The 56,174-nt window shown below is 73.3% G+C and carries 51 protein-coding genes (2 of these 51 only partly in view); 26 read left to right on the plus strand and 25 right to left on the minus strand.

Annotation, left to right across the window (positions count from 1 at the left end):
- The 4 genes from BLT82_RS02140 to BLT82_RS02155 form a co-directional block, all read right to left on the minus strand.
- Positions 1-1,407, minus strand: the 5' portion of a protein-coding gene (locus BLT82_RS02140; RefSeq protein WP_244291784.1) for an FAD-dependent oxidoreductase. Its footprint begins 189 nt before the window's first position; the window shows 1,407 of its 1,596 coding nt (coding positions 1-1,407); its start codon is at positions 1,405-1,407; its stop codon lies off the left edge, out of view.
- A 97-nt stretch (positions 1,408-1,504) separates the two neighbouring features.
- The gene (locus BLT82_RS02145; RefSeq protein ID WP_093652030.1) at positions 1,505-2,233 is read right to left on the minus strand and encodes a class I SAM-dependent methyltransferase; all 729 of its coding nucleotides are present in this window, start codon (positions 2,231-2,233) and stop codon (positions 1,505-1,507) included.
- Positions 2,234-2,319: 86 nt separating this feature from the next.
- Entirely contained in the window at positions 2,320-3,543 is a 1,224-nt protein-coding gene (locus tag BLT82_RS02150; RefSeq protein WP_093652031.1) for a lycopene cyclase family protein, read from the minus strand.
- 142 nt (positions 3,544-3,685) lie between these two features.
- Positions 3,686-4,390 carry an RNA polymerase sigma factor gene (locus BLT82_RS02155; protein WP_244291785.1) on the minus strand — a complete coding sequence of 235 codons (705 nt, stop codon included), beginning with the start codon at positions 4,388-4,390 and terminating at the stop codon, positions 3,686-3,688.
- Between the two features lie 423 nt (positions 4,391-4,813).
- On the opposite strand from BLT82_RS02155, the gene BLT82_RS02160 reads away from it, so the two are divergent.
- The 6 genes from BLT82_RS02160 (at position 4,814) to BLT82_RS02185 (ending at position 10,235) form a co-directional block, all read left to right on the plus strand.
- Positions 4,814-5,215, plus strand: coding sequence for a hypothetical protein (locus BLT82_RS02160; RefSeq protein WP_093652032.1), 402 nt, complete (start codon positions 4,814-4,816; stop codon positions 5,213-5,215).
- Positions 5,216-5,644: 429 nt separating this feature from the next.
- Entirely contained in the window at positions 5,645-6,850 is a 1,206-nt protein-coding gene (locus tag BLT82_RS02165; protein WP_244291786.1) for a PP2C family protein-serine/threonine phosphatase, read from the plus strand.
- The gene (locus BLT82_RS02170) at positions 6,847-8,562 is read left to right on the plus strand and encodes a sensor histidine kinase (protein WP_093652034.1); all 1,716 of its coding nucleotides are present in this window, start codon (positions 6,847-6,849) and stop codon (positions 8,560-8,562) included. The genes BLT82_RS02165 and BLT82_RS02170 overlap by 4 nt, the downstream gene beginning before the upstream one ends.
- Entirely contained in the window at positions 8,559-8,996 is a 438-nt protein-coding gene (locus tag BLT82_RS02175) for a response regulator (RefSeq protein WP_093652035.1), read from the plus strand. Before BLT82_RS02170 ends, BLT82_RS02175 begins: the two co-directional genes overlap by 4 nt.
- A gap of 182 nt (positions 8,997-9,178) precedes the next feature.
- A complete protein-coding gene (locus BLT82_RS02180) occupies positions 9,179-9,685 on the plus strand; it encodes a DUF6328 family protein (protein ID WP_093652036.1) in 507 nt (168 codons plus the stop codon).
- A 112-nt stretch (positions 9,686-9,797) separates the two neighbouring features.
- Positions 9,798-10,235, plus strand: coding sequence for an ATP-binding protein (locus BLT82_RS02185; RefSeq protein WP_403948671.1), 438 nt, complete (start codon positions 9,798-9,800; stop codon positions 10,233-10,235).
- Positions 10,236-10,262: 27 nt separating this feature from the next.
- Here BLT82_RS02185 and BLT82_RS02190 read toward each other — a convergent pair whose 3' ends face one another.
- Entirely contained in the window at positions 10,263-10,625 is a 363-nt protein-coding gene (locus BLT82_RS02190) for an STAS domain-containing protein (protein WP_093652038.1), read from the minus strand.
- A 252-nt stretch (positions 10,626-10,877) separates the two neighbouring features.
- Here BLT82_RS02190 and BLT82_RS02195 point away from each other — a divergent pair, with 252 nt between their 5' ends.
- Both BLT82_RS02195 and BLT82_RS02200 read left to right on the plus strand, forming a co-directional pair.
- Positions 10,878-11,048 (plus strand): hydrophobic protein, encoded by a 171-nt coding sequence (locus BLT82_RS02195; RefSeq protein WP_093652039.1) that lies wholly within the window; start codon positions 10,878-10,880, stop codon positions 11,046-11,048.
- Positions 11,049-11,261: 213 nt separating this feature from the next.
- Entirely contained in the window at positions 11,262-11,441 is a 180-nt protein-coding gene (locus BLT82_RS02200) for a hypothetical protein (RefSeq protein ID WP_093652040.1), read from the plus strand.
- A gap of 332 nt (positions 11,442-11,773) precedes the next feature.
- Here BLT82_RS02200 and BLT82_RS02205 read toward each other — a convergent pair whose 3' ends face one another.
- Both BLT82_RS02205 and BLT82_RS02210 read right to left on the minus strand, forming a co-directional pair.
- A complete protein-coding gene (locus BLT82_RS02205; RefSeq protein ID WP_244291787.1) occupies positions 11,774-12,652 on the minus strand; it encodes a SigB/SigF/SigG family RNA polymerase sigma factor in 879 nt (292 codons plus the stop codon).
- Positions 12,653-12,800: 148 nt separating this feature from the next.
- Positions 12,801-13,193, minus strand: a complete 393-nt coding sequence (locus BLT82_RS02210; RefSeq protein ID WP_093652041.1) for a DUF2267 domain-containing protein — start codon at positions 13,191-13,193, stop codon at positions 12,801-12,803.
- Positions 13,194-13,515: 322 nt separating this feature from the next.
- On the opposite strand from BLT82_RS02210, the gene BLT82_RS02215 reads away from it, so the two are divergent.
- Positions 13,516-14,292 carry a GAF domain-containing protein gene (locus BLT82_RS02215; protein ID WP_093652042.1) on the plus strand — a complete coding sequence of 259 codons (777 nt, stop codon included), beginning with the start codon at positions 13,516-13,518 and terminating at the stop codon, positions 14,290-14,292.
- Between the two features lie 73 nt (positions 14,293-14,365).
- Here BLT82_RS02215 and BLT82_RS02220 read toward each other — a convergent pair whose 3' ends face one another.
- The 4 genes from BLT82_RS02220 to BLT82_RS02235 form a co-directional block, all read right to left on the minus strand.
- Entirely contained in the window at positions 14,366-15,370 is a 1,005-nt protein-coding gene (locus BLT82_RS02220; RefSeq protein ID WP_244291788.1) for a SigB/SigF/SigG family RNA polymerase sigma factor, read from the minus strand.
- 67 nt (positions 15,371-15,437) lie between these two features.
- Complete coding sequence (locus BLT82_RS02225; protein ID WP_093652043.1) at positions 15,438-17,561, minus strand: MMPL family transporter; 2,124 nt, start codon at positions 17,559-17,561, stop codon at positions 15,438-15,440.
- Between the two features lie 290 nt (positions 17,562-17,851).
- Positions 17,852-18,370 carry a MarR family winged helix-turn-helix transcriptional regulator gene (locus BLT82_RS02230; protein ID WP_093652044.1) on the minus strand — a complete coding sequence of 173 codons (519 nt, stop codon included), beginning with the start codon at positions 18,368-18,370 and terminating at the stop codon, positions 17,852-17,854.
- 69 nt (positions 18,371-18,439) lie between these two features.
- The gene (locus tag BLT82_RS02235) at positions 18,440-18,817 is read right to left on the minus strand and encodes an STAS domain-containing protein (RefSeq protein ID WP_093652045.1); all 378 of its coding nucleotides are present in this window, start codon (positions 18,815-18,817) and stop codon (positions 18,440-18,442) included.
- A 280-nt stretch (positions 18,818-19,097) separates the two neighbouring features.
- Between BLT82_RS02235 and BLT82_RS02240 the strand changes: the two genes are divergently transcribed.
- Positions 19,098-20,294, plus strand: a complete 1,197-nt coding sequence (locus tag BLT82_RS02240; protein WP_093652046.1) for a PP2C family protein-serine/threonine phosphatase — start codon at positions 19,098-19,100, stop codon at positions 20,292-20,294.
- A 54-nt stretch (positions 20,295-20,348) separates the two neighbouring features.
- Here BLT82_RS02240 and BLT82_RS02245 read toward each other — a convergent pair whose 3' ends face one another.
- Complete coding sequence (locus BLT82_RS02245) at positions 20,349-20,846, minus strand: MarR family winged helix-turn-helix transcriptional regulator (protein ID WP_093652047.1); 498 nt, start codon at positions 20,844-20,846, stop codon at positions 20,349-20,351.
- 276 nt (positions 20,847-21,122) lie between these two features.
- On the minus strand, positions 21,123-21,623 hold the full coding sequence (locus BLT82_RS02250; protein WP_093652048.1) for a MarR family transcriptional regulator: 501 nt from the start codon (positions 21,621-21,623) through the stop codon (positions 21,123-21,125).
- Positions 21,624-21,911: 288 nt separating this feature from the next.
- On the opposite strand from BLT82_RS02250, the gene BLT82_RS02255 reads away from it, so the two are divergent.
- Positions 21,912-22,808: a YihY/virulence factor BrkB family protein gene (locus tag BLT82_RS02255; protein ID WP_093652049.1), complete on the plus strand. Its 897-nt coding sequence runs from the start codon at positions 21,912-21,914 to the stop codon at positions 22,806-22,808.
- Between the two features lie 30 nt (positions 22,809-22,838).
- Here BLT82_RS02255 and BLT82_RS02260 read toward each other — a convergent pair whose 3' ends face one another.
- Positions 22,839-23,507: a pyridoxamine 5'-phosphate oxidase family protein gene (locus BLT82_RS02260; RefSeq protein WP_093652050.1), complete on the minus strand. Its 669-nt coding sequence runs from the start codon at positions 23,505-23,507 to the stop codon at positions 22,839-22,841.
- 204 nt (positions 23,508-23,711) lie between these two features.
- Here BLT82_RS02260 and BLT82_RS02265 point away from each other — a divergent pair, with 204 nt between their 5' ends.
- Positions 23,712-24,017, plus strand: a complete 306-nt coding sequence (locus BLT82_RS02265) for a DUF5133 domain-containing protein (protein WP_244291790.1) — start codon at positions 23,712-23,714, stop codon at positions 24,015-24,017.
- 163 nt (positions 24,018-24,180) lie between these two features.
- Here the strand turns inward: BLT82_RS02265 and BLT82_RS02270 are convergent, their stop codons facing one another.
- Positions 24,181-24,756, minus strand: a complete 576-nt coding sequence (locus BLT82_RS02270) for a TerD family protein (protein WP_093652052.1) — start codon at positions 24,754-24,756, stop codon at positions 24,181-24,183.
- A gap of 173 nt (positions 24,757-24,929) precedes the next feature.
- Here BLT82_RS02270 and BLT82_RS02275 point away from each other — a divergent pair, with 173 nt between their 5' ends.
- Together BLT82_RS02275 and BLT82_RS02280 are read left to right on the plus strand one after the other, a co-directional pair.
- The gene (locus BLT82_RS02275; RefSeq protein ID WP_093652053.1) at positions 24,930-25,340 is read left to right on the plus strand and encodes a BlaI/MecI/CopY family transcriptional regulator; all 411 of its coding nucleotides are present in this window, start codon (positions 24,930-24,932) and stop codon (positions 25,338-25,340) included.
- 4 nt (positions 25,341-25,344) lie between these two features.
- Complete coding sequence (locus BLT82_RS02280) at positions 25,345-26,283, plus strand: M56 family metallopeptidase (protein ID WP_093652054.1); 939 nt, start codon at positions 25,345-25,347, stop codon at positions 26,281-26,283.
- A 128-nt stretch (positions 26,284-26,411) separates the two neighbouring features.
- Here BLT82_RS02280 and BLT82_RS02285 read toward each other — a convergent pair whose 3' ends face one another.
- Positions 26,412-27,404, minus strand: a complete 993-nt coding sequence (locus tag BLT82_RS02285) for a sporulation protein (RefSeq protein ID WP_093652055.1) — start codon at positions 27,402-27,404, stop codon at positions 26,412-26,414.
- A gap of 421 nt (positions 27,405-27,825) precedes the next feature.
- On the opposite strand from BLT82_RS02285, the gene BLT82_RS02290 reads away from it, so the two are divergent.
- Positions 27,826-29,160 carry a hemolysin family protein gene (locus BLT82_RS02290; protein WP_093652056.1) on the plus strand — a complete coding sequence of 445 codons (1,335 nt, stop codon included), beginning with the start codon at positions 27,826-27,828 and terminating at the stop codon, positions 29,158-29,160.
- Positions 29,157-30,182, plus strand: coding sequence for a hemolysin family protein (locus BLT82_RS02295; protein ID WP_093652057.1), 1,026 nt, complete (start codon positions 29,157-29,159; stop codon positions 30,180-30,182). Before BLT82_RS02290 ends, BLT82_RS02295 begins: the two co-directional genes overlap by 4 nt.
- A gap of 317 nt (positions 30,183-30,499) precedes the next feature.
- On the opposite strand, the gene BLT82_RS02300 is transcribed toward BLT82_RS02295, so the two are convergent.
- The gene (locus BLT82_RS02300; RefSeq protein ID WP_244291791.1) at positions 30,500-31,522 is read right to left on the minus strand and encodes a helix-turn-helix domain-containing protein; all 1,023 of its coding nucleotides are present in this window, start codon (positions 31,520-31,522) and stop codon (positions 30,500-30,502) included.
- 116 nt (positions 31,523-31,638) lie between these two features.
- On the opposite strand from BLT82_RS02300, the gene BLT82_RS37705 reads away from it, so the two are divergent.
- The 6 genes from BLT82_RS37705 to BLT82_RS02335 all read left to right on the plus strand — a co-directional run bounded on the left by BLT82_RS37705 (position 31,639) and on the right by BLT82_RS02335 (position 42,116).
- Entirely contained in the window at positions 31,639-34,791 is a 3,153-nt protein-coding gene (locus tag BLT82_RS37705) for an FkbO/Hyg5 family chorismatase (RefSeq protein ID WP_244291792.1), read from the plus strand.
- A gap of 48 nt (positions 34,792-34,839) precedes the next feature.
- Positions 34,840-35,409, plus strand: a complete 570-nt coding sequence (locus tag BLT82_RS02315) for an RICIN domain-containing protein (protein ID WP_093652059.1) — start codon at positions 34,840-34,842, stop codon at positions 35,407-35,409.
- Between the two features lie 32 nt (positions 35,410-35,441).
- Positions 35,442-36,083 carry an RICIN domain-containing protein gene (locus BLT82_RS02320; RefSeq protein ID WP_093652060.1) on the plus strand — a complete coding sequence of 214 codons (642 nt, stop codon included), beginning with the start codon at positions 35,442-35,444 and terminating at the stop codon, positions 36,081-36,083.
- Positions 36,084-36,201: 118 nt separating this feature from the next.
- Positions 36,202-37,320, plus strand: a complete 1,119-nt coding sequence (locus BLT82_RS02325) for a hypothetical protein (RefSeq protein ID WP_167745937.1) — start codon at positions 36,202-36,204, stop codon at positions 37,318-37,320.
- A gap of 151 nt (positions 37,321-37,471) precedes the next feature.
- Positions 37,472-41,767, plus strand: coding sequence for a polymorphic toxin-type HINT domain-containing protein (locus BLT82_RS02330; protein ID WP_167745938.1), 4,296 nt, complete (start codon positions 37,472-37,474; stop codon positions 41,765-41,767).
- Positions 41,768-41,861: 94 nt separating this feature from the next.
- Complete coding sequence (locus BLT82_RS02335; RefSeq protein WP_093652061.1) at positions 41,862-42,116, plus strand: hypothetical protein; 255 nt, start codon at positions 41,862-41,864, stop codon at positions 42,114-42,116.
- A 97-nt stretch (positions 42,117-42,213) separates the two neighbouring features.
- Here BLT82_RS02335 and BLT82_RS02340 read toward each other — a convergent pair whose 3' ends face one another.
- Together BLT82_RS02340 and BLT82_RS02345 are read right to left on the minus strand one after the other, a co-directional pair.
- Positions 42,214-43,110, minus strand: a complete 897-nt coding sequence (locus BLT82_RS02340) for an RNA polymerase sigma-70 factor (protein ID WP_093652062.1) — start codon at positions 43,108-43,110, stop codon at positions 42,214-42,216.
- 172 nt (positions 43,111-43,282) lie between these two features.
- Positions 43,283-44,440: an NAD(P)/FAD-dependent oxidoreductase gene (locus BLT82_RS02345; RefSeq protein ID WP_093652063.1), complete on the minus strand. Its 1,158-nt coding sequence runs from the start codon at positions 44,438-44,440 to the stop codon at positions 43,283-43,285.
- Between the two features lie 414 nt (positions 44,441-44,854).
- Here BLT82_RS02345 and BLT82_RS02350 point away from each other — a divergent pair, with 414 nt between their 5' ends.
- Positions 44,855-45,412 carry a GNAT family N-acetyltransferase gene (locus tag BLT82_RS02350; RefSeq protein WP_093652064.1) on the plus strand — a complete coding sequence of 186 codons (558 nt, stop codon included), beginning with the start codon at positions 44,855-44,857 and terminating at the stop codon, positions 45,410-45,412.
- 255 nt (positions 45,413-45,667) lie between these two features.
- Here BLT82_RS02350 and BLT82_RS02355 read toward each other — a convergent pair whose 3' ends face one another.
- Complete coding sequence (locus BLT82_RS02355; protein ID WP_093652065.1) at positions 45,668-46,828, minus strand: magnesium and cobalt transport protein CorA; 1,161 nt, start codon at positions 46,826-46,828, stop codon at positions 45,668-45,670.
- A gap of 304 nt (positions 46,829-47,132) precedes the next feature.
- Here BLT82_RS02355 and BLT82_RS02360 point away from each other — a divergent pair, with 304 nt between their 5' ends.
- Positions 47,133-48,296 carry a winged helix DNA-binding domain-containing protein gene (locus BLT82_RS02360; protein ID WP_093652066.1) on the plus strand — a complete coding sequence of 388 codons (1,164 nt, stop codon included), beginning with the start codon at positions 47,133-47,135 and terminating at the stop codon, positions 48,294-48,296.
- A 123-nt stretch (positions 48,297-48,419) separates the two neighbouring features.
- On the opposite strand, the gene lysA is transcribed toward BLT82_RS02360, so the two are convergent.
- The 4 genes from lysA to BLT82_RS02380 form a co-directional block, all read right to left on the minus strand.
- Positions 48,420-49,787, minus strand: coding sequence for a diaminopimelate decarboxylase (lysA, locus tag BLT82_RS02365; protein WP_093652067.1), 1,368 nt, complete (start codon positions 49,785-49,787; stop codon positions 48,420-48,422).
- A 2-nt stretch (positions 49,788-49,789) separates the two neighbouring features.
- Positions 49,790-50,251 carry an SAV_915 family protein gene (locus tag BLT82_RS02370; RefSeq protein ID WP_093652068.1) on the minus strand — a complete coding sequence of 154 codons (462 nt, stop codon included), beginning with the start codon at positions 50,249-50,251 and terminating at the stop codon, positions 49,790-49,792.
- Positions 50,252-50,763: 512 nt separating this feature from the next.
- Entirely contained in the window at positions 50,764-51,483 is a 720-nt protein-coding gene (locus BLT82_RS02375; RefSeq protein ID WP_093652069.1) for a LysE family translocator, read from the minus strand.
- A gap of 124 nt (positions 51,484-51,607) precedes the next feature.
- Positions 51,608-52,474: a helix-turn-helix transcriptional regulator gene (locus tag BLT82_RS02380; protein WP_093652070.1), complete on the minus strand. Its 867-nt coding sequence runs from the start codon at positions 52,472-52,474 to the stop codon at positions 51,608-51,610.
- 125 nt (positions 52,475-52,599) lie between these two features.
- On the opposite strand from BLT82_RS02380, the gene BLT82_RS02385 reads away from it, so the two are divergent.
- Entirely contained in the window at positions 52,600-54,276 is a 1,677-nt protein-coding gene (locus BLT82_RS02385; RefSeq protein WP_093652071.1) for an AMP-binding protein, read from the plus strand.
- A complete protein-coding gene (locus BLT82_RS02390) occupies positions 54,273-55,877 on the plus strand; it encodes an AMP-binding protein (protein ID WP_093652072.1) in 1,605 nt (534 codons plus the stop codon). The genes BLT82_RS02385 and BLT82_RS02390 overlap by 4 nt, the downstream gene beginning before the upstream one ends.
- Before the next feature lie 135 nt (positions 55,878-56,012).
- On the opposite strand, the gene BLT82_RS02395 is transcribed toward BLT82_RS02390, so the two are convergent.
- Positions 56,013-56,174 carry the 3' portion of a GNAT family N-acetyltransferase gene (locus tag BLT82_RS02395; RefSeq protein ID WP_093652073.1) on the minus strand. 345 nt of this gene lie beyond the right edge of the window, so 162 of the gene's 507 nt are visible here — the last part of the coding sequence; the start codon falls outside the window, past its right edge; it ends in the stop codon at positions 56,013-56,015.

Genomic DNA, 56,174 nt, shown 5'->3' on the forward strand with positions numbered 1-56,174 from the left:
CAGCGCCGGGTCGGGGGTGCGGACCGTCGGCCGGGCCTCGTGGCCGCCGACGGGGAACAGCGGGCAGTCGTCGCGCCATTCGTGCCGCTCGTCGACCACCCCGGCGCCGCGGGTCTCCGGGTACACGCGGTGCAGCTGTTCCAGCAGCCGGTCCCGTACGGCCGCCCGGCCGAACTCGGTCCGGGCCGCGTAGGCGTGCAGCTCCACCACGGAACCGCCCGTCCGAAGCGCCCACCGGTGCGCCTCGCCCTCCCAGCGGTCCAGCACGCTGATGTTGTCCAGGTCGCCGTAGCCGCTCGTGCCGAGGAATCCGGGACGGTCGGCGGCCACGGGCCGGTCCAGCCAGAACCGGGACACCAGGAACGGGGGCGCGGTGCGCAGCGCCGCGACGCGCCCCCGCCACTGCGCCGTGCCCAGCGCGGGCGACGCCCCGACCACCTGCCTCAGCCCCGCCGTGTCCAGCGCGAGCACCACCGCGTCGTGCGTGGCCGTGCTGCCCGCCGCGGTCACCCTGAGCCGTCCGTCACCCGCGGGTTCGACCGATTCCACCGGCGTCGCCGTGCGGATCGTGGCCCCGTGGCGGTGCAGATACTCCGCCAGCGGCTCCCACAGCGCCTGCGGGAACGGCTCCCGGGGCACGTCGAAGAGCAGCCCTTCGCTGGAGCCGAGGAAGTAGATGTGGAACATCAGCGCGAGTTCCGCCGCCGACAGCTCCCGGGGATCGGCGAAGAAGCTGCGGGAGAAGACCTCGAACGCGAGGTGCTGCGCGGCCTCGGGGAAGCGGATCCGGGCGAGGAAGTCCGCCGCGCTCACCCCGTCGAGCCGCTCGTAGATCCCGGGCACGCGTACGTCCAGCAGGGGCAGCGCGGCCCCCGGGTCCATCCGCAGGAGGCCGCGCCAGCCGAACGACGGGCTCAGCGCGACGAAGCCCAGCGCACTGAGCGGGGGGGTGCGCGGTACGCGTGCGAAGCTGTCGAGCATGCCGCGGCTGTGCCGCAGGGGGTAGTCCGGCAGCGGGGTGAGCGAGTGCAGGCCCGGGTCCGTGCGCCGCAGCAGCCCGCGCAGGTTGTAGTACTGCCGGAAGAAGGCGTGGAAGCCGCGGCTCATGGTGGCGACGGAACCGTCGGCCAGCTCCACGGGCCAGCCGGCGAGCCGGCCGCCCAGCCCGTAGTCGCGCTCGTAGAGCGTGACGCCGACTCCCCGCTCCGCCAGGGCGGTGGCCGCAGCGAGTCCGGCGATCCCGCCGCCGACGATCCCGGCGTGCGGAGCGGGCCCGTCCACCCGGGCCCGGCCGGGCCGGGCGGGCAGGACGCGCGAGTGGCGGTCGCGGCCTCCGGCGACCGCGCCTCCACCGCCGTCGGCACCGGCGCCGCCCGCGCGGCCCCGGCCGTGTCCGCCGCCGCTCATGCGTCCTCCTCCTCTTCCCATTCGTTCCCCTCCGCCACCGCGTCCTCGGCCTCCGCCCATGCGCGCCTCTCCTCCGTCCATGTGCCTCCTCGGCCGTTCACGCGCCCTCCCCCTTCCCGGCCGGCACCCGGGCCACGAACGTGTGCGTGATGCCCGTGTGCCATCCGGGCAGTGGCAGGACCCGGACGCCCGTGAACCCCGCCCTCTCCATCCGCGCCGCGAACGCGTCCGCCGTGTCGAACTCGACGACACTGCGCCACAGGTGCTCGTACAGCGAGCCGTCCCCCGAGCACCGGGCGACGGGCAGCACCAGCCCCCGGCACACCGCCGTCCAGAGGGCGCGGTGCACCGGCCGGCCGCTCAGCGTGTACTCGTGGACCGCGATACGGCCGCCCGGTGCCAGCAGGCCGCGCACCTCGGAGAGCACCTCGTCCGGGTCGGAGACGTTGCGGAACAGATAGGCCGCGAGGACGGCGTCGAACGGTCCCGTCACCCCTGCCCCGGCGAGTTCCTCGGCGGGTGCGTGGACGAACGAGACGCTCCCGGGCCAGGACTTGCGCCGGGCCCGCGCCAGCATCCCCGCCGACGCGTCCACCGCCGTGATCTCCGCGTACGGGGCGGCCGAGAGGAGCGCGGCGGTGGACGCCCCCGTGCCGCAGCCGAGGTCCAGCAGCCGGCTCCCCGCGCCCCCGCCCGTCAGCCCGAGCCGGCGGGCGGAGCGCCGGAGCTGGCGGTGGTAGCCGGGGTTGGCCGCGACCAGACGGTCGTAGGACCGGGCGGCGTGGTCGAACGCCGCCGACAGGTCGGCGTCGTGCAGCAGGGACATGAGCGGCTCCTCGAACGGCGGCAAGAGACGGCGGAGGGGGCAACGGGCCCTGGTGGCCGGGCGGCGGGCCGGTCCCAGGACACGCTTCAGCGGTCGGGCCGCCGGTGTCCCGGGGGCACCGGGGCGCGGCGGGGGAGCAGGGGGAGTTCGAGCGCGGTCCTGAGCATCGGCCGTACGGGGGTGCGCAGCCCGATCAGGACGTCCTCCCACCAGTGGGTGCCGCCGTCGAGGAAGCGCAGCAGACGGTGAGCCGGCACGTCGCGGAACAGCCCGGTGAAGAACGCGGCCCCGTCCACCCGCCCGGTGTCGACGGCGCGCAGCAGCACCGCGTCCATGAGCCTGGAGCGCGAGGGGTGCGGCGCTGGTACCAGCGGCGTGCGGCCCCGTGCCAGCGCGTCCGCGACCGCACGGGTGTGGCGCTGTGCCGCGGCGAAGGTGTAGCCGGTGGCGGGCCGGGTCGCGCCTCCCGCCGCACCGATGGGGAACACGGATCTGCCCGAGCGGCGCGGGAAGCGCGCGTCGGTCATGGGGATCACGCCCTGCTCGGTGGCGGTGACGCGGAACGGGCCGAGGCCCAGCACGTCCTCGGCGTAGTGGCGCAGGGCCCGTTCGTACGCGGCGGTGGTCAGGACGGACGGGGAGAACTCCGTGTACTCCACCAGGGCCTCCTGCGGGCCGAGCGGCAGGACGTAGCCGAACGACAGCCCCCGGCCGGGCTGCGGCGTGCGGAAGTCCATGAGGTCGGCGACGCCGTCGTCGAACCGGGGGCGGTCGGTGCGGACGAACCAGCCGCGGAAGTGCTGCAGCAGGGTGGTCCTGGCCGGGAGCGGCCGCCGCGGCGGCCGCGAGTCGAACGCCCAGCGGGCCCGCAGCCGGAAATCCGCGCCGGTGCCGTCCCGGCCGCGCACTTCCGCGCCGCCGCCGGGCAGGTCCCGTACCCGGTCCACGGCGGCCTCGTAGCGCAGACAGCCGGACCGGGACAGGAGCGCGCCGGTGCGCTCCTCGAAGTGCGCCGAGCGGATCATCTTGTAGCGCAGTGGCGCGGGCCGGGCGGTCACCGCCGTGCCGTCCGGAGCGGTGACCCTCAGCCGGTCCCAGCTCGCCGCGAGGACGTCGTCGTACTCGCCGCCGGGCTCCTCCCAGAAGCACCAGGTGCGCGGGGGCGGACGCAGCGGCCCCGCCGGGGCGTCGACCAGCGCGACGGACGGGCGCTGACCGGCCCCCGCGTCCGGCCCCGGTGCGGTGAGCCGGCGGGCCAGGGACAGACCCGCCGCACCCGCACCGACGATGACGACGTCCACGTCGTGCACGGTGGTCCCTCCCGCGGCGGTGACGGCACGGCTGCGGCCTTCCCGGAGCCGGGAGGGCCATGACGCCGATGCTTCCGCGAAAGGAGCCCCGGCGGATGCAGTCACCGGGCGCGTGTCGCGGACCGAGCGCCGGGAGCGCGCCTCACGCCGAGGCCGCGAGCGCGCGGCGCAGCGACAGCAGGGCGCGGCGCATATGGCTCTTGACGGTGCCGAGGGGGATTCCGGTCCGCTCGGCGATCTGGGTCTGGGTGAGGTCGGCGTAGAACGCGAGCCGTACGACGTGCTGCTGGGCGGAGGGCAGATCCTCCAGGGCGCGCAGCACGAGCACGCGGTCCACGGCCTGTTCGGGGCCGGTGCCGGCAGTGGGCGCGGGCCCGGGGGCGAGGAAGGCCCCGGCGGCGGCGACCAGTTCGGCGCGCCGGCTGCGGGCCGCGAGGGCGTCCGCGATCTTGTGGCGGGTGATGCCGACCAGCCAGCCCGCGAGGCCGCCCCGTCCCGGTCGGTAGCCGCGGCGTCCCCGCCAGGCCGCGAGGAAGATCTGCTGGGTCACGTCCTCCGCCTCGCGCTCGTCCCCCAGGGTCCGCCGGGCGAGGGTGTACACGAGGGAGCCCCACCGGCGGTAGACGACCTCGAGCGATCCCTCGTCACCCGCGACGAATCCGGCCGCCAGCGCGGCGTCGTCGAGGGGGTCGCCGGGGTGCGTGCCGGGAGCGGGGTGACCGCCGACCCGGCGGGTTCCGGGTTCCGGCCGGGGGGAGTCGGGGCGGGCCTCGGGTGCGGGGCGGGGGCCGGCCGGCCCGGACGCCGCGGACGGGCGGTGGGGCCTCGCGGATTCGACAAGGACCATGATTCGGCTCCTCGTGCCGGGCCGTCGCCCCGGCTCTGGTTCCGGACACGCCGCCCGCTCCCTGGAGCCGGACCGGGCCTGCAGTGCCTGGGCGCTTCCGTGCGCCGCAGCACCGTCAGACTCGTCACCGCGCCGTATGCGGACAACTTGCAGCGTTTCTGCGTCGTAATCCAGAGCGGCGGCGCCTTTCGGCGGGACGGCGCGGCCCGCATCCGGACGCCGTCCTCTGCCGGAACGAGTTGACGGGTCCCCCGGCGACCCCTGCCGCATCGAGCCGCCATGACAGGACGTTCCATGACGAAGCACTGCAGAACTCCCCTCGTTCGCCGCCGCCCGGTGCACCTCGGCCTCCCCGTGCAGTCCGGGGAGCGCGCCGCCGTCCCCGTGATCCCGGCGTCCCGCGCGCACGGCGATCGGTGACCGGTGACGGAGCACCTGGACCCGGCGGACCTGGCCGAACTCGCCCTGGGCGGCGACGGCGGACTCGACGAAGCCGCTCCGTGGGTGCGGGAGCACCTGCGCGCGTGCGCCGCGTGCCGCGGTGAGCTCGGCTCGCTGCGGCGCCTCGTCCGGGCGCTGCGCTCGGCGACGCCGACGGACCTGGTCGGACCACCGCCGCCGGGGGTGTGGGTGCGCCTCGCGCGCGCGGCCGACGTCGGGCGGCACCCGGCCCCGCAGACCGGCCGACCGGCCCGCGGGGAACGCGCCGGCGGCGCCGCCCGCCTGCTCGTCGTCGCCGCTGCCGCTGCCGCCGCAGGGGCCGCCGCCGTGTGGTGCCGCCGCCGTCGAGCGGTGAGACAAGGCCCACTCCGCACTCGGGCATGAACCGCGCGGCACCGAGGCATGACCCGTCCGTGGGGCGTGACCTCCGCCACCTTTCCGGAATCCCTCGGTCCGTTCGTTTCGGGGGAATCCGGCGCGGTTCCGGACGCCGGCAGCAGGCCGCGGCCGGTGCGGGCGCTCTGCGGGGCCGTGGCACCACCCGGGTCGCGAACGCCGGCCGCCGGCCGCCGCCACGGCCGTGCGGGGGGTGAACGGGCAAGATCCACGCGCCGTTTGACCTGATCGGGACGGTACGGTCGAGCAGGAGCCACGCGAGTGCAATTATTCGCGAGCGGCAAGTATTCTGCTTGCGCCCCACGACCCGCGTGCGGCCGAGGGGAGGGGAGGTCGGCTGTGAGGAGCCCTGTCGGCGGGCAAGGCCCGGAGGTGCCGGGGCCGAGGGCACCGGTCCCGCAGGTGCCTCTGGCCCGTGTGTCACCGGCCGACCTCGCGGCCGGCGGCGACGACCCCTACCTGACGGTCCTGCTCGTCGAGGACGACGACGGCGACGCGCTGCTGGTGGAGGAGACCCTCCGGGACAGCGGCCTCGCGGTCCGGCTCACCCGCGCCCGCTCCCTGGCCGAGGCGCGGAGGGAGCTGAGCGGCGAGCACGGCGCTCCCGCCCGGTGCGTCCTGCTCGATCTCCACCTCCCCGACGCCCAGGGCCTGGACGTCGTCGGTCAGGTGCTCGCCGAGTCGCCCCGCGCGGCGGTCGTCGTGCTGACGGGGCTCGCCGAGGAGGGCGTGGGACTCTCCGCCGTCGCTGCGGGCGCCCAGGACTACCTGATCAAGGGCGTCTTCGAACCCACCGTGCTGGCACGGTCGGTCAGATACGCGGTGCAGCGGCGCCAGATCGAGCAGGCGGCCATGGCCCTGGAGGCCAGCCGCATGCGCGCCCAGGAGAACGCCCGGCTCGAACGGGGTCTGCTGCCCTCGCCGCTGCTGCACGGCGCCGGGGTGCAGGTCGTGTCGCGGTACGAACCCAGCCGGTCCCTGGGCCTGCTCAGCGGCGACTTCTACGACGTCGTGGAGGCCCCGGACGGCACGGTCCACGCCGTCATCGGCGATGTCTCCGGCCACGGCCCCGACGAGGCCGCCCTCGGCGTGTGCCTCCGCGTGGCCTGGCGCTCCTTCACCCTCGCCGGGGTCACCGGCACCGGCGTGTGTGAACTCATGCAGAAGGTCCTGGTGGCCGAGCGGACCGGCCCCGAGATCTTCGCCACCGTCACGACGGTGGAACTGCCCCCCGGCATGACGAAGGCCAAGGTGGTCCGCGCCGGGCATCCGCCGCTGCTGCTGCGGGAACCTGCGGGAGTGCGGCTCGTCGAGACCGCCGTCGGCCCGGCGCTCGGCCTGCTCCCCGACGGCCGCTGCCACTGGCGGGAGGACCATCTGGACCTGCCGGCCGCCGGGGGCCTGGCCCTTTTCACGGACGGGCTCTTCGAAGGACGCGTCAGCGCCGACGGGCGGCGGCTCGGCGAGGACGGCCTGCTCGCCCTCGCCGGCCGGTACACCGGCCGTTCCGCCGAGGAGTTCGTCACCGCCGTGATCTCGGAGACGCGGGCCCTCTCGGCCGACCACGGCGGGCACAGCGACGACGTCGCCCTCCTCCACCTCGAATGGAACGAGCAGAAGTGACCAGCCACGAAGACCGTCGGACCCCGACCGGTGCACCGTCCGTGTGGGCCCGGCGGCGCGCCGGGCTGACCGTCCCCATGTGGCTGGGCATCGTCCTGGCCGCCATCCTCGTCGTGGTGACGGGCTTCGCCGTGGTGGGCGCGCAGCTGCTCTCCCGGACGGCCGCCGAGTCGGACGACCTCGTCGACCGCATCCAGCCCGCCCGTGTGGACGCGTACAGGCTGCAGAAGGCGCTTCTCGACCAGGAGACCGGGGTGCGAGGCTTCGTCCTGAGCCAGGACCCCCGCTGGCTGGAGCCCTACACACAGGGCCAGAGGGAGGAGGAGTCCGCCGAACGTGCCCTGCGCGAGGCGCTCGCCGGCGACCCGGCGCTGCTCGCCGTCGTCTCCCGGACCGCGGAGACGGCCGAGAGCTGGCGGACCGGCCACGCCGAACCGCTCGTGGAACGGGCCCGCCGGGGAGCCCTGCCCTCGTCAGCGACGACGGAACTGCAGTCGAGCAAGGTCGCCTTCGACCGGCTGCGTGAGCGGTTCGACGACCTGAACGAGACCCTGACCGCCGAACGGTCCAGCGCCAGGGCGGAGATGCACCGCACCCGCACCGGCCACAACTGGGCCCTCACCGGGATGCTGGCCGCCTTCGTCGTGTTCGCGGCGGTTCTGGTGGTCGTGCTGCACCGGGCCGTCGGACGGCCGCTCGGCGGGCTGCGGACGGCGGCCCAGCGGGTCGCCGACGGCGACTTCGACCACCGCATCGAGCCGGGCGGATCGGCGGAGACCCGGCACCTCGCCGCTGCCGTGGAGGCCATGCGGGTCCGTGTCCTCGACGCCCTGAAGGCCTCGCAGCAGCGCGAGGAGCTCCTCGCCCGGCGCACGGCCGTACTCGACGAACAGACGGTGGAACTGCGCCGCTCCAACGCCGAGTTGGAGCAGTTCGCCTACGTCGCCTCGCACGACCTGCAGGAGCCGCTCCGCAAGGTCGCCTCCTTCTGCCAGCTGCTGGAGAAGCGGTACGGGGACCAGCTCGACGACCGGGCCAAGCAGTACATCGACTTCGCCGTCGACGGCGCCAAGCGCATGCAGGTCCTGATCAACGACCTGCTGACCTACTCCCGGGTCGGACGGGTCAACGACGCAAGCGACACCGTGGGCATGGACCCCGCGCTCGACGGGGCCCTGGCCAATCTCGGTACGTCCGTGGAGGAGGCGGGAGCGGTCGTCGAGCGCCCCGACGGCCTCCACACCATCACCGGCGACCCGATGCTGCTGACGATGCTGTGGCAGAACCTGATCGGCAACGCCGTGAAGTTCCGGGCCCCCGACCGCCCGCCGGTCGTCCGCGTCACCGTCGAGCCGGACAACGACGGCGAGGCCCCGGCCTGGCACTACTGTGTCGACGACAACGGCATCGGCATCCCCGAGGAGTTCGCGGAGAAGGTCTTCGTGATCTTCCAGCGGCTCCACGGCCGGGACGCCTACACCGGCACGGGCATAGGCCTGGCTCTCTGCAAGAAGATCGTGGAGCACCACGGCGGGCGCATCTGGATCGACACCGGGCAGAGCGAGGGGACGCGGATCCACTTCACACTGCCCGCCGTCTCCGTGGAGGAACCCCCGGCCGCGACGGAGCCCCAGGGCGCCGGGCCGGAGTCCCCCGGAGCCGGTCCGTCCCCGGCCGGCCGCGCGCCCCTCACCACAGGAGATCACGTATGAACGCCACCAAGCCCATCGAGGTCCTCCTCGTCGAGGACGACCCGGGCGACGAGCTGATGACCCGCGAGGCGTTCGAGGACAACAAGATCGGCAACACGCTGCACGTCGTGCGCGACGGCGAGGAGGCGCTGGACTTCCTCTACCGGCGCGGCGCCCACCAGGACGCCCCGCGCCCCGACCTCATCCTCCTCGACCTCAATCTGCCCAAGTACGACGGACGCCAGGTGCTCGAACGCATCAAGGCGGACTCGGACCTCACCCACATCCCCGTGGTGGTGCTGACGACGTCCGCGGCGGAGGAGGACATCCTGCGCAGCTACCAGCTCCACGCCAGCGCCTATGTCACCAAGCCGGTGGACCTGGAGCAGTTCATCGCCGCGATCAGGAAGATCGACGACTTCTTCGTCACCGTCGTACGGCTGCCCCGCTCCTGACGGGAGTCCCTTCGCGCACCCGGACGCGGGCTCCGGAGCCCCGGTGCGGCGCGGAGGGGAGGGGCAGGAGCGGAGAAGTCGCGGTCGAGGATTCCCCAGGCGAACCGGGGGCAAACGGGTGGCTGACGAACGTCACCCGAACGATGCGCGGCAGTGCGCACCGTGCCCGCGAAGGAGCGCCCATGAACCCCGGTCAGGCAACCGAGCACGCAGACCGCGCCGAAGGAAGACGGGAGACGGCGGACGAACGCGCCGACCGGCGCTGGCAGGAGCTCATCCAGGAGATACGCGTCACGCAGACCGGGGTCCAGATCCTGTTCGGCTTCCTCCTCACGGTGGTGTTCACGCCCCACTTCCAGCGCCTGGGGGAGACCGACAAGACGATCTACCTCATCACGGTCGTCCTGGGGGCCCTCGCGACCGGGGCGCTCATCGGGCCCGTCGCGCTGCACCGGATCGTCTCCGGTCGCCGCATCAAGCCGCATGCCGTCGTCTGGGCGTCGAGGCTGACGTTCACCGGGATCGTCCTGCTGCTCGCCACGCTCACCTCCGCGCTGTTCCTCATCCTGCGGGCCGCCACGCACGACGCGTTCGTCCCCTGGGTGGTCTCCGGGGTCCTGGCCTGGTACCTGCTGTGCTGGTTCGCCCTGCCGTTCTGGGCGCGCAGGCGTCATACGTCCCGGGACTGACCCGCCGGACGCACCTGTTTTCGATTCCGTCACGCCGGGAGGTGCCGTCGCGCGGATTCGGGGTAGGAGACCGCCGACCCAGGGACGGCAGGGACGAACGGACGACCGGCAGATGAGTGCGAGTGTGATCGGGACGGGCCACGGCGCAGCCGCGGCATGGGCCGGAGACGCGTGGGCGGGCGCCGTCTACGACGGCGGCCCGGGGTGCATCGCCGAGGCCCGGGGCTTCGCCACGCGGTTCCTGGTGGACAGGCACGGCCTGGACCCCGCTTCGGAGGCGGTGGGTGCCGTCCAGCTGATCGTGTCGGAGCTGGTGACCAACGCGTGCAAGTACGCCCACGGGCCGTGCGCCCTCGATCTGGAAAGGATCCCCTCCGGCGTCGAGGTCACCGTGTGGGACAGCAGCACCACCCTCCCCCTGGCGCGTGCCGCCGACCCGGGGCGGGTGGGCCAGCACGGTCTGGAGATCGTCCTGGCCCTGTGCGAGGGCTTCACCGTGGAGCGCGAGCCGGTCGGCAAGCGCGTCACGGTACGCGTCTCCTTCGCGTGACCGCCCGGCACCCGGCGCCTCCGCCGGTCACGGCACCAGGTCGTCGCTGACGTCCAGGACCTGGTCGGCTCCCGTGATCTCCAGCAGCCGCCGCAGCTGAGGCTGCGGCTTCGCGATGCGCAGGTGCGCGTTCTGGTGGACGCGCAGCAGCAGGTTCAGGAAGGCCGAGTCGCCGAAGGTGACGGCGGAGACGTCGAGGATCACCTTGGAGTGCTCCGCCGACGCCGAGGTCAGTGCGTCGTCCAGAGGCGGAAGACTGGTCAGGTCCAGATCGCCGCGGGCGGCGATCACCCAGGCCTCTCCGGCCGCGTACTGGACGCTCACCGGACCCCCTGCGGCCTGCCGGCCCCCGACGTCGATGCGGGACTGGTCTTCGCTGCTCGCGTCCATGGTGGCGAGTATGCCCGTCCCCGGACCGCTCCGGTAGTCAGGGGCCCGCCCGTCCGGGCGGTTCCGGCCGGAGGGTTCGCACCGTGCGACGGCACGCCGTACCGCCCGCAACGTATTCCCCATGGATTCAACCCGCCGAGTTTTCCGGCGCGTCCGGACTTCCCCTGGAGCAAAGCGCCCCGCGGAAAAGGGAAATGAAACTCGCGTGTGGCGTGCGATCCCGGGTAAGCGGATTCCGGGAGGTTGATAGAAGTGGTTCCTTTGCTGCTCGTTCTGCTGCTCGCCCTGCTTCTCTTCGGCGCGGGCTTCGCACTCAAGGCACTGTGGTGGATCGCGGTCATCGTTCTGGTGGTGTGGCTGCTCGGCTTCGTGATCCGTCCGGCGGCGGCCGGCGGCCGACGCGGCCGCTGGTACCGCTGGTAGCGGTGGCGCGCGCGGCGCGCGTGTGAATCATCGGGGCCCCGACGCACGGTCGGGGCCCCGATTGTCTTCCGCTCGCGATTCCGGCCGTGTCGCGTACTCGCGAATCCGGCTGTGTTCCGTATTCGGGTCCGCGCCGGTCCCTTAACGGTCTTGGGGCGGGGAACCCGGAATGGGCGCGGGGATTCCGATGAACGGGAACAGGAGTGAACAGGCATGGTCGGCAAAGTCGTCGAGGCATTTCCTGCCGGTGGCCCGCGCGGCTCGTGGCCGGCGGAGGAGTGCGCCGCCCGCCGTCGCGAACGGGGCGCGTCCGCCACGGTGGTCATGGACTTGGAAGGGGACGTGTTCCTCGTCGTCGAGACCTCGGAGCCCTCGGAGCACGGCGGGGACTGAGGGCCGGCAAGCGGCGGGACCGCGGGGCCCGTTGGACGGTGCGGGGCCCTTCGGACGGTGTCCGTCCGAAGGGCCACCTCGGGCGGGAACGGAGCGCCCGGGACTCCGCGTCTCCGGCAGCCCGCCGCCGGCGACGACGTGCCGTCCGCCCCACTCGACGCCGCGCGGCGCTCGCCTGCGCACGGCCCGAGCCCGGCGACGCCCGCATCCGTGGCGCCCGAACCCGCCTCGGTCCGCGGCAGGCAGACGGCGGCGGCCCCCTCGCCCTTGCCGGGCAGGGGGGCCGCCGCCGATCGTGCCTGTGTCTTTGCGTGGTGCGCGCGTCCGGCGGTTCAGCCCGTGCCGGTCTCCAGCAGGCCGGCGCGGAGCCGCTTGATGATGCGGGTCAGCAGCCGTGAGACATGCATCTGGGAGATGCCCAGCTGCTCGCCGATCTGGGCCTGCGTGAGCTCCTCGACGAAGCGGAGGTGCAGGATCTGGCGGTCGCGGTCCTCGAGCTCGGCGACCAGGGGAGCGAGGGAGTGGAAGTCCTCGATGAGCTCGAGCGCGGCCTCCTCCTCGCCGATGAAGTCGGCGAGGGCAGCCTCGCTGTCCTGGGCGGTGTCGCCGCTGAGGGCGGCGTCCAGGGAAGCGGAGTTGTAGGCGTTGGAGGCCTTGCGGGCCTCGATGACGTCCTCCTCCGGGAGGGACATCAGCTCGGAGAGCTCCTTCACCGTGGGCGTCCGGCCGAGCCGGCTGCGCAGTTCCTCGGTGGCCTTGGCCAGCTCGACGCGGGCCTCCTGGAGCCGGCGGGGGACGTGCACGGCCCAGCTCGTGTCCCGGAAGAAGCGCTTGATCTCGCCCACGATGCAGGGCACGGCGAAGGTGGTGAACTCCACCGCGCGGGACAGGTCGAACCGGTCGATGGCCTTGATCAGACCGATCGTGCCGACCTGGACGATGTCCTCCATCTCGTCCGCGCCCCTGCTGCGGAAGCGGCCCGCCGCGTACCTGACCAGCGAGAGGTTCATCTCGATGAGGGTGTTGCGCACGTACTGGTATTCGGGCGTCCCCTCTTCGAGCTGCGCCAGCCGGGCGAAGAACTGACGGGAGAGGTCGCGTGCATCCTGGGGAGCCACCTTGGACGGGTCCGCGATCGGCTCGATCCCGATCGCGCCGATCGCCGAAGTCGTCTCCTGTGCCGCGGTTGTCGCTGCGGTCACGGCTGCCATGCCATCCACCCCTGTCGTCCGTATCTCCGACCCCCGTGCTCGGTCCGCATACCCGGGATATCGGAGTGCATTCGTGTTGGTGTGCCGATCCGGCGGATGTTTTCGTGAGCCACGTCCGGCGAGGGCCCGCCCGTCACTCCCGCCCCGCTCACACCGGCTCCGTACGGCCGAACAACCCCGCGTGCCCCGGGGGGAGTTGGGTAAGGATCCGGCGCAGAAGGGCGTCGTCCGCCACCTCGGCCACGATGCCGAGCACGGCCGTGACGGCGCGCCGGGCCTCGCCGAAGTCGCCGTGGTCGCGGGCCGCGACCGCTTCGACGAAGCCCCGGGGGGTGAGGGGTTCGCTCGCCGGCGGGCCGCCCGTCAGCAGCGGGCCGCACTGGTGCGGCAGCAGTCGGGCGAGATCGCTGCGGTCGTCGCCCACGAGATGGGCGCCCAGGACGTCCAGGACGCTCTCGACGGCCCGGGCGGCCTCCTGCCGCCTGACGTACCGGCCCCGTTCCCGCACCTGGTCCAGCAACGCTTCCAATCGGCTCTTCATAGCGCGCTCCTTGCCGTGGTCGTTCTGCCGGCCCGCGCCGGAACAGTGCGGCCACTGAACGTGATCATCCGGCTACCCGTGACGGCGGACGGTAATCACCCCGCGCGGGGCGGCATGACCCGAACGGCCCAGCGGAGCCCGGTCGCGGGCCGACCGGAGTCCCCTCGTGACGTGCCCGGCGCGGGACAGAACGGACGGAACGCACATGAGGTCCCCGGGTGCGTGGTAGACGAACGGGCGTCCCCGGGCGTCCGGAACGGCCGTTCCGCAACCGCCTGCGGGGCGCTGCCCCGTGGCAGCCACGGCCGAAGGGAAAGTGAACATGCTGGAGGAATCACCGTCGATCGTTCATGACGTCTCGGTCGCCGCTGCGGTCGGCCGCCGAACCCTGCCGCAGCGGCTGTGCGCCGCCTTCACCCAGTCGCTCGGTGCCCAGCGGGCGGCCCTGTCGTTCCTGCCCCGTATGGAGCACTGGCGGCTGCTCCACGCCACCGACGAACCGGCCCTGCGCGGCGAGGCCACGCAGTTCACCCTCGGTGACGGTCCGTCCGTCAGCGCCGCCCTGCGCATGCGGCCCGTCCATGTGCGCGACATGCGCCGGGCGTCGTGCCGCGCAGGATCGCCGCTCAGTGACGGACTCGCCGACGTCCGCCAGGTGCTGGCGCTCCCGATGTACGTCCAGCACACGCCGGTCGGTGTGATCTGCCTGTACTACACCGGCCGTACCGAGGTGACGGACGCTCATATCGCCGAAGGCCAGCATGCCGCCGGTCTCGCACTCGACGCGCTGCTGCGCTGGCGTGCCGTGCACGGCAGCGACGAGTGCGACTGCCCGGTGTGGACCACCGACACACGGGCGGCGCGCTGGGAGCGCATCCATCAGGCCGCCGGGTACCTCGCGGCGCGTGAGGAGTGCCCGGTGGCCGAGGCGCTGTCCATGCTCCAGGCCGCCGGTGCGCGGGACGGGCTCTCCCTGCTGGACGTGTCCGACGCCCTGCTGCAGCCGCGGGACGCCCTCGCGCACGACGTGCCCGCACCGGGAGCGGGTCGTCCGGTGCCGGCCGCCACCGGCCCCGGGGCGCACGCGGCGCTCCCGTAGCCGGGCAGCTCCCGCGATCCGGTGGGCGGTGGGGCCGGCCGGTGACGCACCGGGCCGGCGCCGCGCCGCCCGCTCAGTCCCGCGTCAGTTGCGCGCGCAGCCGGGTCAGTGCGCGGTTGAGCAGCCGCGACACGTGCATCTGCGAGATCCCGAGCTCGGCGCCGATCCGGGACTGGCTCATGTCGTGGCCGAACCGCAGCGTGATGATCGTGCGTTCACGCTCCGGGAGCGCCGCGACGAGCGGACCGAGCGCGGTCAGGTTCTCCACGCGCTCCAGTTCCTCGTCGTCGAAGCGGACGTGGTCGGCGAGGGCGTCCGCCGGATCCCCGTCGTCGACGGGGGCGTCCAGGGAGGTGGCCCGGTACCCGTTGGCCGCCTGCAGCCCCCGGTCGACGTCCCCCGCCTCGATGCCGAGGTGCTCGGCGAGCTCGGCGCAGGTCGGCGGCCGGCCCAGCTCCTGCTCCAGTGCCGACCCGGCGGTCCGCAGGGTCAGCCGGAGCTCCTGCTGCCGGCGCGGCACCCGTACCGCCCAGACGTGGTCGCGGAAGTACCGTTTGATCTCGCCGGTGATGGTGGGCAGGGCGTACGTGGTGAACTCGACGCCGCGCGTCGGGTCGAAGCGGTTGATGGCCTTGATGAGGCCGACGGTGCCCACCTGCATGACGTCCTCCCAGGACTCGCGGCGGATGTGCAGACGCCCGGCGGCGTGGCGTACCAGGGCCGGATTGAGCTCCACGAGCGTGTTGCGGACGTACGAGTACTCGGGCGTGCCCTCCTCCAGCGCGTCCAGCCGTTCGAACAGCGGCTTGGACAGGGCGCGGGCGTCCGCGGGTGCGAGCGCGGTGAGGTCCGTGACGCCGTCCAGGGCGTCCAGTTCGTCGAAGGCGTCCGGTCCGTCCGGTCCTTCGAGGGCGGACCGCCGCGCGGCGCGGGACGCGGCAGCGGGACCGGGCTCTGCCGGTCCGCTGCCGCGTATCCGCGCCGCCCGGGTGAAGAGTTGCGCGGGCTGTGCGTCGTCGGGCTCGTCATCGCAGGCTCCATTCCTCAGGGGCGCCCGCGGCCGCCACGAGCGCGACACGCAAGCGCGACTACCCGTGGTGACGATGCCTACACGTGGAGTGACACAAATGTGGTCCCGAGCCGGTTCACGTGATGTCCGCCCCCACCCGGGGCGGCGCCTCGCGCACCGGCTCGCGGCTCAGCCGCCCCGGCCACCAGGCCGCGCGGCCGATGTCCCTGACGAGCGCCGGGACCAGCAGGGACCGGACGACGAGGGTGTCGAGCAGGACTCCGAAGGCGACGATGAAGGCGATCTGGACCAGGAACGCCAGGGGGATGACGGCGAGCGCGGCGAAGGTCGCGGCGAGCACGACGCCCGCGGAGGTGATGACCCCGCCGGTCGCGGTGAGCCCGCGCAGGACGCCCGCGCGCGTGCCGTGCAGGAGGGACTCCTCGCGGACCCGGGACATCAGGAAGATGTTGTAGTCCACTCCGAGGGCCACCAGGAACACGAACCCGTACAGCGGCACCGAGGCATCGGTGCCCGAGAACCCGAACACGTCCTGGAACACCAGCGCCGAGACGCCCAGCGTCGCGAGGAAGTTGAGGGCGACCGTCGCCACGAGCAGCACCGGCACCAGCACGGACCGGAGCAGCGCGACGAGGATGAGCAGGATGACCACGAGCACGACCGGCACGATCAGCAGGCGGTCGCGCTCGGCGGTCCGCTGGGTGTCGTACTGCTGCGCCGTGTATCCGCCCACCAGGGCGTCCGCGCCGGGTACGGCGTGCACCGCCTCGCGCAACCGAACCACCGTGTCCTTGGCGGCGTCGCTGTCGGCGGCGTCCTCCAGGGTGACGTCGATCCGGACCTTCCCGCCGGCCACCAGCGGCTCTCCGGCGCCCGGACGCTCGGACGCGGTCGCGGGGGCGGCGGAGTCCACGCCGTCGGTCGCGGCGGCGGCGGCCGTCACCTCGCCGACGCGGCCGGCGTCGGCGACGACGACGGCCGGGTTGCCCGAGCCGCCCGGGAAGTGCTCGCCGAGGACGGCCTGCGCGGTGACGGACGGCGCGTCGTTCACGAAGATCTCGTCCAGGGGCACCCCCTTGGCCACGAGGCCGGGGGCGAAGGCCGCACACGCCAGCAGTCCGGCGAGCGTGGCCGCCCAGACCTTGCGCGGGGCGCGGTCCACCAGCGCGGCGACGCGGGACCAGATGCCCCGCCCCGATGTGCCGTCGCCGGCCGGCTGCCCGGGGCGGGCGGGCCAGTACGCGGCCCGCCCGAGCAGGACCAGCACGGCCGGCAGGAAGGTGAGGGTGCTGAAGACGGCGCAGACGATGCCGATGGCGCCGACCGGGCCGAGGGCGCGGTTGTTGGTCAGATCGCTGAAGAGGAGTGCGAGGAGCCCGAGGGCGACGGTGGCCGCACTCGCCACGACGGGCCCGGTGGACCGGCGCAGCGCGGCTCGCATGGCGGCGAACCGGTCCCGGTTCCCGGCCAGTTCCTCCCGGTAGCGAGCCGTCAGCAGGAGCGCGTAGTCGGTGGCGGCGCCGATGACGAGGATGGAGAGGATGCCCTGCACCTGGCCGTCGACCCGCACCACGTCGCGGTCGGCGAGCGCGTAGACGACGGCGCAGGCCAGGCCGAGGGCGAGGACCGCGCCGGCGATCACCACCAGCGGCAGCAGCAGGCTGCGGTACACGAGCAGCAGGATCAGCAGCACGGTGGCGAGGGCGACCCCGAGCAGCAGGCCGTCGATCCCCGCGAAGGCGTCGGACAGATCGGCCTGCGTGGCGGCCGGCCCGGCGATGTGGGCCGCCGTGCCGGGAACCCGGTCCGCCGCCTCGCGCAACGCCGCCAGGACGCCGGGGAGTTCCTCGCCCAGGTCGGGCCGGAGCTGGACGACGCCCTGGAGGGCCCGGCCGTCCTCGGCGGGGAGGGCGGGGGACACGGGGCCCGCGGTGCCGGGCGCGCCCTCGACCGAGGCCAGGGCCTCGGTCGCCGACCGTTGCGTCGCCGGGTCCACGGTTCCGCCGTCCTCGACGGTCCAGACGACGATCGCCGGGAGGGTCTCGTCCCGCCGGAACGCCTCCTGGGCGTCGACGACCCGAGTGGACTCGGCGCTGCGGGGCAGGAAGGCCGCCTGGTCGTTGGTGGCGACCTCGCCGAGCTTTCCGGCGTACGGGCCGAGGACGGCGCCGCAGCCGAGCCAGGCGACCAGCAGGAGGAGCGGTACCAGCCTGCGGGCCAGTCGTGAGGAGGGGGACATGGCACTCCCGGTTCGTGTGCGTGTTTCACCCACGGGTGTTTCACTCATCGACTATCTCAATGATTGAAATAGTTTGGCATGCGCCGGCCCCGGTCCGGGTGAGGGGGTACTCCGGGCCGGGCCTTCCGGCGGGAGCCGCCCGCCCACGCGCGGCGCGTCGCCGTCCTCCTCTTCGGCGGAATGGCCGCCGGCGGATGCCCCGCGGTCGCGTCGGAATGCCCGCGGTCCGGCGGGCGCCCCGCGGTCCGGCAGAGGTCCGCGGCCGACGGCCCCTGACGGCCCTTTGGGGGTCAGCCGCGGTCGGACAGCCGGTCCAGCTCCTCGTTCATCGCGTTCAGGAAGCGCAGCACGACGGCCAGTTCGTCACCGCTGAAGCCCTCCCGGGCCCGGGCCGTCGCCTCGGCGAGCGGCAGGAAGTGCGCACGGGCGGCGGACCTTCCGTGTGCCGCGTAGTGCAGATGGACGACCCGGCGGTCCTTGCTGTCGCGGGATCTGCGGATGTGGCCCGCCCGCTCCAGCCGGTCGAGGCATGCCGTCACGGCACCGGAGGTCAGTCCGAGGTGCTCCCGCAGCCGCCCGGGGGTCAGCGGGGCGTCGGAGTCCAGGATCGCGGCGAGCGCCTGGACGTCGGTGGCGTGCAGTCCCTGGGTGGCGGCGAACGCGTGGACCAGCCGGTTCATCTCGCCGTTCATACGGCGCAGCTGCACGGCGAACGCCTGCAGACCGGGGCCCGCGGCACCCGCTGTCCCGCCGCTTCGGGTGGAGGCGGTGGCGGTGTCCGCCGGCCCCGTCTCGTTCGTACTCGCCACACGCTCAGCCTATAGACCGGCGCACGGCCTCCTGCGTCGCCGGGTCCGCCGGCCGCCTCGGGGCGCCCGTCAGGACGGGGTCCCCGCCCCCTTGACGGCGGTGAGCGCCGCCGCCACGTCGGGGTGGACCGCCGTCGTCAGACTCAGTCCGGTGAGGTCGAACAGCTTGGCGACGGGCGGTGTCGGAGCGGCGAGGTGCAGATCGCCGCCCGTGGCCCGGGTCTCGCGGGTGGCCCGTATCAGCACGTTCAGCCCCGAGGAGTCCATGAAGCCGACGGCGGACAGGTCCAGTACGAGGTGGCGGCGGCCGTGGAGCGCCTGGTTCGCCAGGTGGTGGTGGAGCAGCGTCGCCGTGTCCACGTCCAGTTCGCCGCGGATGGTCACCACCGCCGTGCTGGGGTCGTGGATCCCGACCTCGACGTCCAGGTTCTGTTCCATGGGGGGCACGCCTCCGCTTTCGGATGTTTCGTTCGGCCGCGTCCGCTACGGGCGCCGCGGTGTGGGTCGCACACACCCGTGCTGACCGGAGCACGTGTGCCCCGTGCCGCCGTTCGCACACCTCCCCCGGCTGAGTTTCCGTCCGGACATCATTGTCACGTGACAAATGTTGCTTCCGGTTCGTAGAATCACATGCTCGTGCCCGGCGTCGTGGCCCCGATGTCTGTGGATGCGTGCACACTGACGGCATGCTGGGCTTGTACTCCCGGCACGACGAGAATCGGATGACGTGGACAAGTTCGCTGCCCTTGAGCAGGCCTTGCGCGGTGCCGCTCCCCACACCCTGCTGGACGTGACGAGCGCCGCTTTCGTCGAGCGGTACGGCACCGCCGTGGTGGAACTGCGGCTGGCCGACTACGGAATGCGCTCACTGCAGACCGTGGATCCCGGCCCCGGCACATCGGAACCCGTGCCGATCGACGGCAGCCCCCAGGGGCGTGCCTTCGGCTCCCAGGAGCCGCACGTCACCGAGGACGGCGAGGGCCGGGTCGCCGTGCATCTGCCCGTCACCGTGCGCGGCGACCGGCTCGGCGTGCTGACGGTGCGGATGGCCGCCGACGCCTTCACCGAGGCCGACCTCCCGGACCTCCGGCTGGCCTGCGAGGCCCTCGGCCACGAGATGCTCGTCGCCGAGCGCGACACGGACCTCTACGTCCTGGCCCGCCGCACGGCACGGCTGACCCTCGCGGCCGAGATGCAGTGGCAGCTGCTCCCGGGCCGCGCCTGCGCACGGGACGAGTTCGCGCTCGGCGCGCAGCTGGAACCGGCCTACGCGATCTTCGGCGACAACTACGACTGGTCCGTGTCGTCCGACCATCTCACCGTCGCCGTCACCAACGGCATGGGCGACGGCATCGAGGCGGCCCTCCTCAGCAACCTCGCCGTCAACGCCCTGCGCAACGCACGCCGCGCGGGCCTCGGACTCGCCGACCAGGCCGCCCTCGCCGACCAGGCCGTCTACGCCCACTACCGTGGCCGGGCCTACGTGTCCGTCCTCCTGCTGCGCTTCGAATTCGCCACGGGCGAGGTCGAGGTCATCGACGCCGGGTCGCCGAGGCTGTGGCGGCTGCGCGACCGCGAGGTGGAGCCCGTCCCGTTCGACGCGCAACTGCCGCTGGGCATGTTCGAGGAGACGGTGTACGTGCCGGAGCGGTTCACCGTACGCCCCGGCGACCGTCTGCTGTTCGGGAGCGACGGCGTCTACGAAACCCTGTCCCTCGCGGGAGAGGCCTACGGCCACCGGGTCCTCGCGCGTACGCTGCTGGCCACGAGCCTCCTGCCGCCCACCCAGGTCCCCGGGGCCGTGCTGCGCGAGCTGGCCGGTCACCGCGGCGACCGGCCCCTCGACGACGACGCGCTCGTGGTCTGCCTCGACTGGTACGGGCGGGGGAGGGGTCCGGGCGGCGCCCCGCAGACCGCCCGCTGACCGGTAACGCCGGCATCCGGTCGGTGCGCGACGCCGTCCGCCGCGCGGCCGTCGCTACGCAGGCCGCACGGAACCGCCCTCCGGACCGTGGTTGCGGGCGCCGTCCGCCTCCACGGCCTCCCGGAACCCGTGGAGGCCCTCCAGCAGCGCGGTACGGGAGGCAGGGTCCATCGCCTCGATGGCCGCCAGCAGGACCTCCTCGCGCTGGGCGCGCAACTCGCCGAGGTACGCCCGCCCGTGTCCGGTCAGCCGGATCGTCAGCTCCCTGCGGCTCACCGGGCTGGGGGTGCGCTCGACGAGGCCCATGGCCTCCAGCCGGTCGCACAGCCTGCTGACCGAGGACGGCGCCGAGCCCAGGACGTCGCCGAGCGTGCGCAGATTGATCCCGTCGGCCCGCTCCAGGCTGTACAGCACCCGGAGCTGGGAGGCGGAGACGGCCGAGGCGGTGTCCCGGCCCCGCTCCCACAGGATCTCGAGCATCTCGATGACGTCGCACGCGGCCCGTGCCGCATCGGTGGCCCGCCGCGAGTGTGGAGCCGGACTCGTGCTCATGCCGTGACACTCCAAATCAGACGTGCTCCGCCGATGCCGCGGACCCGGTGCCGCGCCCCGCCTCTCGCGCGCCGGTGCCGGGCCGGGACCCGGGCCGGGTGTCCGGTGGGCCGGCGTCGTCGCGCGGGCACGCGGCACGTAGGTGGGGCAACCATATCCCTCCACCGCCTACCCGCCCGGCCGCGGATCCTTGTGCCGCTGAGGGAGCGATCCGGTGTCGCCGGCGTGAAGAACGTCCGTACACGGGCGACCGGCGGACGGCGCGCGGCGGGGAAGTCAGGCGGAACGGGCGTCACCGGCCCGCCGCAGTCCCGGTGCGCTGCCCGTCTGGCCGAGGGCGTCCCGGAAGCCCGACAGGCCCAGGAGCAGGGACCTGCTCGCGGCCGGTGTCATCGCGGCGATCACTTCGAGCAGTGACGCGTCCCGCCGGCTGCGCAGCTCCTGCAGATACGTCCGGCCGTGGCTGGTCAGATGCAGTTCCAGCTCGCGCCTGCTGACCTGGCTGGGCAGCCGCCGGACGAAGCCGAGCGCCTCGAGCCGGTCGCAGAGCCGGCTGACGGAGGGCGGGGCGGAGTCCAGCAGTTCGCCCAGGGTCCGGAGGTTGATCCCCTCGTCGCGGTCGAGGGTGTAGAGCACGCGGAGCTGCGACGCGGAGACCGGCGCGTACGGCACCTCACGGCCCCGGGTCCACAGGGCCTCGAGAAGCTCGATGAACTCGTGGCCGCCCGCCGGGTCCTCGCACCGCCGAGGCCGGGAAGCAGAGTGGTTCGCGTCCATACCTTCCGACACCCCGAATCGGTCACCCTCATTTCGCGGGGTCGTGGTCCCGCCGCAGATCCAGAGGCAGAGGACGTCCCCGCCACCGCAACCATATCTTTTTACCGGCAACGGACACCGAGGGCCACGGCATACCCGCGCGGTGACGGCGCGCGGGAGGGATGGCCGGGCGGGATGCGGGCAGATGTCCGACGGCCGCGGACCGTGCGGCGGCCCGGGCCGCTCGCCCCGGGAGGGCGGCCGGCCGGCGGACGCGCGGGCCGCACTTCCCTTCCGACAGGAGACGACATGCACGGTCACCGGACGCGCACGGGCCGGCCGCCCCGGCACGACGCCCCTCCCGGGGCGCTGCCCTCGCGGGACGACCTGCTCGCCGCCCTGCGCCGGACACCGGTGTCCGTCTGGAACGACGACGTCATGGACTGGGCCGCGGCACTGACCTACTACGCCGTGCTGGCGCTGATACCCATGCTCCTCGTCACCGTGTCGCTCACCGGGCTCGCCGACGCCTCGCAGACCGGGGCCCTGATCGAGCGGGCCGCGGCACTCGTGCCCGCCCAGACCCGGCCGCTGCTGGAGGGGACGCTGCGGGAGCTGGCCGGGCGGCAGTCGCAGGCCCGGCTGATCGCGGTGATCGGCTTCCTGGGCTCGCTCTGGTCCGCCTCCAGCTATCTGGCCGTCTTCCGCCGCGCCCTGCACGCCATGCACGGCCTGAAGGACCAGCGCTCGCCCTGGCGGACCGTGCCCCGCGTCGTCCTCACGGCGTGCGTCCTGCTGGCCGCCCTCGTCTCCAGCGCCCTGGTGCTCACCCTCAGCGGCGAGCTGGCCGCGGCCCTCGGCCGGGCACTGGGGGTCGACGGGGCGGCGGTCGTCACCTGGAACGTCGTCAAGTGGCCGCTGCTGCTCGGCCTTGCGGCCACCATGGTGCTCGTGCTCTTCCGCTCCGGACCGGAGCCCACCCGGGGGAAGCGGAGGCGTGCGCTCGGAGGCGCTCTCGCCGTCCTGCTCTGGCTGGCCGCCTCCGTCGCGTTCACGTCGTACGCCGCCCACGTCGGCACCTACGACCGGCTGTACGGGCCGCTCACCGGGTTCATCGTCTTCCTGGTCTGGCTCTGGGTCTCCAACCTCGCCCTGCTGACCGGCGCCCAGTTCGACGCCGAGCTCGTCAAGGCGCGGGCCGGGTGAGCGCGTTCGCCCGGGTCCGGACCGCCGGCCTCACACCCGGGCGCCGCCGGGATACGTGACGGGCGGGGCCTGCGCGGGCGGTACCGGTCCGTACGCCGGCGCCCGGAGGCCGCCGGGCGCGACGAAGTACTCGCCGTCGCGCGGCCGGTCGGCCCGCTGGCGCGGCCGCGGCGCGGGCTCCAGGTGCGGGATGTGCTTGGAGCAGTGCACGTACGCCTCCTCCACCGTGATGTGCACCCAGAACTCGGGCCTGCGCCCCGGTGCGGTGTCCACGGGCAGACCGGGACAGGCGCGCCGCTGGTCCTCGTCGGCCCGCAGCCGAGCCGCCCCGTTGACGTGCAGGCCTATGTGGTCGTCCGTGAAGTCGACGAAGAACAGGCCCACATGGGGGTTCTCGGTGATGTTCCCGGCGCTGGCGAGCACGCCGTTGCCGCGGTACTCGGGGTAGGTGACCGTGCGGTCGTCGAGCACGGTGACGAAGCCGGGCGGGCCGGCCCGGAAGGTGATGTCGCAGGCCCCGCCGGCGTCGGCCGTCGACAGGAACATCATCGTCTGCCGGGCGATGAAGTCCGCCATCTGCCCGGTGAGCTGCGGCTGCACCTGACGGTCGTAGAAGTCGCCTGCCTGGTCGGCGGTGCCGAGGAGTTGCTGGAGACGGCGTTCGCCGACGGAGCCGGAGGACTCGTGGGTGTCGTTCACGAAGGGCTCAGTCTTCCTGTGGGACGTCCGTTCGGGGGGTGGGCCCCGGCACTCTAACGCCGCCGTGAACACGGTGTCGTCGGCCGTACGGACATACGGGCGAGCTTGTGGTGTCGTGCGAGGGACGCCTGAAATGCCGTGCATGAGGTGGTGAATTCGGGGCACATGGTGAGCACATCGGAAGAAGGAGTGGACGCTGTGTTGATGCCGGACCCCAAGGCGCTTCGGAGCCTCCTGGCGCGTTACGCGGACCTGCGCATTGCCGCACCGACGAACGACGGGAACCGTCGTGCTCTGGACGACGTGACCTACACGCTCTGCGTGATGACGGCCACGAGCACCATCGAGGACGCGCTCGAACGGGCCGACGCGATGCTGGCGGGAGCGGCGAAGGCGACCGCGACCGCTGCCACGGTGCCACCGCCGGCCACCGGCACGCCGGCGATCTCCGCACCGTCGCACGAGTCCGCTCCGCCCCGGGACGACAGCGGCGTCACCCTGGTCGCCTGACCTCCGCCGCGAGCGGCTCCGCCCCGGGGCGAACGGCATCGGACCGTATCCCCCGGGGCGGCTCTCTGCCGTGCCGGCTCTTCCCCGCCGTGCGGGCAGTGCCTCCGCCGGCGCCGGGTGCCCCGAGTCCTCCGGCGCCGGCCGTCCGGACGGGAGAGGCGCGTCAGACCGCCACGCCGAAGTCGGAGACGATGCCGGTCAGCCCCGAGGCGTAACCCTGGCCCACGGCGCGGAACTTCCACTCGTCGCCGTTGCGGTACAGCTCCCCGAACACCATGGCGGTCTCGGTGGAGGCGTCCTCGGAGAGGTCGTAGCGCGCCAGTTCGGCCCCGCCGGACTGGTTGACGACGCGGATGAACGCGTTGCGGACCTGGCCGAAGCTCTGGCTGCGGGCCTCGGCGTCGTGGATGGACACCGGGAAGACGATCCTGGTGACGTCGGCGGGCACCGCGGCGAGGTCCACCTTGATCTGCTCGTCGTCGCCCTCGCCCTCGCCGGTGAGGTTGTCGCCGGTGTGCTGGACGGAGCCGTCGGGGCTGGTGAGGTTGTTGTAGAAGACGAAGTGCCCGTTCGAGCCGACCTTGCCGGAGTCGTCCAGGAGCAGCGCACTCGCGTCGAGGTCGAAGTCCGTGCCGGTGGTCGTGCGGACGTCCCAGCCGAGGCCGACGAGGACCGCGCTCAGTCCCGGGGCCTCCTTGCTCAGTGACACATTGCCGCCCTTGGCGAGGCTCACGCCCATACCGGTTCTCCTCAGGTGTGTGCCCGGGCACCGCGGTGCCCGGGCAGCGGAACTGCGGTCGCTGGAAATCTACAGCAGTGTAGAAGTTGCCCGCCCGGGTGACGCGCCACGACTCGCCGTGAATCAGTACGATGGGGCCGCGAAGACGCGGACGACGCCGGAAGGAGACGGAGTTGGGCAACCGGGAAACTGCCGGCTCGCTCCCGGCGGGCGGCGGGCGGCGGCGCGGACAGGGCGAGCTCGAGGCGCAGGTGCTGGCCGTGCTGAGGACGGCGCCGGGACCCGTGACGGCCGCCTGGGTGCAGGAGCGCCTGCCCGGGGAACTCGCGTACACCACCGTCATGACCATCCTGTCCCGGCTCCAGGCCAAGAACGCCGTCGCCAGGCAGCGGGAGGGCCGGTCGTTCGCCTGGGAGGCGACCGCCGACCAGGCGGGGCTCGCCGCCCTGCGCATGCGCCGCGTCCTCGACGGCGAACGGGACCGGGAGGCGGTGCTCACCAGCTTCGTCACCTCCCTGTCCCCCGAGGACGAGCAGGTGCTGCGCGACCTGCTCGGCCACACGGACGACGATCCCGAGGAGTGACCGGGTGGGCGTCTTCGTCTTCCTGCCGCTGGTGCTGCCCTTGACGGCATGGCCGATCGCGCGCCTGGCCGAGCAGCATCTGCACCCGCGTACGGCCACCCGCCTCCTGGCCGGGGTCGGTGCCCTGATGGCCCTGTGCAGCACCCTCTGCCTCGCGCTCATCATGGTCGTGGGAACCGCTCAACTGCCGGGCAATCCGCTGCCGGACACCTGGTCCGACCCCGAGGTGCGCGAGGCGGTCCCGTACGACGAGGTCGTCGGCAAGGCGGCCATCCCCGCGCTGGTCGCCGTGGCGGTGGCCGCGGTCCACACGGCGTGGCGGCAGCGCCGCGTCCGGCGCCGGGCGGAACGCGCCCTGGAGGGACTGCCGCCGTCCCCCGTCGCCGTACTGCCCGACGACGCGCCGTACGCCTACGCCCTGCCCGGCCGCTCGGGGGCGGCCCGGGGCAGGATCGTGGTGTCCACCGGCATGCTCGCCCGCCTCGACTCCCGGGAGCGCCGCGCGCTCTTCGCGCACGAACGCGCGCATCTGACCGCGCGGCACCACCGCCACCTCCTCGCGGCCCGGCTGGCCGCCCGCGCCAATCCGTTCCTGCGGCCCCTGCAGACCGCCGTCGCCTACTGCGCGGAGCGCTGGGCGGACGAGGAAGCCGCCGGGGAGATCGGCAACCGGCGCGTGATGGCCCGCGCGGTCGGCAAGGCGGCCATGGTCTCCCGGGGCGCCCCCTTCCCGGTGCAGGCCGGATTCGCGACGGGGCCGGTGCCGCGCCGCGTCGCCGCCCTGCTGGGGCCGGTGCCGCCCGCCCGGACCTGGCCGCCCGCCTTCACCGCGGCCGGCGTCGCGCTCTGGACGGCCGCGGCGGGGACGGCGGTGTCCGCGCTGTCGTCGGCGAATTCGGCCGTGGCGCTGTTCCTGGTCCTGAGGGCGGCGACGCCGCTGTAGGGAGGACGGTGCGGCCGGCCGGCGGTACGGCGGATCACCGCGCCCGAGGCCGGGCGGTGTGCGGGGGTACGGCCCGTGCCTGCCGTTCCGCCTCTGCCGCCCGTCGGCCGCAGCGGCCGGCGCCCCCGTCAGTCCTCGCCCTCGCTCTCGTCCTCCTCCTCGAAGGCGTCGCCGATCTCGTCCACGATCTCCGCGCCGACGATGCCCGCACCCACTCCGACGGCCAGTCCGGCCGCACCGGCGGCCACGGCGGGACCCGTACCGTGCCCGTGGTGGTGGCCGTCATGGCCGGCCCCGGGGAAGAGGCCGTGGGAGTGGCTGCCGTGCGAACCGTGCGCGGCGGGGGAGGAGCGGTGCTCCAGCAGGTAGTGCAGCCAGGTGCCGACCTTGGCGTTCCAGTCCGTGTCGCCGGCCTCCTCGTGCGCGACGGTGAAGCGGGTGAGTGCGTCGTGGCCGCCCCCGAACGGGCTTCCGCGCCTGTCCGCCTCCAGGACCACGTCCATACCGCCGGGTCCGGCGAGGAAGGTCACCTCGACCTCGTCGACCGCGTGGGCGTACCGCGGGGGCGGGCCGAGCTCGATCTCCTGGTGGAAGGGCAGTCGCCCGCCCGTGCCGCCGATGCGCCCGTACTCGATGTCGGCTGACCGGAAACCGAAGCCGAGCTGCCCGAACGCCTCCAGGATCGCTTCCTGCACCGGGAGCGGCCGCACGGCCAGCAGGTCCAGATCGCCCTTGTCCCGGGCCCCGGCCACGCCGAGCTCCGTGCGCACGCCCAGCACGACGCCGAGCGCCTGCCCGTGCAACTCGGTCACCGGCGTCTCCCAGGGCACGGTCACCGCGAAGGGCACGACATGCCGTACGCCCCGGTCGAGCCGGAAGCCGCCGCCCACCGTGCACCGCTCGAAGACCACGTCTCCCTCGTGCTCCCCGTCGTCGGTCTCCACCTCGACGCGGGCGACGAACTCCAGGGTGATGTGCTCGATGTCGAAAGCGGCGTCCCCGCCCTCGACGCGGACCTCGCCGGTGAGGCTGCCGCCGGGCGGGACGGCTCCGGGGGCGAGGACCGTGTCCACGGCCGGGCCTCCGACGCCGATCGGGCCGAGCAGTCGTCTGAACACCATCGTGGCGTTCACTCCTTCATGTACGCGTGGGTTCTGCGGAAAGCGGCGGCGCCGCGCGGGCGGGCGCCCCGGGCGCCCGGGAGCACCGATCTCCGTCCTCGGGAACATCCCGGACCGCCCTGGCGTTATCTACACGCATGTAGAAGCATAGGAGTGGAGCCTCCGCCGCGAACCGCGCGCACGGGCGGGGATTCCGGAACGGCCGAAAAGGCCCCACGGATGGCCAGTGCAAAGGGAATGGCCAGGCGCTTTACCCATCCTTTACCATGGTTCGGCGGACACTGTCCCGACCATGACCCCCACAGGGCCGACCCCGGTCCGCCGAGCCACGAAGGAGAAGCAGACCCGCAATGGGTGAACCTCCCAGTCCCAGCCGTGCCCCGTCCCGCCCGCCGTTCTCCGAGGGCCGGGAGGTGGCACGGTGACCGAAGTGCTCCTGCTGCTCGTCGCCCTGGCGCTCACCCTCGCCTGCGCCGTCTTCGTCGCGGCCGAGTTCTCCCTCACCACCGTCGAACGCGGTGAGCTGGAGCGCGCGGCCCGGGCCGGCGACCGGGGCGCCGAGAGCGCCCTCAAGGCCGTGAAGCGCCTGACCCTCCAGCTGTCCGGTGCCCAGCTGGGCATCACCGTGACCTCGCTGGTGATCGGCATGCTCGCCGAGCCGTCCGTCTCCGCCCTGCTGCGCGGCCCGCTCGAGGCGGCGGGGCTGCCGCCGGGCGTCGTCCCGACCGTGTCGACGCTCCTCGGCGTCGCGATCTCGACCGTCGTCCTGATGGTGGTCGGCGAGCTCGTGCCCAAGAACTGGGCGATCTCCCGCCCGCTCGCCGTGGCCAGGGTCGTGGCCGGGCCGCAGCGCGGCTTCACCGCCGCCTTCGGACCGCTGATCCACCATCTGAACAACACCGCGAACAAGCTGGTGCGCCGCTTCGGGCTGGAACCCGCCGAGGAGCTGGCGTCGGCCCGTACCCCCGAGGAACTGATCGCGCTCGCGCGGCACTCGGCCCGCGAAGGCGCCATCGAGGCGGACTCGGCCGAGCTGTTCGTCCGCACCCTGCACCTGGGCGAGCTGACCGCGGAGAACGTCATGACGCCCCGCGTCGACGTCCGCGCCCTCGAAGTGCACACCACGGCGGCCGACGCGGCCAATCTCACCCTCGCCACCGGTCTGTCCCGCTTCCCGGTCTACCGGGACAGCCTCGACGAGGTCATCGGCACCGTGCACATCCGTGACGTCCTCGCCCTGGACGAGGACAAGCGGCCGCTCACGCCGATAGCCGACCTGGCCACCGCGCCCCTCCTGGTGCCGCACTCCCTGCCCGTGGACAAGCTCCTCGGCAGGCTGCGCAGGGCCCGCACCATGGCCGTGATCATCGACGAGTACGGCGGCACCGCGGGTGTCGCCACCGTCGAGGACATCGTGGAGGAGGTCGTCGGAGAGGTCCGGGACGAGCACGACCCCCATGAGACGCCCGACCTGGCGCCCGCCGAGCCGGCGCTCGACGGCCGCCCCGTGTGGGACGCCGACGGCAGTGTCCGTATCGACCAGCTCCGGGAGATCGGCTTCACCGCGCCCGACGGCCCCTACGAGACCCTGGCCGGACTGGTCGCCACCCGCCTGGAACGCATCCCGACCACCGCCGACCGCCTCGACGTCGACGGCTGGCAGCTCGCCGTGCTCCACACCGAGCACCACCGCGCCGACCGCGTCCGCATCACCGCCCCCGCCGCCGCGGCGGAGAGCGCGGAGGAGATCCGATGACCACCCTCCAACTGCTGATCGGTGCCTTCACCCTCGTCACGAACGCGTTCTTCGTCGGTGCCGAGTTCGCCCTGATCTCCGTGCGCCGCAGCCAGATCGAGCCGGCCGCCGTCAAGGGCGACCGCAGGGCCCGCACCACGCTCTGGGGCATCGAGCACCTGTCCGCGATGATGGCCACGGCCCAGCTCGGCATCACCGTGTCGTCGCTGGTGCTGGGTGCCGTCGCCGAACCGGCGATCGCCCATCTGCTGGAACCCCCGTTCCACGCCATCGGCGTGCCCGAGGCGCTGATCCACCCGATCGCGTTCGTCATCGCCCTCACCCTGGCGACGTATCTGCACATGCTCTTCGGCGAGATGGTCCCGAAGAACATCGCCCTCGCCGCCCCGGCGCCGACCGCGCTGCTCCTCGGCCCGCCGCTGGTGGCGCTGACCCGGACGCTGCGGCCGGTGATCTTCGGTATCAACGCCTTCGCCAACACCCTGCTCCGGCTGCTGAAGGTCGAGCCGAAGGACGAGGTGGCCTCGGTCTTCACCGACGATCAGCTGGCCCGCCTGGTCAAGGACTCCAGCGAGGCCGGACTCCTCGAACCGGAGGACGGCGAGCGGCTGCAGGACGCACTGGAACTGGGCACCCGGCCGGTCGGTGAGGTGATGGTGCCGCTCGGCAAGATGCTCACCGTCGACGCCGGCATCACCCCCCAGGGCCTGGAGCGGGCCGCCGTCGCCAACCGGTTCTCCCGTCTTCCGGTGGTCGCGGAGGACGGCGCGATCCTGGGCTACCTGCACATCAAGGACGCGCTCGGTGCCGCCGAGCGCACGAAGCCCTTCCCGCGCACGGCGCTCCACCCCATCATCAAGGTCGCCATCGACACCCCCCTCGACGACACCCTGACGGCCATGCGGGGCGCCGGTACGCACCTCGCCGCGGTCACCGGCACCAAGGGCACCGTCATCGGCTTCGTCACCATGGAGGACGTCCTGGAGGAGCTGGTGGGCCCGGCCCCCGACGCGCTCGTCTGACCGGCGAACGCTCCGACCGCGAACCGCCGCCCCGCCGTGAGGCCGGGCGGCGGTTCCGTGTCCGGGAGGCCGCCGCCCGCTGCGATCGTGCCCGCCCGCCGCGTGCGCGCCCGGCCGGCGGCCGTCCGTGCGGGACCGCCGGGGCGCCCAGGGCGTGTTGCGGAAGTGGCTCCGTCCGCCCGCGGTGCGGCGTCTGGTGCGTGCGATCGCAAGGCGGAGGATCATCCTCGTACTGGACGTACTTGGATGACTCCGGCAACGCAGCGAGCGTGCGTGTGCCAGACGCCGCGGGCCGGGAGGGACTTTCACCACACGCCCTAAGCGGCGGCGGACTCCCCGTCCCTGCCCCGGGTCCGCAGCAGGTAGCCGGCCTGGAATCGGGTCCGCGCGTCGAGCGACTCCATGAGATCGGAGATCCGACGCTGGCAGGTGCGCGCCGAGATCCCCAGGGTCCGGGCGATGACCTTGTCCTCGACCCCGTTGACGAGCATCCGCACGATCGCGGCGTCGACCTCGGCGGAGGCGACCCGCCCGGCCTCCGGATCGTAGTGCCCGTCGAAGGACTCGGCGGGGGACCACAGCCCCTCGAAGCCCCGGCGGAAGCCGGCCACGACCGCCGGGTCCCGGAGGACCGCGACCCCCGTCCCGTCCTCCAGCGGGACGACACCGGTGCGCCCGTCGACGATCATCAGCCATGCGACGCCCGCGGTCGTCGTGCGCGCCTCGCCGGCACGGGCGACGAGCTGCCCGACGTACTCCCGCAGCGTCGGATCGAACCGGGCCGACTGGGGCAGCAGCAGCCGGACCCGCAGGCCGGCGTCGGCCCGCAGCCGGGCGTCCACGCCGGTCAGGGCGGCCTGGCCCAGCGGGTCCTCGTACGAGCGGGCCAGCAGCACCTCGCTCGCGGCGTCCGCGAGCAGCCCGGCCACCACCCCGCGCGCGACCTCCGCGTCCTCGATCCGCTGGACCGGACCCGGGTCCGGCTCCCGGGCCAACTGGGAACGGTACAGCGGCATCAGACTGTGCATCCGCTGCCGTAACTGCTCCAACCGGTGCTGCCGGGACCGGAGTTCCTCGTCGTGCACGGCGAGCAACTGGAGCGAGGCGGTCATCGGGTTCACGGCGACGTACGCGTAGGTGCAGCCGTGCACCAGGTGCAGCAGGCGCAGCTCCACCAGGTCCCCGATCGCCGCACCGGCTTCGTCCTCGGTGATCCCCAGGGCCGCGGCGCAGTGGGGGGCGTCCACGTACTCGTTGCGAAGGGCGAGTTCGTAGACCTGGTTGGCGACGGTGCCGGATTGCGGCACCTCAGGTAGCTCCGCTATGTCCGTTCTTGACACGGTTTTCCTTCCCTCGGCTTTGCGCCATACCAAGATCGGAAACTATACGGCGGCCCCCGTCTGAACCAGATTTCCATTCTGTGAATCTCGCACGACCACGGGGGAGAGAAGCCGCGATGACCGCACGCACACGCAACGGAAACATCAGCGTCCAGCTGCACGGATGCCCTTTCGGCGGGGCGATCGGCGCCCCCGCGGGAGGCGTCCTCGCACGGGTCAACTTCGCCGGCGGCGCCGGCGGGACCTCGCTGGACGACGGCGCACCGCGCCTGACCACGCACATGGTGGGCGAACACACCGAGTCGGCCGAGGAGATCTGGGTCAGCACCCTGCCGGTCACCGCCGGAGTGGCCGGCGAGGCCGTCTTCGCCGAGGACGGCGAGCACCTCTTCTACGCGGTCCGGCTCGACGCCCGGCCCGTCTACCGCGACGCCGTGCGCCGCATGTACGAAACCGCCCTGGAATTCACATTCGAGCGCGGATACACGGAGATGGCCCGCATGTGGAATCTCGTCGGCGGAATAACCGACCCGAACGCGGACGGTGTGGAGATATACCAGGACTTCTGCGTCGGACGGGCCGAGGCGTTCGCGGCGTGGGACGACCGCGTCGGGCGCCTCCCGGCCGCCACCGGCATCGGGACCCTCAGCCAGGGCGTCGACCTCTGCTTCATCGCCGTCCGGCCCGGCCGCACCACCCACATCGAGAACCCCCGGCAGACCCCCGCCTACAAGTACCCGGCCCGCTACGGCCCCAAGTCGCCCAGTTTCGCCCGCGCCACCTGGCTGCGCGGACTCGGCGACGAGCCCGGCACGCTGTTCGTCTCGGGCACCGCCAGCATCGTCGGCGCCGAGACCGTCCACGTGGGCGACACGGCCGGCCAGGTCGACGAGACCCTCCGCAACATCGAGGTGCTGATCGGCGAGGAGAACCTCGCCGGGTACGGCGTGGACCGCGGCTTCGAACTGAAGGACCTCAACCGGATCAGGGTCTACGTCCGTGACGCCGAGGACCTGCCCCTGGTCCGGGAGCGGGTGCGCGCCGCCTTCCCGGCGCACACCGAGATCGCCTGGTTCAACGTCGACGTCTGCCGCACGGCCGCCCTCGGCCCGGCACCACCCCTTTCGGCGTACCCCCCGAGGAAACCGGTGATCAGGGTGGGCCGGAGCCCGCAGGACTGGGCCGGCCCGCCGCATCCGGCCGACGGGGGAGGCGGGCCGCGGCACGGGAGTCGCGCCGGGATCCGCAGGCTTCGCGCCGTCCGCCCGAAGGGGGGCGGATTATACGGTGCTCATCGAGCAGCAAACATGGATGTGGATCAGCCCACACTTTCCCTCACGTATTCACCACATGCCGCCGGTTGCGCCGCCTTGTGCTCGCTCGGGCGGCGTGCTCCGTGTGCCACCGGGCCGAACAGGTGCGGAAGGGGGTGTCGCGCAGGGCCGTGTCCCGCCCGTTCCCTCTATCCGGAATCAATTGCTCCTGTCTACTCACCAGTTCTGGTCAGTCTCTACAAGTCGCCTTTCAGTCAAAGATCAGCCAGAAGTCATCCCAGATCAATCAATAAACGGACAGGAGTCGCTAATTCCACATTGACACCCTGCTGGCGATCTTCAAGACTGCGCCACCGACCACCCCGCACTCATCGGGAGCTGCGTGCGGATCTAGCAGGGGGAACCGACAACAGAATGAAGAAGAGCCACTCCAACTCCGCCCGCATGCGGAGGGCCGCCACGCTCGGGATCGTGACCGCCACCGCCCTGGCCGCCGTCAGCGGCATGGCCGCGCCGCCCACCGCCGTCGCCGCAGCCGCGGGCAGCGCGGCGGCGGCTGCCGGGATCGGTACCACCGACAAGCAGCGCGTGGACGCCGCCGCCGTGGTGCGCCTGGACCCGACTCCGGACGTACTGCTGCTCGGCGACCACGACTTCATCCACGCCATCTGGCAGAAGGCCCGCGACAACGGGGAGACCTTCGAGTCGGTGCGGCTGGCCGCCGAGACCGCCATGACGAGCGAGGCGGACGAGGACCACGTCCGGTTCATCGCCACCGGTATCCACGAGGCGTACGCCGTCGACAAGCAGCGCGAGAAGGACAAGGCCGACGCGGCCCGCGCGGCGCGGCTCGCCAAGTCCCAGGCGCTGATCGCGCTCGGCATCGCGAGCAGCCCCGACCTGCTCGGCCTGAGCGACGACAACTTCATCCGCGCCGTGCTGCGGCACGAGGCGGCCGGCCCCGAGGTGCGTGCCGCCGCCGCGCAGGCCCTTGCCGCGGACGCCGCCGCCTGGCAGGAGTTCATCGCCAACGGCGCCCGCGACGCCCACCAGCGGGACGTGGCCGCCGAGATCAAGGAGCTGGAGGAGAAGAACCGGGCGGAGGCCGAGCGCCGCAAGGAGGTCGCCGCCCGGACCAACGCGGCCGCGCTCTTCCGGATCACGCCCTCCGAGGCCCTGCTGGCCCTCGGCGACGACAACTTCATCCGCGAACTGCTGCGCACCGCACCGGCCGACGCCAGGGAGAGCGAGCTCTACGCGGCGGCGCAGCGAGCGGTCCTCGACCCCGACCCGGCGGCGTGGAAGGAGTTCATCCACACCGGTGCCGAGGCCGCGTACAAGAAGGACGACGAGGCACGCCGCAAGAAGATCGCCGAGGCCGACCGCCGGCTCGCGCTGCAGATCCAGGCCGCCGCCGAGAACACCGGCGTGAACCCCAACCTGGTCGCCGCCGCGAAGAAGGCCCTGGCCGGCAGCGACCAGGACGTCGCCCGGTTCCTCAAGGAGGACAGCCAGTACCGGGCCAAGCGGCAGTCGCTCCAGCCGGCGAACGGCAAACCGGCGGGCTTCTTCGTCCGGCAGTCCGACGTCGACGCGGGAGAGGCGTTCCTCGCTCCCGTCTCCGCCGACTCCCGGCAGACCGACCGTGAGGACGCCACCTGGGTCGTCGTGCCCTCGCTGGGCGGCAAGCCCGGCTGCTACTCCCTCGAGTCCGCCCGCAAGCCCGGCCACTACCTCGCCCAGAAGGGTCTCCGGGTCCGGATGATCGCGGGCGACGGCAGCGCGCAGTTCGGCAAGGACGCCACCTGGTGCGCCAGGAAGGGCCTCGGCGGCTCCGGTACGTCCTTCGAGTCGGCGAGCCAGCCGGGCCGTTTCCTGCGACAGCACCGGGGCGACCTGTACGCGGCCGACAAGTCCGCCAAGAACGCCTTCGACGCAGAGCGGGACTTCGCCCAGGAAGCCTCCTGGAAGATCGCCGCCCCGCTCGCGCGCTGACCCGTCGCCGCGCCCACACCTCCAGACCTGAGAAGAACGGAACATCCCATGCCCCGGATCGCTCGATCCGTCCTGTCCCTCGGGGCCGGTCTCGCCGTACTCGCCGCCGGTGCGACCGTCGCCTCCGCCGACGAGCCGCCCACTGCCGCCGCGGCCGCGGTGTCCACGACCGCCGTACAGCTCAGGGCCGAGCACAGCGGCAAGTGCCTCACGATCACCAAGGGCAGCCTGCGCAACGGCGCCGACGCCGTCCAGTCGGCGTGCGCCGGCGACGCCGCGAACCAGCGGTTCGACATGGCCGCCACCGGTGCCGGGACCTTCGAACTGCGCGCCGGGCACTCGGGCAAGTGCCTCGAAGTGGCGGGCAAGGACTCCAAGCCGGGTTCGGTCGTCCAGCAGTACTGGTGCGGCCAGGGGCAGCACCAGCAGTGGCGCCTGGTCATGGTCGACATCGCCGAGCAGCTGTACGAGCTGAGGCCCGCCCACCTGGCCCAGAGCATGAACCGCTGCCTGGACGTCAAGTCCGCCGCCAAGGAGGACGGCGCGAGCTCGCAGCTGTGGGCGTGCAACGGCACTGCCGCCCAGAAGTGGCGCATCCAGCCGGTCACGGCCGCCTGAGCAACCGAACACGCGAGAGGAAGCAGATCATCATGTCTCGGATCATCCGGGCCGCCCTGGCCGTGGGCGCGACCGCCGCCGTGCTGGCCGGCACCGCGACCGTCGTACAGGCCGACGACGGCACCGATCCCGCCACCGCGGCGGCCGAAGCGGCACGCACCGCGGCCGACAGGGCGCGCGAGGCGGCGGCCGTCGCGGCCGCCGCCCGATCGGAGGCCGTGTCCCGCGCCGCGGTGGCGCAGACCGTCGTCCGGTTCACGGCCGCCCACAGCGGCAAGTGCCTGGACGTCAAGGACGGGAAGACCACGGACGGCATCGACGTCCAGCAGTACGTCTGCAACGGCACCGCCGCCCAGAAGTGGAAGGCCGTCCCCATGGCGGGCGGGAGCTTCGAACTGCGCTCCGTCCACAGCGGCAAGTGCCTCGAGGTGGAGAACAGCGGCACCAAGGCCGGTGCCGCCGTCCAGCAGTGGACGTGCGGCCGCGGGGAGCAGCAGCGCTGGCGGCTGGTGCTGGTCGACCCCGTGCGCAAGCTGTACGAAATGCAGCCCGTCCACGTCGACGGCATGTGCCTGGACGTCCCCAACGCAGCGAAGACGGACCGGGTCAACACGCGGCAGTGGACCTGCAACCGGACCGACGCCCAGCTGTGGCAGGTCCAGCAGGCCGACTGAGGCCGAGGAACGGGCGCGTGAACGCGCCCGTCGAGCGTCGCGGAGGGGCGGGGCCGGCCCTACGGCCCCGCCCCTCCGCGGCTCTGAACACGTTGTTCCTTCCCGAAGGGGGTCTGAGTTGAGTCGTCAGTGGTGGGGCGCGCGAACGCTCGCGGCCGGCGTGCTGGCCGGCGGGATCGCGATCACGGGCACGGTGCCGGCGGCCGCGGCCGACGCGCCGTCCGCGTGGGCCGCGGGGTCCGCCGGGCCGGCCGGCCGGCAGGCGGGGGAGCTCCCGCCCGAGCTGGCCGCGGCCGTCGAGGAGACGCGCCTGCGGGTGACGTCGATGGCGAAGACGCATCCCGCCGCGGAGGTGCGGACTTCGGCGTGGAACGCGCTGCGCAGCTCCCGCGGCGACGAGGCACTCGCCGAATGGCTCGCGCCCGGCGGCGGCTTCGACTACGCGAAGCAGCGGGCGCGCGACACCCGTGCGCGGAACAGGGCGTTCTGCGAGCGGGTGGTCGCCACGCACACGGTGGGGTTCTCCCCCGAGGTGCGGGCGGCCGCGGCGCGGGCGCTGAAGGGGAGCGCCGCCGACCAGGCGGCGTTCGTGAGGACCGGGTACGCCGAGGCACAGCAGCGCGACCGCGCGGCGCGGGAGGCCGGGGAGCGGCAGCGGCTGGAGGTCGCCGCCGGGGACCGGGACTTCGTGCGCGCCCGCGGTGAATCGGACCCGGGCGAGCAGGTACGGGTCGCGGCGCGGTGGGCGCTGCGGCCGGGGGCCGCGGATCCGGACGTGGAGGAGTTCTTCGGCTACGGCTGGGCCGCCGGCGCGGCGTTGGACCTGGAGGCGTACCGGACGCGTGTCGCCGACGCGGAGACGATGCGGCACCACACACTGACGCTCCTCGTCCGGGAGGCCACGGCGGCCGAGGCCGCCGTGCAGGGCGCGGCGGACGCCGCCCGCGCCCGCGCGGAGGCGGAGCGCGCGTGGAAGGCCGTGTCCGAGCACGCCGAAGCGGCGCGGCGCGGATGGGCCGAGGAGCAGGCCGCCGCGGCCGCCCAGGCCGAGCACTGGCGGGCCGTCGCCCTGCTGTCACGGGACTCGGCGGAGCAGCTCTGGAAGGCGGTTTCGGGCACGGCCGAGAGCCACCGGGACGCCTGGGCGGGTGAACTGGCCGGTGCGGAGCGCGCGTCGGCGTTCTGGAAGGCCATGTTCGACCGTGCCCAGGACGGCGAGAGCCGTACCCGGGGCTGATTCCGGCGGGTTCGGCCGGCCGTGACCGGGCCGGGCCGGACGGTGTTCGACCACCCCGCCCACTGACCGGGGCGGGTGTTTCTGATGGATCCATTCATCCAGGGGGTTTCCCGTGTGGGGAAGGTTCCGGCCGAGGGCCGGAGGGCTGCGCGTGGGCGCGGCCGGGAACGTGCGGAAGGCGGTGGCCGCAGCGGTCGCCGTGGCGGTGCTGGGCACCGTCACCGGTGAGGCCGCCGCGGCCACCGCCGTGGACGGCGGGAAGGCGTCGACGGCGCGGACGCTCGAATCGCTGGACCGGCTCGCGGAGGCGCTGAGGCCGGAGCCCGGCGGCCCCGCGCCGGCCGCGAAGTCCGAGCTCGACCGGATCAGCGACGAGCGGGACCGGCAACTCGTCGAGGACTTCGCCGAGTTCGACGAGGAGGAAGAGGTCCGCGAGGCCGCCGCGAAGGCGCTGGCGAGCACCGACCCGAACGCGATCCGCCAGTTCCTGGAACACGGCGAGGCCGAGGCCCGCCAGCGCGCCAAGGACAAGCGGGCCGGCGACGACGCCGCCAACCGGCAGAAGATCGAGAAGCTGCGCGGCACCGGTGGCTCGTTCTTCAACGCCGAGGTCGAGCGGGTCCTCAAGGGCACGGCGCGGGACCGTGCCGACTTCCTCGCCTTCGGCGCGGACATCGCCAGGCAGCGTGACGAGGCGCAGCAGCAGAACGCCGCCGAGCGTGCGGAGGAGAACCGCAAGCGCGTCCGGATGCTGGCGTCGGCCGGCGGCCCCGCGGTGAAGCGTGCCGCTCAGGCCGCGCTCGACTCCGGGGACGACGCGTCGATCGCGGAGTTCCTGGAGAAGGGCTACCAGGTCGCGGCGCAGCAGGACGCCGACGACCGGGCCGCGCACGAGAAGGCGCAGAAGGAGGCCCTGGAGGCCGCGGAGAAGCTGCGTGAGCTGGCCCGCAGGGCGGCTGCCGCCGCCGAGGCGCGCACGAAGCTGATCGCCGCGCACGGCAACGCCGTCAAGGAACTGAAGATCGCCTCCAACGCGATGTCGGCCGCGGCCGCCGCCGCGCGCCAGGCGGACCGGATGCTGGCGGCCGACCGGGCGGGCAAGCGCCAGTCCGACTACGGCCCGGTCAAGGCCGAGGCCGCACGCCAGGTCGGCTACGCCGAGGACGCGGCCAAGGCGGCGCAGGTCGCCGCGGCGCAGGCCAAGGTGCAGGCCGACGCGCTGGTGGAGACCGGCCTCGAGCACGGCGTCCAGTGGTCCGAGGTCGCGGCGGGCATCGCGTCCGCCGCCGACGCCGCGGCGAAGGCCGGCAGGACGGCGCAGCACGCGGTGGACGCCACCGCGGCGACCTCCGCGGGACTGAACGCCAAGAACCAGGCCGAGTTGCACGAGCAGCAGGCCAAGAAGTGGCGGGCGAACGCCGAGGAGCACGCCCGGGCCGCGGCGCGGCTGGCGGAGGCCGCCGAGAAGCAGGCGAAGATCGCCGCGACGGCTGCGGCGCGCGCCAAGGAGGCCCGCCTCGGGGCCGAGCGGGCGGAGCGCGAGGCGTGGGAACACGCCCGCAGGACCCGCGACGCCCGAGTCGAGGCGCAGCGCCAGGCCCAGATCGCGGCCGCGCAGCGCAAGATCGCCGAGCGTGAGCGCGACCTGGCCGCGGCGGCCCGGGCCAGGGCGGAGCGGGAGCGGGACGTCGCCGCTGCGGCGCGTGCGCGCGCCGAGGCCGAGGCCCGTACGGCCTCCGCCGCCCGGGCGCAGGCCCAGGCGGCCGCCGCGACGGCCGCGACCGCGCGCGCGAACGCCGCCCACCACGACGGTGTCGCGGCAGAGGCGGACCGCAAGGCGCAGGGAGAGGAGGCCAACGCCCGCAAGGCCCGCAACGCCGCGGTCGCGGCCGAGCAGCGGCACCAGGCCAAGGAGGCCCGCGCCCGGGCGACCGAGGCGATCGCCGCCTCCGGCCGCGGCACGATCGACGCGGGTATCGCCCGTGCCGCGGCCGACTCGGCGCGCGCCGAGGCGAACACGGCACGCGACGCGGCCGGTCAGGCCCGCGGCGCTGCCGACACCGCGAGCGGAGCGGCCGTCAGGGCGCGCACCGCCGCGACGGAGGCCGCGGGCGCTGCCGCCCGTGCGCGCGCCGCGGCGGCCGAGGCCACCGCGCACGCCGCGCGTGCGAACGCCGCGGCGAACAAGGCCGAGGCCGCCGCCGCCGCGGCAGGTGCTGCGGCGGACAAGGCCGAGGCGGAGGCGGCGCTCACCCGCGCGGCCGCCCGGCGCGCCGACGAGAAGGCCGCGGAGGCCACGGCCCAGGAGGCCCGTGCCGGTATCGCCGCGTACGAAGCCGCCCGGCTCGCCGGACTCGCGGCGATGGAGGCCGGCAACTCCGTCCAGGCCGCGAACCGGACCAGGGAAGAGGCGCAGGGTGCCGTCCGCGAGGCGGCCATGGCGCAGGTCCAGGCCGGCATCGCCGTCAAGGCGTCGGCCGCTGCCCGCAGCACGGCCGCCGGCATCGCCGATCCGGCCGACACGGCCATCGAGCTGACCGCTCCGTTCGCCGGCAAGGACGTCGACGCCGACTTCGCCGCCGCGGTCGCCGCCGCGGCGCAGGAGATGGGCGCGGACCAGGTCGCCTCGGCCGACGCCAAGGCGGCGGAGGCCGTGAAGGCGGCCGAGGCCGCGGAGGCCGCGGCGAAGCGCGCCGGCGCCCAGGTCGCTCCGGCCTACAAGGCAGCCGCGGACGCGGCGCGTTCGTCCGCGAACGCCGCGCGCTCCGCCGCGGCGTCCATGAAGTCCGCGGCGCAGGCCGCGGAGGAGGGAGCCAAGGCCCGCGAGGCCGCAGCCGGCGCCGCCAAGGCGGACGCGCAGGCCCAGGACGACGCGAAGCTCGCCCGCACCGCCGCCGGCCAGGCCTACTCGGACGCCGCCGCGGCCCGTACCGCCGCCGGTCAGGCGGAGGCGGAGGCGGCCCGTGCGCGCGGTGCAGCCGCCGAGGCCGACAACCACGCGGTGGCCGCGAGCAGCGCCGCGGCGCTGGCGGAACAGGAGGCGAGTGTCGCCCGGGGCGCCGCGTCCCAGGCGGAGAAGGACGCCGCCGACGCGGACAGGTTCGCGGAGTCCGCCGAAGGCCACGCCAAGTCGGCGGAGGCCGCGGCCAAGAACGCCAACACGTACGCCCGCGAGGCGGACGAGGCGGCGAAGAAGGCCGAGGAGTACCAGCGCGAGCAGGAGCGCAAGGCCCGCGCGGAAGCGGCGAAGCAGGCCGAGAAGAAGGGCAGCACCGCACCGCTGACCCCCGAGGAGGTCGAGGCGCTCAAGGCCGCCGGCATATCACCGGAGGAATACGAGAAGGCACGTGCTCTCGCGGACAAGGACCTCCTCGACTTCCTGGTCGAGAACGGCGGTCAGATCATCGTCGACCTGCTCTTCGAGGACATCAAGAAGTGCTTCAGCGAAGGCGACTTCGAGAGCTGCTTCTGGGCCGTCGTCGGCAGCCTCCCCTGGGGCAAGGCCCTGAAGGTCATCAAGGAGACGCCGGCGATCGCGAAGGCGCTCACCCGCATCGTCACCGGCCTGAACGACTTCCTCGACAACTCCGCCGCCGCGAAGAAGCTCATCGCCAAGAGCAAGGAGATCCTCGAGAAGGCTCGCAGGAACACTCCGTGCAAGGACGGAAAGAAGAAGGATCCGCACAGCTTCGCGCCGGGCACGCCGGTGCTGCTGGCCGACGGTACCGCCAAGCCGATCGAGAAAGTACGCGTCGGCGAGCGGGTGATGGCGACCGACGCGGCAACCGGTGAGACCGGCGGACGCGCCGTCACCCGTCTGATCGTCGGCGAGGGACGGAAGTCCCTGCGCGAGCTGACGGTGGACACCGACGGCGCGGCGGGGGACGCGACCGGCACCATCACGGCCACCTTCGGGCATCCGTTCTGGGCCGCCGACCGCCGGGAGTGGGTGGAGGCCGGCGATCTCGAGGCCGGGAACCTGCTGCGGACCCCCGACGGCACGGTCAGGGAGCTCGTCGGTGTGCGTGCCTGGACCCAGCCGGCGCGGGTCCACAACCTCACCGTGGACGACCTGCACACGTACTACGTGGTCGCCGGCGATGCGCCGGTGCTGGTCCACAACGAGAATCCGTGTCCGGAGCTGGTCGAGGAAGTCTGGCACCCGGGGTCGTTCGGCACTTCCGAGGCGAGCTTCGTATGGCACTACACGGAGCGGCACGGAGCCAGGGCGGGCGTGTCGATCCAGCAGTACCTGCTGGATGCCAAGGCTTGGGCCGAACGCCTTTCCAAGCCGGGCGGCAAGATCGGCCTCAATGCGAAGCTCATGCCCATGGAGGGTGGCAAGAACGCCGTGAAATACGTCGATCCCCAAACCGGCATGGGCGGGATCCTGGGGCCGGACGGACGGGTCGTATCCTTCTGGTACTCGGCCGAAGACGCCGATTAGGAAGGTGACTCGGATGTCCTTGGCTTTCATGGATTCCTACACCCTGTGGCGTCGCACGCCTTTTCCGTCGGGCGGATCCACGCCGGAACTGAAAATGACGTACGCCGATCTGGCGGAAGCCGACGAATACGTCACGACGGTCATCAGGTTCGTGGAACAGGGGATTTTCAGGCCGTCACCGGCCGACGTCCTGTCGTACCTCGACGAGCTCACGGAGCGGATCGACCGGCTCCGCGGGTCGTCGGCGGGCAAGGACCTGGAAGTCGCCCGGGCCCAGCATGCGTACGCGGCGCTGCTGGCCCTCGTGTACCGGCAGTTCCTGGAGGCGGGCGCCCGTAGCGGTTCCTGACGGAGCGTCACGGGACCGGCCGCGGGGCCGGTCCCGGGAGCGGGTGGCACAGCAGGTGTGCCACCCGCTCTGTCGTTCGCGGAGTCGCGCGGGGCGTTCAGCGGGAGGTGAGGGGGGTCTCGGACTCGACGCGGGTGAGCTTCTCGGGGTTCCGGACGTAGTAGAGGCCCGCGACGCGGGCGTTCTCCACGCGGAAGGCCAGCACGCCGTCGATCACGCCGTCCAGGCGCAGGACGAGTCCGGGGTTGCCGTTGACCGTCGTGGGCTCACTGGTGAACGCGCCGCCGGCTTTGGCGACACTGCCGGCCATGTAGCGGAGCACCTTGTCGGCGCCGACGACCGGCCGCAGCGCCGCCAGCTTGAGGCCGCCGCCGTCGCTGACGAACACGACGTCCGGGGCCAGTACGTCGAGCAGCCCCTGCAGGTCCCCGGTCACGAGCGCCTGCTGGAACGAGTCCGACGCCGCCCGGGCCTCTTCCTGTGAAACCGGTGTGCGCGGCCGGCGGGCGTCGACGTGCCGGCGTGCGCGGTGGGCGATCTGGCGTGCGGCGGCAGGGGTCTTGTCGATCGCTGCCGCGATGTCGTCGTAGCCGATGTCGAAGACCTCGCGCAGCACGAAGACCGCGCGTTCGGTCGGGGAGAGCGTTTCGAGGATGAACATGAGTGCCAGCGACAGGTTCTCGGACAGTTCCACGTCCTCGGCCACGTCCGGCGCGGTGAGCAGGGGCTCCGGCAGCCAGGGGCCGACGTAGGCCTCCTTGCGCCGCTTGAGGGTGCGCAGCCGGTTGAGTGCCTGCCGGGTCGCGATCCGCACCAGGTAGGAGCGCTGGTCCCGTACCTGTTCCAGGTCGACCTTGACCCAGCGCAGCCAGGCCTCCTGGAGGACGTCCTCGGCGTCGGCCGCGGAGCCGAGCATCTCGTAGGCGACGGTGAACAGCAGGTCGCGGTGGGCGACGAAGGCCTCGGTCGCGGGGTCGGTGGCGTGGTCGTTCATGTCGTGCGCTTCACTCTCTCGTGATCGGCCCCCCAAATACCGGAAGCAGGCCGTGGACGGTCCGGTTGTCGCTCCGGGTCGGTCCCCGCCTCCCCGGACCGGCCCGCCCGGTCCGGGGAGGGGACGCGGCGGCCGCGCCGCGCGTCGGGTGCCGCACGGCGTCGTGCGGTGTTCAGGCGGGCGTTCCCAGGCGGTCGTTGCCGCCGGCGCGGGATGCGCGGGAACCGGCCTTGCGTGCCCCGCTCACCAGCTTGTTGAGGGTGAACCGGCAGGCGATCTCCTTGACGCCGGCACCGGTCCGCCCGCCGATGCCGAGCGAGTTCACCTTGTCGTTCGGGTAGGAGAACTGGGTGACGCCCTCGTTCCGGCCGAGGCTGAGGCACTGCCCGGCGAAGAACATCCGGACCGGACTGGGCTTCTTCCCCGCGATCCGGTGCAGGATCGTGGCGGCGGCCGCCGGGCCCAGCTGCACGGCTGCCTGGCAGCTCATCCGGAACGGGTGGTCCGGCATCACTCCCGCGTCCCCGGCTGCGACGATGCGCTCGTCGTCCACGCTGGTCAGCGTGGTGTCGGTGACGAGGCGGCCTGCGGCGTCGGTGCGCAGCCCGCTGCGGGCGGCCAGGTCCGGGACGCGGAATCCCGCGGTCCAGACCGTCACCGCGCTGGGCACCTCGCGGCCGTCTTCGAGCCGTACGGCGTCCTGGGTCACTTCCGTCACCTGGGCGCGGGGACCTTCGAGGACGGTGACGCCCAGCCTGGCGAGCCGGCGGGCGACCGGGCGGCGGACCCGGGCGTGCAGGGATGGGCCGAGCACCCGGCCGCAGACCAGGGTGACCCTGCGGCCCGCTTCCGCCAGCTCGGCGGCGGTCTCCAGGCCGGTCGGGCCGGCCCCGACCACGGTCACCGGGGCCGTCGCGGGCGTCGCGGCCAGTGTCGACCGCAGTCGATGCGCCCCCTCGAGATCCGACACCGAATGAGCGAACTCCACCGCTCCCGGCACACAGGGGTCGGAGGCGCCGCTGCCCACCGCGTAGACGAGGTAGTCGTACGAGACCGTCCCGCCGCCTGCCAGCGACACCCGGCGCTCGCCGGCGTCGATCCGGGTCGCGGTGTCGACCAGCAGCCGGACGTTCCCGCCCAGGACCTCACCGAAGCCCTCGACCGCGTCGTCGGAGCCGGCCACGAGCTGGTGCAGGCGGATCCGCGAGACGAACTCGGGACGCGGATTGACCAGGGTCACCGACACACCGTCGCGCCTCGCCAGGCGATTGGCCGCCGTCACGCCCCCGTACCCGCCGCCGACCACGACTACCTCGACGTTCCCGCTCATCATGTCTCCCTCGGTTGTGGACTCGGCATTGAGACACCGGCCGCGCGGGCGTTGTGACAGCCTGCCGGGGATGAGACGCAGCGCACATCGGACGCGGCGGAGGCGCCGCGCCCGTACCCCCGAGTGGGACGGCGCGGCGCCGACGAGTACGGGCAGGGGCGACGGGGGAGCCCCGCGGGGCCGGGGCGCAGCGGGGTGGTCACTCACCGCCGGCGCCGGTCGCTCTCCGTCGGTCGTCGAGCGGGGCCGCGCTCGCTCCTCGCCACAGCCGGTCCCGCCGCCTTCAAGACGAACGCAGCGTGGGGCGGACGAGTCCCGGTGCATGCCCGGCCCGGTCGGCGCCGGGCGCGCGGACCGGGTCCACACCGGCCGGAATCCGCCCCGTCCCGGTACAGGCGGCCGTAGCGTCGTGCCATGACCACCGCCGACGAGACCACTTACGAGTTCCGGGCCGCCCGTCGCGAGGACTTCGAGGCCATCGACGCCCTCGACGGCTCCTTCACCACCAGCACCGTCTTCCGGGTGGACGTCACCGGCGACGGGTTCGCGCTCCGGGAGGTCCCGGTGGACCCGCCCCTGACCAAGGTGTTCCCCGAGGACGAGTCCGAGGGCGCGGACGGCGCGGACTCCGGCAGCCGCACCTTCGTCGCCGTCGGCGCCGACGGCGAGTTGGCCGGCTTCGCCGCGGTCTCCTACTCCCCGTGGAACCGCCGGCTCACCGTCGAGGACATCGAGGTGGCCCCCGGCCACCGGAACCGCGGTGTCGGCCACGCGCTGATGGGGCACGCCGTGGACTTCGCCCGCGAGTGCGGCGCCGGGCACGTCTGGCTGGAGGTCACCAACGTCAACGCCCCGGCGATCCACGCCTACCGGCGGATGGGCTTCGCATTCTGTGGACTGGACACGGCCCTCTACCAGGGCACCGAGTCCGAGGGCGAGCAGGCGATCTACATGAGCATGCCGTGCCCCTGAGCCGCCGGCAGTCGGCTGACGGTGGGGGCGGACCGGTCCGGAGCGCCGGCTCTCCGGGTGGCAGCCGCCGGTCCCGGGGCACCCCGGAGACGCCGCTGCCCCGGGGCGGGCGTGGAGCGAGCCGGTCCCGGGGCGACGGGCGGGGTGCCGGTCCAGCGGCCCTTGCCGCCGGAGGGAGCGGGCGCAGCGGCCACGAGGACATCCGCCGGTGTCCTTCACCCATACCTCGACGCAGTCGACGGTGGCGCCTGCCGCCTACAGCCAGTCCCGCCGCTTGAAGACGAAGTACAGCGTGAGGCAGACGAGTCCCATCAGGCCGATAGCGAAGGGATATCCGAAGCTCCACGTCAGCTCCGGCATGTTCTCGAAGTTCATGCCGTAGATCGTGCCGACGAGAGTCGGCGCGAAGAGGATGGCCGCCCACGAGGAGATCTTCTTGATCTCCTCGTTCTGCTCGAAGCCCGCCTCGGCCAGCGCCCGCATCTCCGCGTTCTGCTCCTGCGTCACCAGCGTCGCGTTGACCGTCAGGATGTCCGCCAGCGCCTGGCGGAACCCGTCGACGCGCTCGCTGATGTGGGTGACGTGGTCGGCGACGTCACGGAGGTAGCGCTGGAGTTCCTCGTCCGTGCCGTACTTCGCGAAGCCCGCCATGAGGCCGTGGAGCATGCCGACCAGCGGCCGGGTCGCGCGCTGGAACTCGACCATCTCGCGGGAGAGTTCGTAGATGCGGCGGGACACCGCGGGATCGCCGCCGAACACCTCCGTCTCGATCTCGTCGATGTCGATCTGCACTCCGGCGACGACGGGTGCGTACCCGTCCACGACCGCGTCGAGGATCGCGTAGAGCACCGCCTCGGGGCCGAGGGCGAGCAGTTCGGGGTCCGCCTCCATGCGGCGGCGGACCGCCGAGAGGTCCGGCGCCGCCCCGTGGCGGACCGTGATCACGAAGTCGCGGCCCACGAAGACGTGCAGCTCGCCGAAGTCGACCTCCTCCAGCGCGTCGAGGTAGCGGGCGGCGCGCAGGACGACGAAGAGGGTCTCCCCGTACCGTTCCAGCTTGGGGCGCTGGTGGGCCTCCATGGCGTCCTCGACGGCCAGCTCGTGCAGGTCGAACTCCTCGGCCAGCGCCCGCAGTTCCGCATCGGTCGCCCGGTGCAGGCCGATCCAGGCCATCCCGGCCGGGTCGTCCCGCAGCAGCCGGAAGGTCTCGGCGAGCGACGACGGCGAAGACACCCGGCGCCCGTCCCGGTAGAGGGCGGCCTGGACGATGCTGCGCCGTTCCTGCTCCTCCCGTGGCCGCTCGGCCGGCGCCGGAGCCGCGGGCTCCGGGCGCCTGGGCGGGGACGCGGTGGGGGAGACCCGGCGGCGCCACGACTGCCGCTTCGAGGCCGGGGCGGAACGGGCTCGTCGGGGCATCCTGGGTCACCTCCCGTGCGAGCGGGGCGCGCGCCGCGCTTCTGGTACACGCCCCTCTACCCGCGTTCTCGCCGTGTACATGCGTTCCTGACCGGCACGGGCAGGATATCCGGGCTCGTCGGCGGCAGCATGGCGGACCGCCGGCGCACCCGCACCGGAGCGGCTGCGGCCGGCGCACCCGCACCGGAGCGGCTGCGGCCGGCGTTTTTCGGCCGGGCCGGGAGACCGCCCCGTCGGGCACCGGCCCGCGACCGGATCGTCATTGCGGACACAAGCCGGCCGCGAGGCTGAGTAGCGTCCGGGTATGGCCCCGAAGACACCGCCCGTGCTCGGTCCCCGAGCCCTCGGCCGCGCCACCCTCGCCCGCCAGCTGCTGCTGAGCCGCGCCCCGGACGGCGGGATGACCGCCGAGGCGGCCGTCGAGCATCTGATCGGGCTCCAGGCGCAGAACGTCAGACCTCCGTACCAAGCGCTCGCCGCCCGGCTGCACGGCTTCCGCCCGCAGGAGCTGTCGGGGCTCATGGAGTCCCGCGCGGTCGCGCGGATGGTCACGATGCGTTCCACCATCCACACCCACAGTGCGCGCGACTGCCTCACTCTGCGGCCCTTCGCGCAACCCGGCGGGCCCGAGCGGGAACTGCGGATGTTCACCGGGCGGCTCGACGGAATCGATCCGGACCGGATCGCCGCCTTCGGCAGGGAACTGGTCGAGGAGCGCCCCAGGCCGGTCGGGGAGCTCCGCGACGCGCTGCTCGGACGGTGGCCGGACGCCGATCCGCTCGCGCTCACCACGGCCGTGCGCTGCATGCTGCCGCTGGTGCAGACGACACCGCGCGGACTGTGGGGCAGGAGCGGACAGGTCACGCTCACCACCGCGGAGAAGTGGTTCGGCCGGCCCGTCGGACCGGCTCCCGAGCCCGAGGCGGTCGTACGGCGTTATCTCGCCGCGTTCGGACCGGCCTCGGTCAAGGACATGCAGACCTGGTCCGGGCTGACGCGGCTGAAGGGGGCGTTCGAGCGACTGCGCCCCGAGCTCGTCGTCTTCCAGGACGGCAAGGGCGCCGAACTCTTCGATCTCCCGGAAGCCCCCCGGCCCGACCCGGACGTCCCGGCGCCGCCGCGTCTGCTCCCCGAGTTCGACAACCTCCTGCTCTCGCACGCGGACCGTTCGCGCTTCGTGCCGCAGGCCTTCAAGGACCGCACGTGGAAGGGGAACCAGGCCCACTGCGTCCTCCTGGTCGACGGTCGTGTGGCCGGGATCTGGCGGACCGGTGAGCCGGGAGGGCGCGGTGAGCGGAAGAGGTCCCGCGACGCGGCGGCGGGCGGTGCCGTGACGCTCACCGTGCAGAGCTTCGTCCGGCTTGCGGCGGCGCAGCGCACGGCCGTGGCCGAGGAGGCGGAACGCCTGCTGGCGATCGTCGCTCCGGGAGCCGGTCACGACGTGCGCTTCGGCGAGTTCACGCACTGAGCCGCCGAGCACGGGCCGCCCTCGCACCGCCCGGGGAGGACGCCGTCCCGCGAGGGGCGGCGCGGGACGCGCCGGTCCGGGCCCGGACCCCGGCCGCCGTGTGCGAGGCGCCGCACGTCGCCGTCAGAGCCCCACGTCCCGCCGCAGCAGGTCCTCGACGTTCTCGCGCCGTACCAGGAGCCGCGAGCGGCCCTCACCTGCCACCGCCACCACCGGGGGCCGCCGGGTCGCGTTGTAGCCGGACGCCATCGACACGTGGTACGCCCCGGACGCCGGTACCGCGAGGACGTCGCCCGGCCGCACGTCCCGCGGCAGCTCCACCGCCTCCGCGAGCACGTCGCCCGCCTCGCAGTGCCGTCCGACGACGGTCGCCTCGTGCGTCGGGGCCTGTGCCGCCCGGCCGATGAGCCGTACAGCGTACCGGGCCCCGTACAGCGCGGGCCTGGGGTTGTCGCTCATGCCGCCGTCGACCGCGACGAAGACCCGCCCGGCGGACCGTTTCACCGACAGCACCCGGTAGAGGGCGACGCCCGCCGGTGCGACGATCGAGCGGCCGGGTTCGAGAGTCAGCCGCGGCACCGGCACGTCGAACTCGTGGCAGGCCCGCAGCAGTTCGACGTCGATGCGGCGGGCGTAGGCGACCGGTGCGGGCGCCGGGTCGCCCGGCCGGTACGCCACCGCGAAACCGCCGCCCAGGTCCAGCTCGCGCAGGGCGATCCCGTACCGGTCGCGGATCCGGGCCAGGAACGCCACCAGCCTGCGTACCGCCCTCGCGTACGGCTCGGGCGTGGTGATCTGCGACCCCAAGTGGCAGTGGAGGCCGACGAGTTCCAGTTGGGGCCGGCCGAGGATCCGCGAGACGGCGTCCTCCGCGTCGCCCTCCGCGATCGAGAGCCCGAACTTCTGGCCCTCGGCACCCGTCCGGATCTTGCGGTGGCCGCCTGCGTCGATGCCCGGCAGCACCCGGATCATCACCTGCTGCGGCCCGGGCCCCTCCACCCGCGCCGCGAGGCCGGCGATCTCGCTCTCCGCGTCGATGACGATCCGGCCGACGCCGAGCCGCAGCGCCGTGCGCAGATCGTCCGGAGACTTGGCGTTGCCGTGCAGGACGATCCGTTCCGGCGGGAAGCCCCGGGCGGCGGCCAGTTCGAGCTCACCCGCCGAGCAGACGTCGAGCCCGAGCCCCTCCTCCTCGATCCAGTCGACGACGGCCCGGCACAGGAACGCCTTCGCGGCGTACACGATCTCGGCGTCGGGCAGCGCACGGCGCCAGGCACGCGCCCTGGCCCGGACCTCGTCCTCGTCGAGGACGTACGTGGGCGTCCCGTACCTCTCGGCGAGGCCGGTCAGGGACACCCCGGCCACCGTGATGTCACCACCGGGGGCGGGGAGGGCGGACGCGGGCCAGACGGACGGGGGCGCGGACGCCGCGGCGGGGCCCGGCCCGCCGCCGGGCGCGGGTACGGCGCGGTCGACGGGTACTGCGCTCATCGTCACACCTCCGGGGTTCGGCCGAGGAGCGTGCGGACGGCCGGGTCGGCAGTCCGCACGACGGGCGCGGCGCCGGTCGTCCGCAGCGCGCCGGCGGCGTCCGGGTTCCAGGACCGGGCGGCCCGTGCGCAGGCCGGGCCGTGCGCGGCCCGGGCCGCCGGCCGCGACGCGGGAACCGGGGCCGGGGCGGTGAGTTGCGGATCCACGGTCACCCTGGTCACACCCAGCGGCTCCGAGAGCGCCCGCAGCGCGGGCTCCGCGAGCCTGATCCACGCCTGCTCCGCGCCCAGGACGCCGGTCAGTCGCCGTTCGCTGGTGAAGCCGACGGCGGTGCGCACGCCGAGCGGCGTCCGCATGTAGCGCAACTGGTGTCCCCCGGCAGAGCCGAGCCGAACGGGTACGAACAGCGGCCCTGCCGGGCGGGGTTCGTCGGGGTCCGCGTCCTCGACGACGAGATTGTCCATGGTGCCCTCCGGGCGGAGTTCCGTTCGCCGTCCGGGTGCGGCGGCGCCTCGAAACAGTGCCCCGGAACGGAGCCAGGGCGGGCTGCCGCGGCGGATTCATGACGCGGCGCTGATCCGCGGGGGCCGTTCCTTGACGTACCCCTGACGGGCCGGGCCGGGCCGGGCCGGACCAGGCCGGACCTTGGTCGGGAACTGGACCGCAACAGGGCGGACCTGGCCGGACACATGGCGCTGCTCGCGCGGCAGCCGAGAGTGGCGGGCCGCACCGGGGACTCGCACCCGGCTCGCCGCGACCGGTGCGCGCACTCGCCGCGTCGCCGGAGCCATCGGGCGACGTCGGGTACGCGGACGGTCCTCCGCCGTGCGGTTGCACCCGCCGGGCCCCGCGAGCCCGCCCTTCGGGCGGTAGGCGCCGGTCCCGGAACGCGCCCCGGAGGAGAAACACGCCCCGGAGGAGCGAGCACGGAAAGCGGGTGCCGCCCGCGGAGCCGGAGGACGCGGGGACCGCCCCGTCAGTCCGCGCGGCCCGTCGCCACCACGGTCACCCCGAGCCCGATCATGGCGACGCCGCCGGCGCCGCCGACCAGCGACAGCCGGCGCTCCGAACGGGCGAACCAGTTGCGGGCCGCCGCCGCGCCGAGCCCCCACAGGGTGTCGGTGAACAGCCCGATCGTGATCGGGACGAGCCCGAGCACCAGCATCTGCGCCGTCACTCCGCCCTGCGAACGGTCCACGAACTGGGGGAGCACTGCGGCGAAGAAGACGATGCCCTTGGGATTCGTGATCCCCACGACCGCGCCGTCCACCAGCGTCCGGAGATCACCTCGCGCCCGGCGGGCCGGCGTGCGGTCCCGCCCGCCGCCGCCCGGGCAGGAGGCCGCGCCGGTGCCCTCCGCCGGTCCGTCGTCTCCCGCCCCGGCCGTGACCGCCGAGACCCGCAACTCCCCGCGGCGCAGCAAGGCCTGCACACCGAGGTGCACGAGGTAGGCGGCTCCGGCGAACTTCACCGCGAGGAACACCGCCGCCGACGTCTCCACCAGCGAGCCGACGCCCAGCGCGACGGCCACGACGAGGACGTACGACCCGACGACGTTGCCCAGCGCCGTCGCCACGGCGGTGCGCCGGCCGTGCGCCAGGGCACGTCCGATCACGAACAGCACACTCGGCCCGGGAATCACGATCACCAGCAGCGACATCGCCGCGAAGCCGAGCATCCTGTCCGCCGACACCATTCCCCGCCCCTCTCGACCGTGCTCCTCTCGACCGTCCCCGACAGGGGCCGTTCGCCCGGCACCGGACGCCCGCACCCCACACCGGCCGGAGTTTCCGGCCGCGGCCCGCTCGGGCCGGGGCCCGTCAGGGCAGCAGCCCCGCGCGCCGCGCCGCCACCACCGCCTCCAGGCGGTTGTGCGCGCCCAGCCTGCGCATCGCGGACCGGAGATAGGCCTTGACCGTCTCCGGGCGCAGACCGAGACGTTCGGCGACTGCCGCGTTGGTGCAACCCGTCGCCACGCAGGCAAGCACATCCAGCTCGCGCGGCGCCAGGGTGCGGCCCGCATCGCCGGCGGCGGCCCCCGGGCCGGCGGCAGCGGTGAGCCGGTCGCACAGGGACAGCAACTGCTCGCGGAGGCCGGGATCCGCGACGCTCGGAGCGAGCGCACGGAGCTCGGCATGGACCTCGCGCACCTCATCGCGCACGCGTGCGCGCCCGTCGGGCTCCGGCGCGCGCTCCGCAGCCACCAGCCGTTCGACCTCGTCGCGCACGACCAGGTTCTGCTCCACGTCCCGCGCGGCCGCGACCGCCGCGTCCAGCGTGCGGTCGCCCAGGGCCACCGGCTGCCGCAGCGCCCCGTACAGCACGCCACGCACCCTGCGGCGTACGACGACGGGCACCGCGAGCACCGCTCGCAGCCCTTCGGCCGCCACCGGCACGTCGTACTCGTGACTGATGTGGCGGGCTTCGCGGTAGTCCGTGACCGCGCACGGGCGGGCGAGGGCCACGGCCTTGCCGCCGAGACCGCTGCCGGAACGGATAGCCAGCCCGCGCAGCGCTCCGGTCGCCGCGCCGTTCAGCTCCGCTATCCGCATCCTGAGCGGCTCCAGGAGCAGCCCGCCGAAAGCGATCTGAAGGCCGGTGGAGCGGCGGAGCCGCAGCAGAGCGGCCCGTATCTCCACCGCGTCCGACGTCTCCGCCCCCGGTGTCGCCGAGCCCGCTGAGGTCATGAGATCCGGTCCTCCCGACAGCACACCACCCCCGCGAGAGGGAGGAGCACCCCCGTACGGGGGTAGTGAGACCTGCGTCACCGATTACACGATGCCCGAGAGCGGTCCCGCAACGAGGAGGACACATGACGCCAGGCGACGAGACGGCGAGGTTCCGGACGGCCCGGGACTTCCTGCTCCGGCACCGGGAGGACTACGCGGCGGCGTACGAGGGCTTCGCCTGGCCCCGGTTCGAGCGTTTCAACTGGGCGCTGGACTGGTTCGACGCGATCGCCGACGGCAACGGCCGCCCTGCGCTGCACATCGCCGAGGAGGACGGGACCGCCCGTGTGCTCTCCTTCGACGCGATGCGAAAGCGCTCCGACCGCGCCGCGAACTGGCTCCGGCAGCAGGGCGTCCGCGCCGGCGACCGCGTCCTGGTGATGCTCGGCAACCAGACCGAGCTGTGGGAGACCGTCCTCGCCGCGATGAAGCTCAGGGCCGTCGTCATCCCCGCGACGCCGCTGCTCGGCCCGGTCGACCTGCGGGACCGGATCGAGCGCGGCCGGGTCCGGCACGTGATCGTCCGCACCGACGACACGGCCAAGTTCGACGAGGTGCCGGGCGACTACACCAGGATCGCCGTCGGCGGCGGCGCCACGGGCTGGCTGCCGTACGAGGACGCCTACGCGGCCCCGGAGACCTTCGAGCCCGACGGCCCCACCCGCGCCGACGACCCGCTGATGCTCTACTTCACCTCCGGCACCACCGCCCGGCCCAAGCTCGTCGAGCAGACCCACGTGTCCTATCCCGTCGGCCATCTCGCCACCATGTACTGGATCGGCCTGAAGCCCGGAGACGTGCATCTGAACATCTCCTCACCCGGCTGGGCCAAGCACGCCTGGTCCAATCTCTTCGCCCCGTGGAACGCCGAGGCGACCGTCTTCATCCACAACTACACACGCTTCGACGCGGGCCGGCTGATGGCTGAGATGGACCGCTCGGGCGTCACCGCCTTCTGCGCGCCCCCGACGGTGTGGCGCATGCTGATCCAGGCGGACCTGACCCAGCTGCGCACCCCGCCCCGCGAGGTCGTCGCCGCCGGCGAGCCGCTCAACCCCGAGGTCATCGAGGCCGTGCGGCGGGCCTGGGGCGTGACCATCCGCGACGGCTTCGGCCAGACCGAGACGGCCGTCCAGGTCTCCAACAGCCCCGGCCAGCTTCTGAAGGCCGGCTCCATGGGACGCCCCAGCCCCGGGTACCGCGTCGAACTACTCGACCCCGTCAGCGGAAAGCCGGGCGCGGACGAGGGGGAGATCGCCCTCGACCTCTCGGCCCATCCGGTCGGGCTGATGACCGGCTACCACGGCGACCCGGACCGCACGGCCGAGGGGATGGCCGACGGCTACTACCGGACGGGCGACATCGGCGCGCGCGACTCCGACGGGTACATCACGTACGTCGGCCGTGCCGACGACGTCTTCAAGGCGTCCGACTACAAGATCTCGCCGTTCGAGCTGGAGAGCGCGCTCCTGGAGCACGACGCCGTCGCGGAGGCCGCGGTCGTGCCCGCGCCCGACCCGCTGCGGCTCGCCGTTCCGAAGGCGTACGTGGTGCTGGCGGAGGGCTGGGAGCCCGACGCCGCCACCGCACGGCAGATCTTCGAGCACTCCCGAGCCGTCCTCGCACCGTACAAGCGCATCCGGCGGCTGGAGTTCGCGGAGCTGCCGAAGACCGTCTCCGGGAAGATCCGCCGAATCGAGCTCCGCGAACGCACGGCCCGGGGCTCCACGGCCGAGTACGACGAAGGGGACCTGCGATGACCCTGTCCCATACGCACGGTACGGGCACCGTCGCACTCCTGGGCGACACGATCGGCGGCAATCTGGCCCGGGTGATCGAGGCGCATCCGGAGCGGGAGGCGCTGGTGGACGTCCCGTCCGGGCGCCGCTGGACCTACGCGGAACTCGGCGCGGACGTCGACGAGCTCGCCCGGGCGCTGCTCGCCCGCGGTGTCGCCAAGGGCGACCGGGTCGGCATCTGGGCCGTGAACTGTCCCGAGTGGGTGCTCGTCCAGTACGCGACGGCGCGCATCGGCGCGATCATGGTCAACATCAACCCCGCGTACCGCGCCCACGAGGTGGAGTACGTGCTGAACCAGTCGGGGATCTCCCTGCTGGTCGCCTCGCTCTCCCACAAGTCGAGCGACTACCGGGCGATCGTCGACGAGGTCCGCGGCAACTGCCCCGCGCTGCGGTCGGTGCACTACATCGGCGACGACAGCTGGAGGGATCTGGTGTCGTCGGCGTCCGCCGTCGGGCCGGGCGAACCGGAGCTCCGCGCCGCGGAGTTGTCCTGCGACGACCCGGTCAACATCCAGTACACCTCGGGTACCACCGGATTTCCCAAGGGCGCCACCCTCTCACACCACAACATCCTCAACAACGGCTACTTCGTCGGCGAGATGATCGCCTACACCGAGCAGGACCGGGTCTGCCTGCCGGTGCCCTTCTACCACTGCTTCGGCATGGTCATGGGCAACCTCGGCGCCACCTCGCACGGAGCGTGCATCGTCATCCCGGCGCCGTCCTTCGACCCGGCCGCCACGCTCCGCGCGGTGCAGCAGGAGCGCTGCACATCGCTGTACGGCGTCCCGACGATGTTCATCGCCGAGCTCAATCTGCCGGACTTCGCGGCGTACGACCTGAGTTCGCTGCGCACCGGCATCATGGCGGGCTCCCCCTGCCCGGTGGAGGTGATGAAGCGGGTCGTCTCGGAGATGAACATGGCGGAGGTGTCCATCTGCTACGGCATGACGGAGACCTCCCCGGTGTCCACCCAGACCCGGCGCGACGACGACCTGGAGCGCCGTACCGGCACCGTCGGACGGGTGCTGCCCCACATCGAGGTCAAGGTCGTCGACCCGGTCGACGGGGTCACCGTTCCCCGGGGCGTCGCTGGTGAGCTGTGCACCCGCGGCTACAGCGTGATGCTCGGCTACTGGAACGAGCCGGAGAAGACCGCGGAAGCGGTCGACGCCGGTCGCTGGATGCACACCGGAGACCTGGCGGTGATCCGAGAGGACGGATACGTCCAGATCGTCGGCAGGATCAAGGACATGATCATCCGCGGTGGGGAGAACGTGTACCCGCGTGAGATCGAGGAGTTCCTCTACGGCCATCCCAAGGTCGCCGACGTCCAGGTGGTCGGTGTACCGGACGAGAAGTACGGCGAGGAGATCCTGGCCTGTGTCATCCCGAGGGACCCGGCCGATCCGCCGACGCTGGAGGACATCACCGCGTTCTGCCGCGAACGGCTCGCCCACTACAAGATTCCCCGGCGGCTGGAGATCCTCGACGGCTTCCCGATGACCGTCAGCGGAAAGGTGCGGAAGGTGGAGCTGCGCACGGCGTACGGGAGCTGAGCCGCCGTCGGCGAGTTCACGCGGCACCGTGCCGTGGCGCGGACCGCCCGTGGCCTCCCGGTCGCGGACGCACCGGCGCGGAGTCGCGCACCCGGCCCGGCAGCGGGCCCGTGCGAGCGGGCCCGTTCGTCGGCGTCAGAGCGGGCGCCGCATGCACGTGCGGGGCCAGCGGTCGAGCCCGTGCGCGGCCTCCGTGCTCCGGATGTTCCGCAGTCCCTCGGTGAGTTCGTGCTCGCCGAGGGCGCGGAAGCCGAGACGGGCGTAGTACGGCGCGTTCCACGGCACTTCGGTGAACGT

The organism is Streptomyces wuyuanensis, assembly GCF_900103455.1.
GTDB lineage: Bacteria > Actinomycetota > Actinomycetes > Streptomycetales > Streptomycetaceae > Streptomyces > Streptomyces wuyuanensis.

What these genes read in the sequence shown, in the direction of transcription:
- BLT82_RS02145 (WP_093652030.1), bottom strand. Translation starts at nt 2,233, where the DNA reads ATGTCCCTGCTGCACGACGCCGACCTGTCGGCGGCGTTCGACCACGCC.
- BLT82_RS02175 (WP_093652035.1), top strand. Translation starts at nt 8,559, where the DNA reads ATGAACGCCACCAAGCCCATCGAGGTCCTCCTCGTCGAGGACGACCCG.
- BLT82_RS02340 (WP_093652062.1), bottom strand. Translation starts at nt 43,110, where the DNA reads ATGAACGACCACGCCACCGACCCCGCGACCGAGGCCTTCGTCGCCCAC.
- BLT82_RS02155 (WP_244291785.1), bottom strand. Translation starts at nt 4,390, where the DNA reads ATGGTCCTTGTCGAATCCGCGAGGCCCCACCGCCCGTCCGCGGCGTCC.
- BLT82_RS02350 (WP_093652064.1), top strand. Translation starts at nt 44,855, where the DNA reads ATGACCACCGCCGACGAGACCACTTACGAGTTCCGGGCCGCCCGTCGC.
- BLT82_RS02380 (WP_093652070.1), bottom strand. Translation starts at nt 52,474, where the DNA reads ATGACCTCAGCGGGCTCGGCGACACCGGGGGCGGAGACGTCGGACGCG.
- BLT82_RS02335 (WP_093652061.1), top strand. Translation starts at nt 41,862, where the DNA reads ATGACGTACGCCGATCTGGCGGAAGCCGACGAATACGTCACGACGGTC.
- BLT82_RS02215 (WP_093652042.1), top strand. Translation starts at nt 13,516, where the DNA reads ATGCTGGAGGAATCACCGTCGATCGTTCATGACGTCTCGGTCGCCGCT.
- BLT82_RS02360 (WP_093652066.1), top strand. Translation starts at nt 47,133, where the DNA reads ATGGCCCCGAAGACACCGCCCGTGCTCGGTCCCCGAGCCCTCGGCCGC.
- BLT82_RS02265 (WP_244291790.1), top strand. Translation starts at nt 23,712, where the DNA reads ATGCCGGACCCCAAGGCGCTTCGGAGCCTCCTGGCGCGTTACGCGGAC.
- BLT82_RS02370 (WP_093652068.1), bottom strand. Translation starts at nt 50,251, where the DNA reads ATGGACAATCTCGTCGTCGAGGACGCGGACCCCGACGAACCCCGCCCG.
- BLT82_RS02270 (WP_093652052.1), bottom strand. Translation starts at nt 24,756, where the DNA reads ATGGGCGTGAGCCTCGCCAAGGGCGGCAATGTGTCACTGAGCAAGGAG.
- lysA (WP_093652067.1), bottom strand. Translation starts at nt 49,787, where the DNA reads ATGAGCGCAGTACCCGTCGACCGCGCCGTACCCGCGCCCGGCGGCGGG.
- BLT82_RS02185 (WP_403948671.1), top strand. Translation starts at nt 9,798, where the DNA reads ATGAGTGCGAGTGTGATCGGGACGGGCCACGGCGCAGCCGCGGCATGG.
- BLT82_RS02255 (WP_093652049.1), top strand. Translation starts at nt 21,912, where the DNA reads ATGCACGGTCACCGGACGCGCACGGGCCGGCCGCCCCGGCACGACGCC.
- BLT82_RS37705 (WP_244291792.1), top strand. Translation starts at nt 31,639, where the DNA reads ATGACCGCACGCACACGCAACGGAAACATCAGCGTCCAGCTGCACGGA.
- BLT82_RS02375 (WP_093652069.1), bottom strand. Translation starts at nt 51,483, where the DNA reads ATGGTGTCGGCGGACAGGATGCTCGGCTTCGCGGCGATGTCGCTGCTG.
- BLT82_RS02245 (WP_093652047.1), bottom strand. Translation starts at nt 20,846, where the DNA reads ATGAGCACGAGTCCGGCTCCACACTCGCGGCGGGCCACCGATGCGGCA.
- BLT82_RS02180 (WP_093652036.1), top strand. Translation starts at nt 9,179, where the DNA reads ATGAACCCCGGTCAGGCAACCGAGCACGCAGACCGCGCCGAAGGAAGA.
- BLT82_RS02315 (WP_093652059.1), top strand. Translation starts at nt 34,840, where the DNA reads ATGCCCCGGATCGCTCGATCCGTCCTGTCCCTCGGGGCCGGTCTCGCC.
- BLT82_RS02320 (WP_093652060.1), top strand. Translation starts at nt 35,442, where the DNA reads ATGTCTCGGATCATCCGGGCCGCCCTGGCCGTGGGCGCGACCGCCGCC.
- BLT82_RS02345 (WP_093652063.1), bottom strand. Translation starts at nt 44,440, where the DNA reads ATGAGCGGGAACGTCGAGGTAGTCGTGGTCGGCGGCGGGTACGGGGGC.
- BLT82_RS02385 (WP_093652071.1), top strand. Translation starts at nt 52,600, where the DNA reads ATGACGCCAGGCGACGAGACGGCGAGGTTCCGGACGGCCCGGGACTTC.
- BLT82_RS02295 (WP_093652057.1), top strand. Translation starts at nt 29,157, where the DNA reads ATGACCACCCTCCAACTGCTGATCGGTGCCTTCACCCTCGTCACGAAC.
- BLT82_RS02355 (WP_093652065.1), bottom strand. Translation starts at nt 46,828, where the DNA reads ATGCCCCGACGAGCCCGTTCCGCCCCGGCCTCGAAGCGGCAGTCGTGG.
- BLT82_RS02250 (WP_093652048.1), bottom strand. Translation starts at nt 21,623, where the DNA reads ATGGACGCGAACCACTCTGCTTCCCGGCCTCGGCGGTGCGAGGACCCG.
- BLT82_RS02285 (WP_093652055.1), bottom strand. Translation starts at nt 27,404, where the DNA reads ATGGTGTTCAGACGACTGCTCGGCCCGATCGGCGTCGGAGGCCCGGCC.
- BLT82_RS02205 (WP_244291787.1), bottom strand. Translation starts at nt 12,652, where the DNA reads ATGGCAGCCGTGACCGCAGCGACAACCGCGGCACAGGAGACGACTTCG.
- BLT82_RS02225 (WP_093652043.1), bottom strand. Translation starts at nt 17,561, where the DNA reads ATGTCCCCCTCCTCACGACTGGCCCGCAGGCTGGTACCGCTCCTCCTG.
- BLT82_RS02210 (WP_093652041.1), bottom strand. Translation starts at nt 13,193, where the DNA reads ATGAAGAGCCGATTGGAAGCGTTGCTGGACCAGGTGCGGGAACGGGGC.
- BLT82_RS02200 (WP_093652040.1), top strand. Translation starts at nt 11,262, where the DNA reads ATGGTCGGCAAAGTCGTCGAGGCATTTCCTGCCGGTGGCCCGCGCGGC.
- BLT82_RS02190 (WP_093652038.1), bottom strand. Translation starts at nt 10,625, where the DNA reads ATGGACGCGAGCAGCGAAGACCAGTCCCGCATCGACGTCGGGGGCCGG.
- BLT82_RS02390 (WP_093652072.1), top strand. Translation starts at nt 54,273, where the DNA reads ATGACCCTGTCCCATACGCACGGTACGGGCACCGTCGCACTCCTGGGC.